Genomic DNA, 55,444 nt, shown 5'->3' on the forward strand with positions numbered 1-55,444 from the left:
TCGACACGATCTGGTCGCAGGTCTCGGTGACCAGGCGCGACAGCCCCTTGCCCTCCGAGCCGACGACGATGACGACCGGACGGTCGGCGAGCTCGAGCTGCGGCAGCGAGACGTCGCCGTCGCCGTCGAGACCGAGGACGAACACGCCCTGCTTCTTGAACTCCTTGAGCTGCGTCGTGAGGTTCGTGGCCAGCGCGACGGGGATGCGCGCCGCGGCTCCGGCGCTCGTCTTCCACGCCGCCGAGTTGACGCCGGCCGAGCGGCGCTGCGGCAGGATGATGCCGTGTCCGCCGAACGCCGCGGTCGAACGGATGATCGCCCCGAGGTTGCGCGGATCGGTCACGCCGTCCAGCGCCACGAACAGGGGGACCTCGTCGCGGGCGATGACCTGCTCGAGCAGGTCCTGCGGGTGCGCGTACTCGTACGGCGGCACCTTGAGCGCGACGCCCTGGTGCACGCCGTCGAAGCCGGCCATGCGGTCCAGCTCCTGACGGGTCACCTCGAGCATCGGGATGTCGCGGTTCTTCGCGAGGGAGAGCATCTCCTTGACGCGGTCGTCCATCTCGACGCGCTGCGCGATGTACAGCGCGGTCGCGGGGATCTTCGTGCGCAGCGCCTCGAGCACGGAGTTGCGCCCGGTGACCGTCTCGGTGTCGGCGGTGTTGTCCTTCGACCGGGCCGAACGGTTCGGGTTGCCGCCCGAGGTCTGGCGCTTGCCGGCGACGCCAGGGCGGCCCTTTCCGCCCGACGCCGCGTAGCGCTCCGCCGCGGCCTTGCGCTTGCCGGCCACATGCCAGGCGCGATCCTCCGCCTTCGGCGTCGGCCCCCGGCCCTCCAGGGCCTTGCGGCCGAGGCCTCCTGTGCCCTTGGTCGGGCCCTTCTTCTTGCCCTTGCCCGCTGAGGGGTTGCCTGGCTTAGCCATCGATACTCCAATGTGTTCCGTCCGGAGTGTCCTCCAGAGTGATGCCTGCGGCCGCGATCGCATCGCGGATGCGATCCGCTGCGGCCCAATCCTTGTCCGCGCGCGCCTGCGCACGCTGGTCGATCATCGTGCGCACGAGAGCGTCCAGGGCGGATGCCTCGGCACCCGCGCCCTTCGTCTGCTGCGGCGCACGCGGGTCGATGCCGAGCACGTTCGTCATGGCGCCGACCTCGTGCCATGCGATTTCCGCCCCGGCGTGATCGTCGGAGTCCAGCGCCGTGTTCCCACGCCGCACCGACTCGTGCAGCACGGCGAGCGCCTGCGGGACGTTCAGATCGTCGTTCATCGCGAGTTCGAACGACCGGGGCACGCGACCGAATGCATCCGACGCGGCATCCAGAGCTGCGGCGTCGGAGGAGACCGTCGCGTGCGGCGTCTCGGTCATCGCACCGCCGTTCCCTCGACGCACCTCGTTCTCAGCGAAGGTCCGTTCGCCGCGCTTCAGGAACGAGCGGATCCGGCCGAGCGCGGTCTCGGCCTCAGCGTACGAGGCCGGTGTCAGGTCCAGGCTCGAGCGGTAGTGCGCGGCGGCGAGCGCGTATCGCACCACCATAGGGTCGTCCTCGTGCGCCTTGAGGATGTCGGCGGCGAGCGTGAAGTTGCCCAGCGACTTCGACATCTTCTGCCCGTTCACGGTCACCAGGCCGTTGTGCACCCAGTACCGGGCGAAGCCGTCCCCGGCCGCGGTCGACTGCGCGAGCTCGTTCTCGTGATGCGGGAAGCGCAGATCGAGCCCGCCGCCGTGGATGTCGAACTCCGGGCCGAGGTAGCGCTTCGACATGGCCGAGCACTCGATGTGCCAGCCGGGGCGTCCGCCACCCCAGGGCGACTGCCACACGGCATCCGTCGGCTCATCCGGCTTGGCACCCTTCCAGAGGGCGAAGTCCTGCGGGTTGCGCTTGCCGCGGGGGTCCGCGTCCTCCGCGGCCTCCATCGCGTCGATGGACTGCCGCGTCAGAGCCCCGTACTGCGTCCAGGAGCGCACGTCGAAGTACACGTCGCCGGATCCGTCCGGGGCTGCGTACGCGTGACCGCGCTCGATGAGCGTCTGGATCAGCTCCTGCATCTGCGGGATCGAGCCGGTAGCGCGCGGCTCGTATGTCGGCGGCAGGATGCCGATGCCGGCGTACGCCGCCGCGAACTCCTGCTCCATGCGGTACGCCAGCGCCCACCACGGTTCGGCGTCCGTGCCGTTCGCGAGGACCTTGTCATCGATGTCGGTGACATTGCGCACGACGGTGACGCGTCCGTAGCGGAGCTCCAGCCAGCGCCGCAGGATGTCGTAGCTCAGTGCACTGCGCACATGACCGATGTGCGGACCGGACTGCACCGTGGGTCCGCACACGTACATCGTGATGTTCTCGGGATCGAGAGGCACGAAGTCCCGCAACTGCTGTGCGCGGGTGTCGTAGAGGCGGAGTATCACCGCACCAGCCTACCGGGGCGGTGCTGAACAGCCGCCCCTTCAGGATGCCGGGATCAGCATCGCGATCGCGGTCACGGAAATGCCCTCGCCGCGTCCGGAGAACCCGAGCCCGTCGGTGGTCGTCGCCGACACCGTCACGCGTGCTCCCCCGAGCGCGTTCGACAGCACCTGCTCGGCTTCGGGGCGACGTGTGCTGAATCGGGGCCGATTCCCCTGGAACTGCACCGCGATGTTCCCGATGCTCCAGCCCGCCTCGGTCACCAGGTCGAGGGTGCGGGCGAGGAACACCTCGGCGTGGGCTCCGGCGTACTCCGGATGCGACGTGCCGAAGTGCAGGCCGATGTCGCCGAGTCCGGCCCCGCCGAGCAGCGCGTCCACGATCGCGTGAGCCACGGCATCCCCATCGGAATGCCCGGAGAGCGCGGGCTCCCCCGGCCATTCCAATCCGGCGAGCCAGAGGTCGCCCTCGCCGCCGAACGCGTGCACATCCGTGCCGATCCCGATGACCGGAACGCCCGGAGCGGATGCCGCGGACAGCAGGTGCCGCGCCCGTTCGAGGTCGGCGGGCGTGGTGATCTTGAAGGCGCGCTCCGACCCGGCGATGTGGCGCACGTCGTGCCCGGATGCGGCGTACAGCGCCGCGTCGTCGGTGTACTCGATGCCGGAGGCAAGAGCGGTCGCGTAGGCGGCCTCGAGCGGACGTCGCGGGAATCCCTGCGGCGTCTGGGCGGCGGCGAGCTCGGATCGATCGACAGCGCCGACGACGGTCGCGCCGTCGACGCGTTTGAGTGTGTCCACGACGGGAAGGACCGGGATCACGCCGGCATCTCCCGTGACCGCTCGCACGACGGCGTCGATCTGCGTCGCCGCCGTGAGCGCCCGCGCGGCATCGTGCACGAGCACGGTGGTGACGTCGCCCCACAGCGCACCGAGTCCGGCCGCCACGGAGAGCTGGCGGGTGCTGCCTCCGGTGACAACCCTGCCGAGGTCTGCGCGATCCCCGGCCGCTGCGAGCAGCTCGGCCTCCGCCTCGCCCTCGAACCCGGCCGGAGCGACGACGATCACCTGCATCGGCGACGCCGCGAAGACGCCGTCGAGCGCGTGGCGCAGGATCGAACGCCCGTCGATGCCCACCAGGGCCTTCGGCGCGCCAGCACTCAACCGGGTGCCGGATCCCGCCGCGACGACGATGATGGCGGTATCGGGTACGGGCAGCACAGTCACGCTCTCACGTTACCGGCGTGGACGAGAAAAGGCGGATGCCGCAGCATCCGCCTTTTCCAGAAACATCCGTTCAGGAAGCGAGCACCTCGTCGAGGAGGGCACCGGCCTTGTCCTCGTCGATCTTCTCGGCGAGCGCGAGCTCGGAGATGAGGATCTGGCGAGCCTTCGCCAGCATGCGCTTCTCCCCGGCCGACAGGCCGCGGTCCTGATCGCGGCGCCAGAGATCGCGCACGACCTCGCTGACCTTGATCACATCGCCCGAAGCGAGCTTCTCGAGGTTCGCCTTGTAGCGGCGCGACCAGTTGGTCGGCTCCTCGGTGAACGGGGCGCGCAGCACCTCGAACACGTGATCGAGTCCCTCTTTGCCGATGACATCGCGGACCCCGACGAGGTCCACGTTCTCGGCGGGAACCTCGATGATGAGATCCCCCTGCGTGACGTTGAGCTTCAGATACTTCTTCGTCTCGCCCTTGATGATGCGGTCTTTGACCTCGATGATCGTCGCGGCCCCGTGGTGCGGATAGACGACGGTCTCGCCAACCTCAAAAAGCATAAAAACGTGTCCTTTCGGCAAACTCCAGGATACCACAGCGGACATGCACTAAGGTTTGCGCCGCATGGTCCCGACGCCCGCCTCGGCGTACGCATAGAATGGACGTGCATTTCCCGCCGCATCTCAGGAGGACCCGTGAAATCGCGCCTTGTTGCGTCTGTCGTTCTCAGCGCTCTCGTGCTGACGGGTGCGACGGGGTGCACCTTCATCACCCCCCAGGCGAGCACCATCGCCTACTCGGCATCCGACGGGGTGAACGTCGCCGACACGGCCGGCCCCATCGTCGTGCGCAACGCCATGGTCATCGCGGATGAGAGCGGCGAACTGGGCAACCTGGTCGCCGCGTTCGTGAACCCGTCGCAGGACGACGCGGTCGTCACCGTCGAGCTTCAGGGCCTCGAGCCGTTCGAGATCGAGGTCGCCGCGGGCGAGACCGTGAGCCTCGGCGGCAACGAGGAGCCGCTCCTGCTGGACTCCGCAGAGGCCGACGGCGATGTGTCGTTCGAACCGGGCACGACCGTCGAGATCTACTTCCAGTCCGGCGACGGCAGCGGTGCCACTGCCAACGTCCCTGTGCTGGACGGCGCGCTTCCCTACTACACCGACCTCGTCCCCGAGCCGGCGGAGGAGGAGATCGTCATCGACGATGAGGTCACCGTTCCCACCGAGACGCCGGTCCCCACGGACAAGCCGGACGCCTCGGAGTCCGAAGAGCACTGAGCCTCGGCATCCGACATCGAAGAAGGCCGGTCCCCGCGAGGGTGACCGGCCTTCTTGCTGTCCTGGCTCCTGAGCCCGTCGAGGGGTCAGCCCTCGAAGCGGTAGCCGAGGCCGCGCACCGTCACGAGCATCGCCGGCTCGGAGGGGTTCTCCTCGATGCGCGAGCGGATGCGCTTGATGTGCACGTCGAGCGTCTTGGTGTCGCCGAAGTAGTCGCTGCCCCAGACCCGATCGATCAGCTGTCCGCGCGTGAGGACGCGTCCCGAGTTGCGCATCAGCACCTCGAGAAGCTCGAATTCCTTGAGCGGCATGTTGATCTGATCGCCCGCGACCGTGACCGTGTGCCGGTCGATGTCGAGGCTGACGCGGCCGCCGTCCAGGACGCGCTCATCGAGCTCGCTCTCAGCCTGAACGACCCGCCGCAGCACTGCCCGCATGCGTGCGAGCAGTTCGCGCGAGGAGTAGGGCTTGGTGATGTAGTCGTCTGCACCGAGTTCGAGACCGACCACGATGTCCACTTCGGAGTCCTTCGCCGTCAGCATGATGATCGGTACCGCTGAAGTCGATCGGATCTGCCGGCACACCTCGGTGCCGGGCATCCCAGGAAGCATCAGGTCGAGCAGAACGATGTCGGCCCCCTGCTCACGGAACGCGTGCAGGGCACCGGGTCCGTCCTCCGCGATCTCGACCTCGTAGCCCTCGCGGCGCAGCAGGTAGGCGAGAGGATCGGCGAGGTCGGGTTCGTCTTCGACGAGAAGGATGCGGGTCATACGCTCTCTCCGGTTCGTGCGCGCGGCGCTTTCGGGGCCTTCTTCGCGCGCTTCTTCTTGGGTCTGCGGCCGGTGTCGTCCGGCTCGGGGGCATCGATCCGCGGCAGCCGGATCGTGAACGTGGATCCTCGGCCGGGACGCGACCACACGCGCACCTCGCCGCCGTGGCGATGAATCGCGTGCTTGACGATGGACAGGCCGAGGCCGGTGCCGCCGGTGCGTCGGGAGCGCGCCTCGTCGGCACGGTAGAAGCGCTCGAAGATCCGCTCCCGGTCGGATTCGGAGATGCCGATGCCCTGGTCGGACACGGCGATCTCGACGACGCCCTCGTCGGCCTTCACGCCGACGCCGACGCGCGAACCGCGCGGCGAGTACACGATCGCGTTCGCGATGAGATTGCCGACCGCTTCGATCAGGATCTGCGCATCGCCGCGCACCCAGACGTCGCGGTCGCCGCCCCTGGCGAGCTCCACACCCGCCGAGTCCGCCTGGACGGCGTGCGCCTCGACGGATGCCGCGATCACCTCATCGATCGCGACGGCGGCGACGTCGGACAGGCCGTCGGCGGCCTGCAGCCGCGACAGGCTCATGATGCGGGCGGTGAGCTGGCCGAGGCGCGTCGCCTCGGCCGAGATGCGGCTCGCGAAGATCCTGACCTGAGCCGGGTCCTCGGCCGCGGAATCGATCGCTTCCGCGAGCAGGCTCACCGCGCCGACCGGCGTCTTCAACTCGTGGCTGGTGTTCGCGACGAAGTCGCGGCGCATCCGATCCAGACGCTCCTGCTCGGTGACGTCGCGGATGACGAGCAGCGTCAGCCGCGCGCCGACGGCACTGGCTCGAGCCGACACCAATCGCGGGTCGAGGGACGTCCGGCCGCGGCTGATGCGCATGGTCTCGGTGTCCGGCGCCCCCGTCGAGCGGACCGTGCGCACCAGTTGGCGCAGCTCCTGGTTCTCCAGCGTCGCACCCTGCACGATGCCGAAGAGACCGGCGGCGTGGGATGTCGCGAGGACCAGCCCCGATGCGTCGACCACGCAGGCGGCGTCCTCCATGCTGAGCAGAACATCCGTGATCCCCGTCGGAATCGTCGTCGACGTCTCCGCCTCGGCCTGCGCGCGAGCACGATAGGCGAGGTAGATCAGACCGCAGATCCCCGCACCGATCAGCACGCCGATGGCGAGGGCGAGCAGCGCGATCTGCGGCGTGGTCATACGTCCAGCGTAGAGTGCGTTCACCACGGCTTCGGCGGGTTTCCGCGCCAGAACAGGGCCCGGCGAACTACTATTCACGTTCTGGGCACCGTTCGTTAACCTTCGACGAACACAATCGCTTCAGGCCTGCGCGAAGCGCTGCGCCCGACGATCGGCCCTACCACGCCGCTGAGACCCGAAAGGTTGCGCCGCACATGCGCGAAGTCTTCCACCAGTCCCTCGAGGACCTCCAGTCCCGCCTCGTGGAGATCGCCGATCTTGTCACGGTCTCGATCGACAAGGCCACCCGCGCCTTCGCGACCAGCGACGTCGGTCTCGCCGAAGAGGTGATCGCCGATGACGCCAAGATCGATCTGCTCGCCGTCGCCCTGGACGAGCAGGCGATCGAGATCCTCGCACGCCAGCAGCCCGTCGCCCGCGACCTTCGCATCGTCGTGACGGCGCTGCGCGTCAGCGCGTCGCTCGAGCGCATGGGCGACATGAGCGAGCACATCGCCCAGCTCGCCCGGCTGCGCTTCCCGGAGCGCGCCATCCCGAAGGGCCTCAAGGGCACCTTCACGAAGATGGGCGAACTGGACGTCGAGATCTCGCGGACGCTCAGCGAGCTGCTGCGCACTCAGGACCTCCGCTACGCCGACGCCATCCGCAACGCGGACGACGACGTCGACGAGCTGCACGCCAACGTGTTCGAGAAGGTGCTCAGCGACAACTGGAAGGGCGAGGCGCACGCGACAGTCGACGCGACGCTCGCCAGCCGCTACCACGAGCGCTTCGCCGACCACGCGGTCGCCGTCGCGAAGAAGGTCGTCTACCTCTCCACCGGCGACTGGGCCGTCCAGGAAGAGGACATCGCCCTCGCGCTCGAGGCCCAGGAAGCCGAGCAGCAGGAGCTCGGGCACGCCTGAGAGCTCCGCGGACGCGTCGAAACCTCTCCTGAACGTCGAAACCCCGTCGTATCCGCCCACGCGGATACGACGGGGTTTCGTCGATACGAGGAGGTCTCGCGGTTACTTCTTGCCCTGCGCCGCAACGGCAGCGGCGCCGGCGGCAGCAGCCTCGGGGTCGAGGTAGCGGCCGGGACCGGTCGGCACGTTGTTCTCGTCGAGCTCGTACACCAACGGGATGCCGGTGGGGATGTTCAGCTCGGCGATATCGTCGTCGCTGATGCCCTCGAGGTGCTTGACGAGGCCGCGCAGCGAGTTTCCGTGCGCGGTCACGAGCACGGTCTTGCCGGCCTCCAGATCGGGGACGATCGCGCTCTCCCAGTAGGGCAGCAGGCGGTCGATCACGAGCTTGAGCGACTCGGTGCGCGGCACCTCGCCGTCGATGTCCGCGTACCGAGGGTCGTTCACCTGGCTGAACTCGCTGGCGTCATCAAGAAGCGGCGGCGGAACGTCGAACGAGCGGCGCCACAGCTGGAACTGCTCTGGGCCGAACTGCTCGAGCGTCTCGGCCTTGTCCTTGCCCTGCAGCTCGCCGTAGTGACGCTCGTTCAGGCGCCACGAACGGGTCACGGGGATCCACAGGCGGTCGGCCGCGTCCAGCGCGATGTTCGCTGTCTGGATCGCCCGGCTCAGCAGCGAAGTGTGCAGCACGTCGGGGAGGAGACCGGCCTCGGCGAGCAGCTCGCCACCGCGGCGTGCCTCGGCCTCGCCCTGTGCGTTCAGGCGGACGTCCACCCAGCCGGTGAACAGGTTCAGTTCGTTCCATTCGCTCCGGCCGTGGCGGAGCAGGATCAGGGTGCGCGTCATGATCCCAGCTTATCGAGCGGTCCTGCCAGGATTGACCCATGGCGTCATCTCCGCTCGGCAGGCCGACGCGCGGCACCACCGGCACCAACCGACTGCGGCGCAACGATCGATGGATCGCCGCCTCGACCGCGTTCCGCTCCGGCCCGGACCCGCTGGTGGTGGATCTCGGCTACGGCGCCAGCGGCGTCACGGCGTTCGAGCTCGCCACCCGGCTGACCCGCGTGCGTCCGGATGCCGAGGTCCTCGGGCTCGAGCTGGACCCGGAGCGCGTGGCGACCGCCCGTGCGCAGCTCGCCGAGGTCCGTGCGGGCCGTACCCCGTTCGCCCCCGGCATCCGGGTGTCGTTCGAGCGGGGAGGATTCGAGGTGCCCGTACCAGGCGGACGGCGACCCGCGGTCATCCGGGCGATGAACGTGCTGCGCCAGTACGACGAGACGGATGTCGCCCAGGCCTGGCGCACGGTCACCGCGAGCCTCGCACCAGGCGGCCTGTTCGTCGAGGGCACGTGCGACGAGATCGGCCGGGTCGCGAGCTGGATCGATGTGATCGCCGATGCAGAGCCTGTGCGCTTCACGATCTCGCTGCGGCTGGCCGGACTCGAGCGGCCGAGCGTCGTCGCCGAGCGGCTGCCGAAGGCGCTCATCCATCGCAACATCCCCGGTGAACGCGTGCACGATCTGCTCGTCGACCTCGACCGGGAATGGGACAGGGCCGCCCCGCTGTCGACGTTCGGCGCCACGCAGCGCTTCATCGCCGCCGCGACCGCGCTGAAGGCGCAGGGCTGGCCGGTGCTCGGCGGCCGCAGCCGCTGGCGCCTGGGCGAGCTGACCGTGCCGTGGCCGGCCGTCGCACCCCGCTAGGAGCGGCGGGAGAGGCGGGTGAGCTTGGGGACGTCGACGGTGGCCCCTGCATCCGCAGGCACGATCACCTGCTGAGCCGCGGCGATGTCGAGGCCGTCGGCGCGCACGATCAGGTCGCCGTCCGGCGCGCGACGGGAGAGGATCGCGAGCGCGATCGGTCCGTCCTCGTGGTGACGTGCGACCGAGGTCACGCGCCCGACCTCGGCATCCCCCGCGAACACGGGAGCCCCGGGAGCGGGCAGCACGTCGTCGCTGCCGTCCAGATGCAGCGCCGCGAGTCGTCGCGGCGGGTGGCCGAGGTTGTGCACCTTCGCCACCGTCTCCTGCCCTCGGTAGCAGCCCTTGTTCAGATGCACCGCGCTGCGGATCCAGTCCGTCTCGTGCGGCAGCGAGCGCTCGTCGACCTCCGAGGCCCAGCGCGGCCGCCACGCGGCGACTCGCAGTGCTTCGGCCGCCAGCAGTCCCGCGGCTTCGACGGTGTCGGCGAGGGATGCCGCAGCATCCGCCTCCACGATGGCGACCCGCCACGCGTACCCGGCCGACGGGTGATCCGCGACATGCGCGTACTGGTGTCCGCCGGCCTGCACGTGCTCCCACGGGTCCGACCACACCAGGGCTCCGGCGAGCGCGGTCTCGGCGGCGCCGCCGGCGAAGAAGCCCAGCAGTGCTCGCTCGGGACGCGGTTCGATCGTGACCCGGGCGCGGAACACCATGCGCTTCAGCCACGACACCAGCGCGTCCGCATCGGCGGCGTCGACGATGAGCCAAGCCGACGCGCCGTCGTCGACGATGCCGGCCGCATGCTCGACGTGTCCCTGCGGGTCGAGGATCAGCAGCTCACTGCTCTCCCCCGGCGCGAGTCGCGTCGTCGCCTGCGAGGTGAACGAGTCCAGCCAGCTCAGCCGTTCGGAGCCCCCGACCTCGATGGCCGTCCGGTCGCCGAGCAGCACCACCGCATCGCCGGAGCGCAGGCGCCTCTGCTCGCGCATCGGCTCGCCGTAGTGCGCGACGACGCCGTCGTCCAGCACAGCACCGGGGAGTCCGGTGAAGCCCGTCATACCTTGGCCAGTCGTGCGGACGCGTGCGAGCCGAGTTCGGAGCCGAGCGCCGCGATGTCCCACGCCCACAGCAGGTGACCGTCGACGAGCCCGTACATGCGCGTCGCCGCCGCGTAGTCCTTGCCACCGGATCCGCGCACGATCGCATCGGTCGCGATGTCGATGCGGGGGCCGGCGATCTCGCCCAGATACAGTTCGAGCGCGCCGTCGGAGTGCGCGATCGAGACCTCGAGCGGGAATCCGCCGGACTCGGCACGCAGCAGCTCGACGTCGTCCGCCGTGCGGGCCGGTGCGTCCTCGACCGGCGGCAGCAGGGCGGGGCCGGCATCGGCGGGGCCCGCGGGTCGAGCGATTCGCCAGAATCCGGTCTCGGCGACCAGCGGAACCGATTCCTCGCCCTCGGCGCGCGCGAGCCATCCTGTTGCGGAGTAGTTCAAGTACGGGCCGCCGTCATGGCTGAAGCTCACGCGGTGCGTGAACTCGCCTTCGTAGTGGTGGTCACCGACCTGATAGTCGATGACGCCGGTGCCCTCCCAGACGCCCAGCAGCCAGGACAGCGGAACGAGATCCGCTGGCAGGTCGGTCGGAAGCTCGAGCACGATCGATCAGCGCTGGCCGCGGAAGAGGTTGCGCAGGACGACGGCGGACACGAACACGATCGCGAGACTCGCGAGGCCGAGCAGGCCGATGAAGAAGAGCTCGAGCGCGAAAAGATCCATGTCCCTACTCTATCCCGCGGTTCCGATGGCGGCGAGGCCGAACCCGACCGAGATGACGCCCATGAGCAGAAGCGCTCCCAGGATGCTGGCGGATACACGGACGATGAAGCCGTGCGTCCGTCCGTAGCCCAGCTGCATGGCGAACGCGAGGAGCACGACGCCGCCGAACGCCACCAGCAGCGCCGGCATCCGCCAGGGCTCCACGACGAAGATGCCGATCGCGACGGCCGCGACCAGCGCGACCGCCCACACGACGAGCATGCCGGTGAGAGCGTTGCGCGGGGCCAGGGCTGGTTCGGACATGGCTTCATTGTCCCCCATCGCCCCGATGCGCGTCATGCGCACCACCGGCATCGGTATCATGGGGCGCACGGCGTCGTTCGCGATCGTCGTCAAGGGCGACGGTCTTCGACGCCCGAAAGGACGTTGCGTGGCACTGCTTCTGGTTCTCACCTCCGCTCCCACTGCGGAGTCGGTTCTGCCCGCCCTCGACCTGCTCAGCCACCGGGTCAGGCAGATCCCCGCAGAGCCCGCCCAGCTGGTCTCGGCACCAGAGAGCGACATCGTCATCGTGGACGGACGCCATGATCTCGCCGGTGCCAAGTCACTGTGCAAGCTGCTGCGCACCACGGGACAGGACGCCCCGCTGCTGCTCGTCGTCACCGAGGGCGGCATGAGCGCCGTGTCCGGGGACTGGGGCATCGACGACGTCCTGCTCTCGACCGCGGGACCCGCCGAGGCCGACGCCCGCATCCGCCTCGCGATCGCCCGCAGCGAGGAGAACTCCGAGCCAGCGCGCGTGCAGGCCTCCGGCGTCACGATCGACGAGCAGTCCTATTCGGCCAAGCTGCACGGCCGCCCGCTGGATCTGACCTACAAGGAGTTCCAGCTGCTGCATTTCCTCGCCACGCACCCGTCGCGCGTGTTCACCCGCGAGCAGCTGCTCAGCGAGGTGTGGGGGTACGACTACTTCGGCGGCACCCGCACGGTCGACGTGCACGTCCGGCGCCTGCGCGCCAAACTCGGCGACGCCGAGCAGATCATCGGAACAGTCCGAAACGTCGGCTATCGCTTCAACATCTACGAGGACGACCAGCTCGCCGGGGCGCGCTGACGCGGCACTGTTCACACGCGCGTCACCTGGCGATGCTTAGATGATTCCCATGATGGATCCCTCTCTCGCCGACGCCGGACTCGGAGACGCCGAGGACGACGATTTCGACGCACTCGGTTTCGAGGACGCGCAGCTTCCCGACCACCGCTACCTCGATCGGGAGCTCAGCTGGCTCGCGTTCAATCAGCGCGTGCTCGAGCTGGCGGAGGATCCGACGCTGCCCGAACTCGAGCGGGCCAACTTCCTCGCGATCTTCGCCAGCAACCTCGATGAGTTCTTCATGGTCCGCGTCGCGGGACTCAAGCGGCGCATCCTCACCGGCCTCGCCGTGCCGACCAACGTCGGCCGTGCGCCTACCGATGTCCTGTCCGACATCTCCCGCGAAGCCCAGGCCCTGCAGCTGCGGCACGCCGCGGTGTGGACCGATTCGGTACGTCCGGCGCTGGCGGATGCCGGGATCGAGATCTCGGAGTGGAGCGAACTCACCGAGGGCGAACGCGAAGCGCTGGGCGAGTACTTCCAGGCTCAGGTGTTCCCCGTGCTCATGCCGCTCGCGGTCGACCCAGCGCATCCCTTCCCGTACATCTCCGGCCTGTCGCTGAACCTCGCGATCCGCATCCGCAACGCCCGCACGGGGCGGCAGGAGTTCGCGCGCCTCAAGGTGCCGCCCATGCTCCCCCGCTTCGTCGAGGTCCCGGGCGCCAGTGAGATCAAGCGGTTCCTGCGGCTCGAGGAGCTCATCGCGAACCATCTCGGCGACCTGTTCCCCGGCATGGAGGTGCTCGACCACCACGCGTTCCGCCTCACGCGCAACGAGGACGTCGAGATCGAGGAGGACGAGAGCGAGAACCTCATCCAGGCGCTCGAAGCCGAGCTGCTGCGGCGGCGCTTCGGCCCGCCCATCCGCCTGGAGATCACGGACGACATGGATGACGTGACGCTCGATCTGCTGGTGACGGAACTCGACATCACCGACCAGGAGGTCTACCGCCTCCCCGGGCCGCTCGACCTGCGCGGCCTGTTCGACCTGAGCCGCATCCAGCGCCCCGACCTGCGCTACCCACCGCATCTGCCGACGACCGCGCTGGCCTTCCAGCCGGGCGACAACAACGAGCGCAGGGACATCTTCACCAGCATCCGCAAGCGCGACGTGCTCGTGCACCACCCGTACGAATCCTTCGCGACCAGCGTGCAGGCGTTCCTCGAGCAGGCCGCGCGCGACCCGCATGTGCTCGCCATCAAGCAGACCCTGTACCGCACCTCCGGCGACAGCCCAGTCGTGCAGGCGCTCATCGACGCCGCCGAGGCGGGCAAACAGGTCCTCGCCCTGGTCGAGGTCAAGGCGCGTTTCGACGAGGCCAACAACATCGTCTGGGCACGCAAGCTCGAAAAGGCCGGCGTGCACGTCGTGTACGGCCTGGTCGGCTTGAAGACGCACTGCAAGCTCGCCCTCGTCATCCGCGAGGAAGAGGGGATGCTGAGGCACTACTCGCACGTCGGGACCGGAAACTACAACCCGAAGACCAGCCGCATCTACGAGGACTTCGGGCTGTTCACCGCCGATCCGCAGGTCGGCAAGGACCTCACGCGACTGTTCAACGAGCTCAGCGGCTACGCGATCGAGAAGAAGTTCAAGCGCCTGCTCGTCGCCCCGCTGCACCTGCGCAAGGGCCTGCTGCGCCAGATCGACCACGAACGGCAGAACGCGCTGGACGGCAAACCGGCGCACATCCGGATCAAGGTCAACTCGATGGTCGACGAGGAGATCATCGACGCGCTGTACCGCGCCAGCGCAGCCGGGGTGAAGGTCGATGTCTGGGTGCGCGGCATCTGCAGCCTGCGGACGGACCTGCCGGGTGTCACCGACAACATCACGGTCCGCAGCATCCTCGGCCGCTACCTGGAGCACTCGCGCATCTTCGCGTTCCACAACGCCGGCGAGCCGCAGGTGCACATCGGCAGCGCCGACATGATGCACCGCAACCTCGACCGCCGTGTCGAGGCGCTGGTCCGTGTCGTCGACCCCGACCACGTCACCGAACTGCTCACGCTGTTCGACGCGGCGATGGACGATGGGACGAACTCCTGGCATCTCGGCGAGGGCGGCGAGTGGGTGCGCCACACCGTGGATGCGGACGGCAAGCCGCTCATCGACCTGCAGGATAGGACCATGAACCAGATCCGCAGGCGGCGTCGGAGCCGTTCGGTGCGATGAGCCTCGGGCAGACGCAGCACGGCACGCCGGTCGAGGTGGTGCGCGACGACAAGGCCGTGTACGCGGCAGGGGCCGTCGTATGGCGCCTGGTCGACGGCAAGCTGCGCATCCTGCTGATCCACCGGACCAAGTACCGGGACGTCACGCTGCCCAAGGGCAAAGTCGATCCGGGCGAGATGCTCGCCGAGACCGCCGTCCGGGAGGTGCATGAGGAGACCGGCATCCGGGTCGCGCTCGGAGTGCCCGTGGGAGTGAGCCGTTATTTCATGCGGCCGAAGCGGCAGAAGGTCGTGCACTACTGGGCCGCTGAGGCGACGGAGGATGCGATCCGGCGCTCGACATTCGTGCCGAACGGCGAGATCGCGGCGATCGAGTGGGTGAGCCTGAAGAAGGCCCGCGCCCAGCTGAGCTATCCCGTGGACACCGAGATCCTCGACGGGTTCGAGAAGCTCGTCGACGACGGCGTGCTGCACACGTTCCCCGTGATCGCGCTGCGCCACGCGAAGGCCGTGTCCCGCTCGGAATGGGACGGCCCCGATGCCGGACGCCCGCTCACCGAACGCGGCAAGCGGCAAGCGAAGGCGATCGTCGCACCGCTGCGCGCCTTCGGGGTGCGAAAGATCGTCACGAGCGACGCCGTGCGCTGCGTGCAGACCGTCGCGCCCCTCGCGAAGGCGCTCGAGCGCACACCGGTCGAGACCCCTCGCCTGAGCCAGGATGCCTGGGAGGACGGCTTCTCCGACGTCCGCGCCGTGATCGGCAAGCGGGTGCGTGCGCGCAAGCCCGCCGTCGTCTGCAGCCACGGACCGGTGCTGCCGGATGTCCTCACCGAGATCGCGCTCGCCACCGGAACGCTGCGCGGCTCGTACGTGTCCAGCGCGTCGGCGCTCGACGTCGCAGCCTTCTCCGTCGTGCATCTGTCCGCGACGAACCCCGGATCGGGCATCATCGCGATCGAGACGCACGTTCCGAACCTCTGACGGCGCCTGATCGCGACCCCAGAGGGTTGCCGCTCGTTCACCTCTCGTTTACCTGCACGGGAGAGTCTCGTTAACCGTCACCCCTAGCGTCACTGTGTGCCCTGCACCGGGCCCCACCCATCAACGATCGAAGGATCCACAGTGAAGATCTCCCGAATCGCACGTATCGGCGCCATCGGCGCCGTCGCCGCTCTGGCGCTCGCCGGCTGCGCCGCGAACGAGGCGCCCGCCGGCGGCTCGTCCGAGGCTCCCTCCGAGTCGACGCTCGCCGGAACGGTCGAGGCCACCGGCGCTTCGTCGCAGGAAGCAGCCCAGCAGTCCTGGGTCGCCGCGTTCCAGACCGCGAACCCGGACACGACCATCAACTACACGGCCACGGGCTCGGGCACGGGACGTGAGAACTTCATCGCCGGTTCGTCGAACTTCATCGGTTCCGACCGCGCGTTCAACGCCGAGGAGATCGCCGCCGGCGGCTTCGGCTCGTGCGCCTCCGACGACATCGTCGAGGTCCCGGTCTACATCTCGCCGGTCGCCGTCGCCTTCAACCTCGAGGGCGTCGACCAGCTCAACCTCGACGGCGAGACGATCGCGAAGATCTTCTCCGGCGGGATCACCAAGTGGAACGACGCCGCGATCGCCGACCAGAACCCGGACGCCACGCTGCCGGACCAGGCGATCATCCCGGTGCACCGCGCCGACGCCTCAGGCACGCAGGAGACGTTCACCACGTACCTGAACGCCGTGGCTCCTGATGTCTGGACCTACGAGCCCAGCGACGAGTGGCCGCTCGCCACCGGTGAGGCCGCCGACGGCACCTCCGGTGTGGTCAGCGCGATCACCAGCGGCGCCGGTTACATCGGCTTCGCGGACGCCTCGCAGGCCGCCGACCTCGGCCAGGTCGCGATCGAGGTCGAGGGCGAGTACGTGCCGTACTCGGCCGAAGCCGCCTCCGCGCTCGTCGCCGCCTCGCCTCTCGAGGAGGGCCGCTCGGCTCACGACCTCGCGTTCGCCGTCGACCCGGCTGCCGCTCCCGCCGGCTCCTACCCGATCGCTCTGGTCTCGTACCTCATCGGCTGCGTCGAGTACGAGGATGCCGAGACGGCCGGTCTGGTCAAGGCGTACTTCGAGTACGTCGCTTCGGCCGACGGCCAGGATGTCGCGGCTGAGGCCGCGGGAAGCGCGCCGATCTCGGACGAACTGCGTGAGCAGGTCGTCGCCGCGATCGACGCCATCGTCACCGAGTGACGGGCGTCTCAGCACCGCGCTGAGACTCTCGCCGCCGTCGCCCTCGCGGCGCAGGTCCACTGAACGGCCAGCGCCGCGGGGGCACCCGCATGAAACCAGCAGATCCCTACGATCACCCGTGGAGCCGCTCAGATGACCACCACCACGACGGGCCCCGATCACACCCGTTCGTCCGCGTCGCGCTCAGCACTGCAGCGCCCGGGAGACCGCATCTTCTCCGGCACCGCACTCGGCGCCGGCATCATCATCCTCGTGACGCTCGCCGCGGTCGCGGTGTTCCTCATCGTCCAGTCGATCCCGGTGTTCGCGACGAACCCGGCCGACAATCACATCCTCGAGGGCGAACCGTTCCTCAGCTGGGTGTGGCCGTTCGTCTTCGGCACGCTCTGGTCGAGTCTGATCGCACTGATCATCGCGGCACCCATCGCCATCGGCATCGCGCTGTTCATCTCGCACTACTCGCCGCGCAGGCTGGCCGGCTTCCTCGGCTACGTGATCGACCTGCTCGCCGCTGTCCCCTCTGTGGTCTTCGGCCTGTGGGGCGCACTGACCTTCGCGCCCATGCTGGTGCCGGTCTACAAATGGCTGAACGACAATCTGGGTTTCATCCCGCTGTTCGCCGGCACGCCCTCCGGAAGCGGAAAGACGATCCTCACGGCATCCCTGGTCCTGGCCGTGATGATCCTGCCGATCATGACCGCCATCTGCCGCGAGGTCTTCCTGCAGACGCCGAAGCTCCACGAAGAGGCGGCTCTCGCCCTGGGCGCAACGCGCTGGGAGATGGTACGGATGGCCGTCCTGCCGTTCGCCCGCAGCGGCATGGTGTCCGGGGCGATGCTGGGTCTCGGCCGTGCTCTCGGCGAGACCATGGCCGTGACGCTGGTGCTGTCACCCCTGGGCCTGGTCACGTTCCGGCTGCTCACACCGGAGAACCCGACCACGATCCCCGCCATCATCGCGCTCCGCTTCCCCGAAGCCCACGACTCCGGCGTGAACACGCTCATCGCCGCTGGTCTGATCCTGTTCATCGTGACCTTCGCGGTCAACTTCGTCGCGCGCTGGATCGTGTCCCGCCGCGCCGAGTTCTCGGGAGCCAACTGATATGACCGCCACCGCCACCCCCGTGGTCGCCCCGACGCGCACCACCACCGCCGGTCACCTGCCGAAGTGGGCCCCGTGGGCGCTGCTCGCCATCTGCCTGGCGATCTCCGCCGTCATCTTCGCGTTCGCCAACAGCAGCGGAGACCCGGCCGACTTCAACATCGTCCTGACGGTCGTGCTCGGGATGATCTTCTACCTCGTGCTCATCTTCGTCCTCTCCAGTGTCGCCGAGAGCCGCAGGCACGCGACCGATCGGCTGATGACGGCGCTGGTCTCGTCGGCGTTCGTGGTCGCGCTGCTGCCGCTGATCTCGCTCCTCTACACGGTCGTCGTCAACGGCCTCACCCGTTTCGATGCGGAGTTCTTCAGCTCGTCGATGCGCAACATCGTCGGCGACGGCGGCGGCGCGGTGCACGCGATCTGGGGCACGGTCCTCATCACGCTCGGCGCCACGGTCATCTCGGTGCCGATCGGCCTGATGACCTCGATCTACCTGGTCGAGTACGGCCAGGGCAAGAAGCTCGCGCGCGGCATCACGTTCCTCGTGGACGTCATGACCGGCATCCCGTCGATCGTTGCCGGTCTGTTCATCTACTCGGTCTTCGCGCTGATCGTCGGCCCTGGTACCCGGATGGGCATCATGGGCTCGCTCGCCCTGTCGGTGCTGATGATCCCCGTGGTCGTCCGCGGCTCGGAGGAGCTGCTGCGCATCGTCCCCAACGAACTGCGCGAAGCCGCGTACGCGCTCGGCGTGCCGAAGTGGCTGACGATCCTCAAGGTCGTGCTGCCGACTGCCATCGCCGGGATCACGACGAGCATCATGCTCGCGATCTCCCGCGTCATCGGCGAGACCGCTCCCCTGCTGCTCACCGTCGGCATGGTGCAGGGAATGAACCTGAACATGTTCAGCGGGCAGATGGCGACACTGCCCGTGTTCTCCTACATGCAGGCCAAGTATCCGGGCATTCCCGCGGATGCCTATCTCGACCGCGCCTGGGCCTCGGCGCTCACGCTGATCCTGATCGTGATGGTGCTCAACCTCGTCGCGCGCATCATCGCCAAGGTGTTCTCCCCCAAGACAGCCGGCCGCTGAGCCGCATCCCGACCCGACCGAAGAAGAAGGTTCCGCAGATGTCCAAGAGCATCGAAGTCAACGACCTGAACGTCTACTACAGCGATTTCCTCGCCGTGGAGGGCGTCAGCATCGACATCAAGCCCAACACCGTGACCGCGTTCATCGGCCCCTCCGGCTGCGGCAAGTCCACGTTCCTGCGCACGCTCAACCGCATGCACGAGGTCATCCCGGGCGCGCGCGTGGAGGGCGAGGTCCTGATCGACGGACAGAACCTCTACGGCCCCAGCGTCGATCCCGTGCTCGTACGCCGCCAGGTCGGCATGGTGTTCCAGCGGCCGAACCCGTTCCCCACGATGTCGATCAAGGAGAACGTGCTCGCGGGCGTCAAGCTGAACAACACGAAGATGCCAAAGAGCGACCAGGAAGCGCTCGTGGAGCAGTCGCTGCGCGGCGCGAACCTGTGGAACGAGGTCAAGGACCGTCTGGACAAGCCGGGTTCAGGACTCTCCGGTGGCCAGCAGCAGCGTCTGTGCATCGCTCGCGCGATCGCCGTCTCGCCGGACGTCATCCTCATGGACGAGCCGTGCTCCGCGCTCGATCCGATCTCGACCTTCGCGATCGAGGAGCTCATCGGCGAGATCAAGAACGAGTACACGGTCGTGATCGTGACGCACAACATGCAGCAGGCATCCCGGGTGTCCGACAAGACGGCGTTCTTCAACATCGCGGGCACCGGACAGCCGGGCAAGCTCATCGAGTACGACGACACCACGACGATCTTCACCACGCCCAGTGTGCAGGCGACCGAGGACTACGTCTCAGGCCGCTTCGGATGATCTGAGGTCTGTTCCGCCCGCGTGGTCCGGTTCGATTCGGCCCGGTTCTGGGCCGAATCTCGGATGCTGCAGTGGTCGAGCGGCGTGTCGCACCTGCGACACGCCGCTTTCGCATCGAAGGGTCCGGAATCCGGCACAGCCCACTCGCCCTGCACGATCTCGATTCCCGCCGAGTTATCCACGGATGCCCTGACCAGGTAGATGCCAGTCATGCGGCCGCGGCATCCTCGAGCCATGTCGCTCATCCACGCCACCGCCGCGATGCGCTCTCTCGACCCCGTCGCCCGCACACAGGATCTCCGCGCACGCGGCGTCACCCGGCGTGAGATCGCCCGCGCGGGAGCGACACGCCCAGTGCACGCCGGAGCATCCGAAATTCGGAACGCCCGGCGACAGCGGTCAGTCGCGCGGGGACAGCGGTCAGTCGCGCGGGGACAGCGGTCAGTCGCGCGGGGACAGCGGTCAGTCGCGCGGGGACAGCAGGTATCGGTTCAGCGCGGCCGTGAACTCGTGGTCGGCGGGAATCGAACGACCGTCGATCGCCGTGATCGGCGCCGCCAGGCGCACGCTCGACACCAGCCACGCGGCATCCGCCTTCGTCAGATCGGATGCCGGGACTTGCGCGTAGTCCGTGGTGAAGCCCTGTGCAGCGAGGTGGTCGTAGACGCTGAGCTGCGTCGTGCCGTGCAGGATGCCGCCGTTCGGCGCCGGCGTTACGAAGCGGTCGCCGAATCGCAGGATCAGCGAGGCGGTCGGAGCTTCGAGAACGAAGCCATCGCTGGAGAGGAAGATCGCATCGTCCGCTCCGCGGCGCGCGGCCTCGCGCAGCGCGGCCATGTTCACGGCGTACGACAGCGTCTTCGCTCCCAGCAGCAGCCAGGGCGCGCGCTCCGCCGTACCGACGGCGTACCCGCGATCCAGCGTCACGACCCGGACGCCTTCCGTGCGCACCCAGGAGAAGTCGGATGCCGGGGCCGCCGTCACCCAGGCGGTCGGCGTCGGGCCGTGCTCCACTCCACGGCTGAGGATGAGCTTGATGACGGCCTCCCCCGGCTGGCACGCGGCTGCGGCCACCTGGACGGCCTGACGCCATTGCTCGACGTTCGGCGCCGGGAGATCGCACAGCTGTGCGGAGTGCGCGAGCCGGTGCAGGTGCGGCACGAGCTCCTGCGGGTGCGCATCGACCACGCCGATCGACTCGAAGACGCCGTCGCCGCGCTGGGTGCTGAGCTCTCCCACGCTGAGCGCCGGGGCCGCGGCATCCACTTCGGTGAACGTGCCGGTGTAGTCCGCGCGCTCCTCGGAGGCCGGTACCGGGTCGATGATCAGGGCGAAGCGCTGTGCCATGAACCGACTCTACGACCGATGCCGGTCCCGGGAATACCTGCCGCGCCCTCGCGTTACAATGGAGTGGCCGGGCCGCATAACCCCGGGCTCCAACTTCTGCCGCTGCGAGCGGCCTTCCGCCGAGAGGCGTTCTTGCGGCCCGGTCTTTTCATGCCCGGCCGCGCCCCGGGCACATCCGGGCGCATCGGTGTGCCGAATCTCGGATGGCTGGGCATGCCCCCGGCGCGTCGCGCATCGCCCGGCAGTCGACATGCCGGCGAGTACGCGCACCGTCTGGAATTCGGCCCGTCCTCGGCACCGGTCCGGTCATGGGTCAGGTCAGGATGCCGGCGCGCCACGCACTGGCGCATGCGGTGAGGTCCTTGGCGTACGTGCTCAGGCGGAGGGCACGCGTCGTCAGTTCGCTGGCGCGTTCCGGTTCGGTCATCTCGTAGTCATCCGCAACATGCGTGGCGCCCGAGGCGTGCACCCGACAGAACGCCGCGGCTCGTTCGAGGGCGATCGCGAAGTCGCCGCGGAACGCGCCGCGGAGGATCTGGTCGATCAGCGCGACGAGCTCGTCCGGGCTCGCCGGCGCCGGTGCACCTGCGACCACCACATCGGCGGACGCGAGCTCGATTCGACCACGCTCGTAGAGCAGCGCCGCCGTCTGCGGGTCGGTGTGGATCGCCAGCTGCAGCAGATAGAGCCGCCACAGAGCCCCCGGCAACGAGACGGCCGGCGCCGCCGACCACAACTCCGCGATCTCGTCGAGGCCATGATCGGCGGTGAACGCGATCAGGCGCTCGGTGCTCTCGCCGCTCTCATCCGCACGGGCTCGCGCGACCAGCGCGGCCGCCGTGGCGTGCGCGATGCGTGACTTCTCGGCGGCTCCCGCCGAACCGGCGAAGTTGTCGAACGACGCGGACGGGCGGCGGACCGGGCGGCGGAACTCGGACATCCCTCCAGGGTAGTCGCGCTCAGGCCGTCGGGATCACGATGATCGGGTCGGTCGTCGGGGCTCCCGTGGGCGAACCGCCGGCGGCTTCGACCGTGACGGCGATCGCATCCCCGGCCTGCATCTCACCGTCGAGCAGTGCGGTGCTCGTGTCGCCGTCGACATCGAAGACTCCTGCCGAGACCGGAGCGTCCCCTCGCACGTACCAGAGCTCGTACGTGAGGTCCTCGTCGAGCGGCTCCAGCCCGTCGGCCACGAGCACAGCCTCGCCCAGCGACTCCGACCAGTGCGCGGTCGCAACGCCGCCGGACTCCAGTTCGACGGAGGCCTGCTGCGCATCCGGCGCCCCCTCGATCTGTTCCAGCGCCACGACGGACGCCGGCCGCTGCAGCTGTCCGATGAGCACTGCTGCCCCTGCGCCGATGCCGACGATGAGGACGAGGCAGGCGGCGAGTGCGAACAGCAGTCGGCTCCGGCGGCGCGGCGCGGAATCGCCGGGCTGCCCGACGGATGCCGCCGCACCGCCGGCGTGCTCGACCGCGGTCGGCGTCGGCTCTGCCGACGTGCCCGCGAGCTGCGGCGTCTGCGCGATCCGAGCCAGCAGGTCATCACGGAGGGATGCCGGAGGAGCCGCTTCGGGAACCGTCGAGGCCAGGTGCACGGCGGCCTCGGCATCCGTCTCCGTCAATTCCCGCCACTCCGGATGCGCACGGAGTGCGTCCGCGTACCGGCGCTCGTCGTCGGCGGACAGGGCGTTCAGCGCGTGCCCGGCCGACAGTTCGGCGAACTCCCGCTCGTTCATGCGATCACCCCCATTTCGCTCCGCAGGCGCGTGAGCCCGTCTCTCATCCGTGTCTTGATCGTCCCCAGCGGTGTCTTGCTGAGCACGGCGATCTCACTCTGGCTGTAGCCGCCGTAGTAGGCGAGCACGAGTGCTTCGCGCTGCGCTTCGGGGAGCATCCCGAGCGCCGCGACCACCTGTTCCCCCGCCATGCTCAACTCGACCTGCTCTGCGACGCTGTCATGCGCGATCCCCAGATCGCGGATCCCCGCCTTCACATCGCGATCGGCACTCGCCTGCGATGCGCGAACCCGGTCGACTGCACGACGATGGGCGATGGTGAGGATCCATGTCCTTCCCTGCCCCTTGTTCGGAGCGAAGCGCGCAGCGGATTGCCACACCTCCAGGAAGACCTCCTGCAGCACCTCTTCGCTCTGCGAGCGGTTGACGAGGACGCGCAGGATGAGGCCGAAGACGCGCGAGGACAGCATGTCGTAGAGCTCCGCGAACGCCTGCTGGTCTCCGTCGGCGACGCGAACGAGGAGGTCGGCGGCGAGATCTCCCGCCGAACCGTCCTCCGGCACGTCCACGCCGTCGATGACCATCTCCCCAAGCATGCCTCATCCACCTCCTCTCGCTCGCATCCGGCGCACCGCTCACCCGAAGGTGAACGAGTACACCTCGACGCCCGCGGGCACGTCGACCGTGATGACCCCGCGGTCGATCTCGTCCTGCTTCACGACCGCGTACGAGCGCGGAGTCCCCTCCACGGTGACCGTGCGCTCCTGCCCGTCGGCGTCCCGGACCACGATCTCCCCCGTGCCGGCGAGCACCAGGCGGACTTCGGATGCCCGGTAGTCGAGCCGGATCGTGCCGCCCGCATCACCCGGCGTCGCGTACTGCGTCTCGATGTCCCAGGTCCCCTCCAGCGCGAAGCTGTCCTCCGGCTGCTCATCGGGGAGCTCGAATGCCGACGCACCCGCCCCATAGCGCCCTGAACCCCCGTAGTTGACGTCCTTCGACGAACCGAGGAACGTCTCTCGGGTCGTCGAGCCGACCTCCGGAGTCGTGTCTTCGATGTCCGTCGGCTCGGGGAATTCGGCCCCCGGATCGGCCTGCTCGAGCAGTTCTCTGATCAGCTTCTCCGTCGCGGCGTAGTTGCCCTCGCCGAACGAGATGTGGCGGACGACGCCCTCGGCGTCGATCAGGTAGTGCGCCGGCCAGTACCGGTTCCGGTAGTTGGTCCAGGTCGACAGGTTGTTGTCGAGTGCGACGGGGTATTCGATCCCGAAGTCGGCGATGCCGGCGGCGACGTTTCCCGGATCCTTCTCGAAGGCGTACTCCGGGGAATGAACGCCGATGATCTGCAGCCCGGCACCCTCATAGGCCTGGTCCCACGCCACGACGTGCGGAATCGATCGCTGGCAGTTGATGCAGGAGTATGCCCAGAAGTCGATCAGCACGACCTGACCGCGCAGATCCGCGAGGTCGACGGCTGCGCCGTTCGGCGTGTTCATCCATTCCTGGATGCCGCGGATCGACGGAGCGGTGCCGCAGGTCTCCAGCTCCTCCGCGCCGTTCGTGCAGTTGTCCAGTTCGCGGTTCTCGTCGGTCACGAGACCCCCGAGGTCGAGGGCGTCCGCCTGCTCCTCAGCGAGATCCTGCTGGAGCCCTGCGGTGTAGTCCGGCAGGAGCCGCTGCAGCATCTGCGGCACGTTGAAGATGAGACCGACGGCGAGCGCGATCATCGCGATGCCGGCGGCGATGCGCAGTCCTCGCTCTCGGCTGCGGAAGGCCTTGATCCGCTCGATGAGCCCGCGGCCGGCGAGGGCGAACGCCAGGAGCGGAATCGCCACGCCGATCGCGAAGGAGACGGTCAGCAGAACCGTACCGATGCCGATCTGTCCGGTGGAGCCGGCGACGATGATCGCCGCGAGCACGGGCCCGGCGCACGGGACGAAGACGGCACCGAGGGCGAGCCCCACGCCGAATCCGCTTCCGCGGTTCTGGACTTCCTTCTTCGGAAGCCATTGGAACGGCTTCTCCAGCAACTGCTCGAACTTCGGGATGAGAAGCCCGACGCCGATGAGGATGAGCACGGCGATGCCGACCCAGCGGATGATGTCCTGCGGCAGGTTGAGCAATCCGAGTATCAGGGACCCGACCAGCGTCACGAGGCTGAAGCTCAGCACGAGACCGGCGATGACGAAGTACGGACGACTCCGCCGTGCGGGCAGGAAGTCACCCCCGCCCTCGAACCGTGCCGATTGCGCTCCTCCTGTGAGGAAGATGACCGGCAGCACCGGCAGGATGCAGGGTGAGATCCCCGTGATGAGGCCGCCGAGCAGCCCGATGATGATGAGGTCCATTTCCTCGCCTTCCGTCGCGAGTACTTCGGCTCCGACCCCGCGATCGGATTGGCTCGAGAAAGAACTTGCGATCCGTCCCATCCGATCCGGCGAAGGCTCCGAAGAAGCTGTGACGCCGCGGGAAGGCCGCGGCACCGATCTCCGGAGGTAGAGAGATGTTCAGCACCAAGAAGAAGATGACCGCAGCACTGTCGCTCGGCTTCGCCAGCGTTCTCGTGCTGGCAGGCTGTTCCATGAGCAGCGACACGGCAGAGGAGCCGTCCGAGCCGAAGGCGCCCGAGACGTCCGAGGAGACGACGGCGCCCGAGACGATGGATCCCGCTGCGAACCTCGTCGGTCCCGGCTGCGAGGCGTATGCGGAAGCCGTCCCCGAGGGCGACGGCTCGATCCAGGGCATGTCCCAGGACCCGGTGGCGGTGGCCGCCTCGAACAACCCGCTGCTCAAGACCCTCGTCGCAGCTGTCAGTGGCCAGCTCAATCCCGACGTGAACCTCGTCGACACGCTCAACGGCGACGAGTTCACCGTGTTCGCACCGGTGGATGACGCGTTCGCCGCGATCGACCCCGCGACCATCGAGGGCCTCAAGACGGACTCTGCCACGCTGTCGTCGATTCTGACGTACCACGTGGTTCCCGGGCAGATCGAGCCGGCCGACATCGCCGGCGCGCACACCACGGTGCAGGGTGCCGATCTCGAGGTGACGGGCGAGGGCGACATGTGGATGGTCAACGACGCCAACATCGTGTGCGGCGGCGTCCAGACCGCGAACGCGACCGTGTACCTGATCGACGCGGTCCTCATGCCCCCGGCTCAGTGAGTCAGGGTCGCGCCGTCTTCGGGGAGGAACGGCGCGAGATCAGTCGCATGGGGATGCGCTGAGGAGCAAGGGCCGTCGGCGAGCTGTGTCGCCGACGGCCCTTTGCCGCCCCCTACAATGGAACAACGGGCCTCTAGCTCAGTTGGCAGAGCATCGGACTTCAACACAATAGGAGCGCCTCGGGGGAAACCTCGGGGATGACACCACTCAAAGTCGGGGAACCCTTCCTGGGAAACCAGATGGCAATCCCGAGCCAAGCCGGACGCGAGTCCGGAAGGTGTAGAGACTGGACGGGTGGCGCCTACGGCGAAAGCTATGGTGAAGGGACAGTCCAGACCACGAACATCCGTCAGGATGGCGGCGAAAGCCGAAGTGGCAGGTTAATCCGCGGGTCGTGGGTTCGAGCCCCACGGGGCCCACCGTATGCCGGTGCGTAGACGTCACGTCTGCGCCCGGCCTAAAGTCGTCCCATGGGACTGCTGACCTTCAGCATCAACGTCACCCTCGACGGGTGCGTCGATCATCAGACGGGCGTCGCGGATGACGAGACGCACGCCTACTTCACCCGGCTCATGGACGAGCCCGGCGCGATGCTGTGGTGTCGTGTGACCTACGAACTGATGGAGAGCGCTTGGCCTACGATCGCCCGCGGGGAGGAAGAAGCGCCTCCAGCGCTGCGAGAGTGGGCCATCAAGCTGGAGGCGAAGCCGAAGTACGTGGTCTCGTCCACGCGATCTGAATTCCCCTGGGTCAACAGCCACCACCTCGACGGGGACCTGCGGACCGCCGTGCAGCGTCTCAAGGATGCGAACGCTGCTGGTGTGCTCCTCGGCAGCGGTGCGCTCGCGACCGAGCTGGACCGGATGGATCTGATCGACGAGTACCGATTCCTCGTCCACCCCCGCATCGCCGGCCACGGCCCGACGCTGTATCAGGGCGGGTTGATGAACACACGACGACTGGAACTGATCTCGGCGCGGCCGATGCGCAACGGCGTCGTGGCGATGCACTATCGGCGCGCGGACTGATTCACCCCCGCGCCCTGTGCCGCCGCACGGCCGCCCGATTCGCGCAGCGCACGGAGCAGAAGCGCTGACGGCCGTTGCGCGTGACGTCCACCACGACGTTGGTGCACGGTTCGGCCGCGCATCGCCCGAGACGGCTCGTTCCCCTGGTCGCCAGGTGCAGGGAGGTGCCCACGCTGATGACCGCCCGCAGCACGAAGGGCAGCGAATCGTTGTCATCGCGATAGTGCAAGTGCCAGCCCTCGCCATCGTGATCGGTCAGCCGCGGGTACGCGGCGGCCCGCGCCATCTGCGCGTTCAGCAGCAGTGCCCGTTGGCCGGGCGTCGAAGCATCCACTATCTCGAGCCAGTCGTCGATGACGTCGCGCACGGCGGCATGGTCGTCCGGCGACGGCGGGAAGACCATCGTCATGCCGAGGTCGCGCGTGCGATCCTCGATACCGGCGCGGTCCGCCGGCCAGTCGTTCGCGAGGGATGCCGCGAGGAGCACCGCATACTCGCCGTAAGGGTTGAGATGCATAAGACCATTACAACACGATGGTCTCATGACCTCATTGCACACGCGTCCGATTCCTCGGCCGGACGCACTCCGCGTCCACGAGCACGGCTGGATCACCGAATCCCGCCACGCGACGAGCGAGGGATGGATCGTCTACGTCCGATGCGTCGACTGCGGTGCGCGACGAGTCGATTCGCAGTCGCAGTCGAGTCACCCGCTGGAGGCGATGACAGGCGTCATCGTGGCTCGATAGCGTCGACCCATGACGCCGGATCCCCATGACCCCGCCTCGATCGCCCGCTTCATCGATGGCATCGGTCGTGGCGTCGTCGCCACCGTCTCGCCGACCGGCTCGCCGGAGGCCGCGTTGGTGGGCCTGGCAGCTCTGCCGGACGGCACACTGATCTTCAACACCGCGGATGCCGCGCGCAAGGTCGAGAACCTGCGGGAGCGCGGCCGGGTCGCGGTGGTGATCTGCGTCGACGGCGATGTGAGCGTGCAGCTCGAAGGCGACGCCGCCATCGTCGAAGGCACCGAGCGACTGCGGTACGGACACGCCTACGATCGACGCTTTCCGGGTTCACGGGCACTCGCCGATGGCTTCCTCGTTGTCGTCGTGCGCCCCGACTGGGTGCGGGTCTACGACGCCGGCCAGAGGCCCGCCGTGGTCCGCGAAGCCGGCTGGTGACGCTCAGCGCGGCACATCGACCACGCGCGTGATTCCGCTGGCGACGATCCGCCACGCTCCCGATGACCATGCACCCACATCCGCCTCGAGCCGCCCGAGCGCGCTCTCGGGCGCCCAGACCTCGAAGACGGCATCCGATCCGTACCTGGTCTCGCCGAGCGATGCCGAATGCCCCGCGACCCATTCCCGCACCAGGTTCTCGAACCGACCGCCATCGCCGTGCGGCACCGTGACCATGGCCTGCACCAACGGCATCCGGTCCAGCAGCACTGCGGCGTCCAATGCCGCCGAGACGGCCGACGAGTAGGCCCTGACCAGCCCGCCTGCGCCGAGCTTCACACCACCGAAGTAGCGTGTCACGACGGCGACGACGTCGGTCAGCTCGCGGCGTCTGAGGACCTCGAGCATGGGGATGCCGGCTGTGCCGGACGGTTCGCCGTCGTCCGAGGAACGCGCCCGATCCCCGCGCATGCCGGTGACCTGGGCCGAGCAGTTGTGACGCGCATCCCAGTACTGCTTCCTGATCCTCGCGATGACGGCATCCGCCTCCTCAGGCGATGAGACGGGCGCGACGTGCGCGATGAAGCGCGACTTCTTGATCACGAGCTCGCGCTCGACGGCATCCGCGATCGTCGCCGGGTAGGCCGTCATGCCGTGAGGTCGACGAGTGCGCGGACGGTCCGCAGATTCCGGGCCGTACCGGCGACGCCGAGCGCACGATCGAAAACGGACTTGGTGAGCTTCGTGCCCTGCATCCCCTTCGCGAAGTCGATCCAGAGATCGTGCCCGACGAGTGCCAGCCGCTCCCCCGGGACCAGTCGCTCCTCCAACGCGTCGACGGCGCCCGAGGCCGGAGCCGCCCCCAGGAACATCGCGTGCACGAACTTCTCGACGCCGTCGTCGAAGGGCTGAGCGGCGACGGATGCGACCAGCTCGTCGTGCGATCGTGCGATCACCGGGGTGTCCACGGCGAACTCGACCTCGATCGCCTTCCGCACCAGAGCGCAGGATGCCGCGGCATCCGCCGGAGCATCGCAGATGATGTTCCCACTGGCGATGTAGGTGCTCACGCCCGTGAGGTCGGTCCGCTCGGCGAGCAGGGCGCGCAACTCTGCCATGGGCACACGGTTGCGACCCGAGACGTTGACCGCACGCAGGAGCAGAACGCTGCGTGTCACGGTGCCAGCTCGGCGCCGGCGTGCGCGAGCTCTGCCAGGGCTGCGGCACTGGAGTCCTCACCGACGCCCGCGACGAGGTCTGTGAGGATCCGCACGTGCACGCCGTGGGCGATCGCGTCGAGCGCGGTCGCCCGCACGCAGTGATCGGTCGCGATGCCGACGACATCCGCCGTGAGCACGCCGTGCGCGATCAGGATCTCGGCGACTGTCTCACCGGCATCCGAGACGCCCTCGAACATCGAGTACGCGGGCTTGCCCTGTCCTTTGCGCACGTGGTGCGTCACGGCATCCGTCGCGAGAAGCGGGTCGTAATCGGCTCCCGGAGTCCCGGCGACGCAGTGCTCCGGCCAGGTGTCCACGAAGTCCGGCTCGGCGGCGAAGTGTCCGCCGTTGTCGCCCTCGGCGTCGTGCCAGTCGCGTGAGGCGATGATGACGTCGTAGTCGCCGGCCCGTTCGGCGAGAAGCTCCGAGATGGCCGCCGCCACGGCATCCCCTCCCGCGACGGCGAGAGCGCCGCCCTCGGTGAAGTCGTTCTGCACGTCGACGATGAGAAGAGCCCTGGTCATACGTCGAGGGTACGCCGACGGCCCCGGACCTGCACAGGTGTCGGGGCCGTCGTGGAGATCACTCGTAGGTGTAGAAGCCCTCGCCGGTGGCGATGCCGAGCTTGCCCTTGTCGATGTAGTTCTCCTTGAGCCAGGCGGCGATCTGCTGCTGGTGCTCATCGCCGTTCACCGAGATGTTGTACGGAGTGGTGAGACCGATGATGTCCAGGATCTGGAACGGTCCCTTCGGCGCACCGGTCGCGATGCGCCACACCTTGTCGATGTCCTCGGGTTCGGCGAAGCCGCCGAAGGCGAGATCCTGGGCGGCGCTGAGGAACGGCACGAGCAGCGAGTTGAGCAGCCAGCCCGGCTTCTCCTTGTGGATCGGAATCGGAACCATGCCGATCTCCGCGGCGAACTCGAGCAGCGTGTCGAAGACGACCGGATCCGTGTCGGTCGTGGCCATGACCTCGCCCGTGTTGAACTTCCACACCTGGTTCGCGAAGTGCAGACCGATGAACTTCGACGGGCGACCGGTGAAGTCCTTGAGGTCGCTCAGCGCCAGGGTCGACGAGTTCGACGCGAAGATCGTCTTCGCGGGCGCCACGGCGGCGAGCTTCTCGTACGTCTGCTGCTTGATCTCGAGCACCTCGGGGACCGCCTCGATCACGAGATCGGCGTCCCGGACGGCATCCGCGAGGTCGGCCGAGTAGCGGATGCGCTCGAGCGCCTGCTCGCCCTTGCCCTCTGATGCGCCTTCGACGCCGTCGGCGCGATAGGCGTCGATCAGTCCTTCGAAGCGTTCCTTCGCCTTGGCCAGGGCCTCGTCGCTGATGTCGTACGCGGTCACCTGGAATCCGCTGTAAGCCGTCTGGAACGCGATCTGCGATCCCAGCACGCCCGTACCCAGCACGGTGACATTCGTGATGTCGGTCATTGCTGTTCCTTCCTCTGTGGATCCGCGCGGGTTTCGGCGCGGAAGCCTGTGATGATCTGTTGGATCTGCTGCCGGAGCTGCGCGGCGTCCTCGGCGCTGTGCGGTTGGAATGCGAGCCGGGCGATCGCCACGTGCACGACCGCGAAGATCGCCCGCGCAGCCGCGCGTGCACCGTCTTGCGCTGCGGGCGCACCCGTCGATTGCCGGTCCGCGCGCAGCAGCGCCGCGAGCTTCGCTTCGAATTCGGCGACGAGCGCGAGTCCCTCGGCACGGAAGCTCTCGGTCGCGCCGCCGAACATCAATTCGCGCTGGTACGCGGTGCTGTTCTCGGGATGCTGCTGAGCCCAGTCGATGACGGGCGCGACGAACGCCATGGCTGCGGCGATCGCGTCGGTCTCGCGCTCGGCACGGCCCGCGCCCTTGTCGATGACTGCCCGGTAGCGCTCGTTGTAGACCATGAGGAGGAGTTCCCCCTTGGTCGATGCGTAGCGGAAGAGCGTTCCGGCGGCCACATCGGCCCGATCGGAGATCTGCTGGGTCGTCACAGCCGCGAATCCGCGCTCCTCGAAGAGGTCGGATGCCGCGGCGACGATGCGGGACTGCTTCTCCTGCATATTGCGGTCGCGCCGGCCGGCCATCTCATCACCTCACTCGTGGAGTTTCCTCATTAATGAGTATACTCCGCAATTGAGGCCCGGCACCACGAAGAAGACCCCGTTCTCTCTGAGGAGAGAACGGGGTCTTGCTCTGGAGCCGCCTGTCAGAATCGAACTGACGACCTTTTCATTACGAGTGAAATGCTCTGCCGACTGAGCTAAGGCGGCGTGCGCTGCGAACAGCGGCACGATCAACGATCTTACCCTGCCGACGGGCCTACTGCGAAATCACTCGCAGCGCAGGCCGTCCTCCGGGACCGTGTCATCGAGCAGGAACGCCTCCACAGCATCGTCGACGCAGCTGTTGCCCTTGTTGTAGCCGGTGTGCCCCTCACCGACGCGCGTGACGAGGACTCCCTCTTCGAGCTGGTCGGCGAGCGCCTCTGACCACTCGTACGGGGTCGCCGGATCGTTGGTGGTCCCGACGACGATGATGGGACCGGCGCCTTCGGCGTGGATCTCCTCACGCGTTCCCGTCGGAGGGTACGGCCAGACGGAGCAGGAATCCGGGCCGGACCAGTAGGGCGCGACCGTCGGGGCCTTCTCGGCCAGCAGCTTCTCGGCCGCCGCCTCGGCATCCGGGTCGTCCTCCACCGGATAGTCCATGCAGTTGTACGCGCGGAACGCCTCGCTGGAGTTGTCGATGTAGGTGCCGTCCTCGCGACCGTTGTAGAAATCGGCGAGCACGAACAGCGTGTACGGGTCGCCCTGCAATGCCTCGGTGAGCCCCTGGGTGAGATAGCCCCAGCTGTCCTGCGAGTACAACGCCGAGATGATGCCCGTCATCATCGAGTCGGCGCCCATCTCGCGGCCGTCGCCGTTGGGAAGCGGACTGCGATCCGCGGACGCGAGCAGCGCACCGAGGTCGGCCATCGCATCATCGACGGACCCGTTGAACGGGCACTCTCCAGAGTCCAGGCAGTCCTTCATGTACGCGCGCAGCGCGGACTCGAATCCGATCCCCTGTGTAGTGCTGACCTCGAGGCCCGGCGTCGACGGGTCGATCGCGCCGTCGAGCACGAGACGGCCGGCTTTGTCCGGATACAACTCGGCGTACGTCGCGCCGAGGAACGTGCCGTAGGAGTACCCCAGGTAGTTCAGCTCCTTGTCGCCGAGCACGGCGCGCAGCAGATCCATGTCACGCGCCGAGTTGATCGTGGTGATGTACGGAAGGATGCCGCCGCTGTTCGCGTCGCACGCGTCGGCGAAGGCCTGATGCGCACCGAGGAGCTCGTTCTCCCACTCCGGCGTGCCCCTCGGTGCTGCGGGGATGTCGTAGAGGTACTTGTCCATGTTCGCCGCGTCGAAGCACGCCACAGCCGTCGATTCTCCGACGCCGCGCGGATCGAATCCGATCACGTCGTAGTTCTCGATGAGGTCCGCCCCCACCGCGAAGTCCAGGCTGTCGCGGACGAGGTCGACACCGCTCGCGCCGGGGCCGCCGGGGTTCGTGAGCAGCGAGCCGAGCGCCGTGCCGGTGGCCTGGTTGCGCACGACCGAGAGCTCGATCGTCTCACCGGACGTCGGGTTCTCCCAGTCCAGCGGAGCCGTGACGTAGGTGCAGTCGAACCCGCCGCCGCACTGTTCCCAGGTCAGCTCCTGCCCGTAGAACGGCAGCAGCTCGGCGGACACGCCTTCCGTGTCCGGCGCCTTCGTCGTGGACGGACGCGGCGCCGCCTGCTCGGGGATGGCTGCGTACAGGCATCCGGACAGGACGAGGGATGCCGCGGCCAGCGCAGCCGTCGCCGCCGCGATACGGCGCAGGCGAGAAGTCATTCGAGTGGTCACGGTTTCCTCCCGCTCGCGATGGTCACGAGCAAGCTCTCCAAGGCCAGGAGCGCGGCAACGTTGCGCTCCAGCGAATCCCTGGTCTCGGTCAGGTGGTCCAGCACGATCAGCGTACGTGCCACCGACCAGTCGGCGGCGAGCGCGCTCAGCTCGGCTTTCAGTTCGCGGTTGATCAGGTCGTCGCCCCGACCGTACTGCAGCATCACGACATCGCGGTACAGCGACTGCAGGTCCGTGAGCACGCGGTCGATGCCGTCGCGCAGGCTGCGGGTCGCGCGCTTGCGCTGGTCGTCCTCGAGGGCTGAGATCTGAGCGCGCAGTGCGGGCGGGACCGCCTGTCCCTCGGCGACGCCGACCGTACGCAGCAGGGACGCGCGTTCGGCCTCGTCACGCTCGGCTGTCAGGGCCTTGGCGTCCTCCGTGGCGACCTGGATGATCGTGCCGGCGACGTCGACGGCATCCCGGACGCCGCGCACGCCCAGCACTGACCGCAGCGTGTCGTCCCTGCGCCGCCGGGCCGCGTCGTCCGTGGCCAGGCGCTGCGCCATGCCGATGTGGCGCTGGGCGTGGCGCGCCGCCTGCTCGGCCGTGACGTCGTCGACACCGGTGCGCTGAGTGATGAGGCGTGCGACATCGGCGACATCGGGCTCGCGCAGCCGCAGGGCGCGTGAACGCGAGCGGATCGTCGGCAGGAGGTCGGCTTCACTCGGGGCGCAGAGCACCCAGACCGTGCGCTCGGGCGGTTCCTCGAGCGCCTTGAGCAGCACGTTGGAAGTGCGTTCGACCATGCGATCGGCATCCTCGACGACGATCACCCGGTATCGCCCGACCGACGGCGCGAAGTACGACCGCTCGACGAGCGCGCGGGCCTCGGCGATCGTGATGATGACCTTGTCCGTGCGCAGTGCCGTCACATCGGGATGGGTCCCCGCGAGCACCTGACGCATGGCGTGCTCGTCATCAGGATCGTTGGCGATGAGCGCGGCGGCGAATGCGTACGCGAGCGTCGACCGGCCGGATCCGGGCGGTCCGGTGATGAGCCAGGCGTGCGAGAGCGATGCCGGATCGGATGCCGCGGCCCGCAGCGTCTCGACCGCATCCTGCTGGCCCCACACATCCGCCCACGGGAACGGGGCGAGGGGTGCGGTGGTCATTGCTCCAGCCTAACCGCCGCCACCGACGGTCCCCGTGCTCTGCCCACCCAACCCCGCCCCGCCCTGCCCCGCCCCGGGGTTTGCTGCACCTTTCTGATTCTGCGCCTGTTATTTGATGTCGCATATGCAGAGATGTGCAGCAGAACCACCTTGACGGGCGGTCGTGGTCAGACCAGGGGCGAGACGCGAGCGCGGACCGCTTCGGCGATCTGGGAGGGGGATGCCGCGGCATCCAGCACGAGGAAGCGATCGGAATCCGCCTCCGCGAGCGCCAGGAACCCCTCGCGCACCCGGATGTGGAACTCGAGCTTCTCGGCCTCGAGCCGATCGAACGGTTTGTCGTCCGCGTCGAGACGGGCGCGGGCTATGGTCGGGTCGAGATCGAGCAGCACGGTGAGGTCGGGAAGCGCACCCTCGGTCGCCCAGAGCGACAGTTCGCGGACCTCGTCGGCGTCCAGCACGCGTCCTGCGCCCTGATACGCGACCGACGAATCCAGGTAGCGGTCCTGGATGACGACCTCGCCGCGCTCGAGCGCCGGTCGCACGACCGTGGCGACGTGATGAGCGCGATCGGCGGCGTACAGCAGCGCCTCCGCGCGCGGCGCGATGTCGCCGCGGTGGTGCAGCACGATGTCGCGGATCAGGTGACCGACCTCGCTGCCCCCGGGTTCGCGCGTGCGCAGCACGGTGCGACCGGCGTCCGAGAGCCAGGCCTCGAGGAGGTTCGCCTGCGTCGTCTTGCCCGCACCGTCGCCGCCCTCGAGCGTGATCCAGAGGCCGGAGCGTGCGGTCACGACTTCTTCGCTGCCGCGTTCGCGGCGCGGGTCGCCGCGGCCTTCTTGGCGGCTGCCGACCGCGCGGCCGCCTTCTCGGCATCCGTCTTGGCCGGCGCCTTTGCGGCCGCGGGCTTCTTGGCGGCCGGCTTGGCCGCAGCCTTCTTGGCGGGCGCCTTCTTCGCGGGCGCCTTCTTCGCGGGCGCCTTCTTGGCTCCGCGCTTGGGAGCCGGACCCTTGGCGCGCTTGTCTGCGAGCATCTGCACGGCGATCTCGAACGTGATGTCCTGCACCTGCTGGCCGCGCGGGATCGTGACGTTCGTCTCGCCGTCGGTCACGTACGCGCCGAAGCGGCCGTCGCGGATGCGGATCGGCTTGCCGCTGACCGGGTCGGCCTCGAACTCGGCGAGCGCGCTGGATGCACGGCGGGAACCCGCGCCGTACTTCGGCTGCGCGTAGATCTCGAGGGCCTGTTCGAGCGTGACGTCGAAGATCTGCGATTCGCTCTCCAGCGAGCGCGAATCGGTGCCCTTCTTCAGATACGGACCGAAGCGGCCGTTCTGCGCGGTGATCTCATCACCCGACTCGGGGTCGGTGCCGACGACGCGCGGGAGGCTCAGCAGCTGAAGCGCGGTGTCGAGGTCGATCGTGTCGACCGACATGGACCGGAACAGCGACCCGGTCCGCGGCTTGGGGGCTGCGTCCTTCTTCGCTGTCTTCTTCTTCGGCTTCTCGACCACCTCGCCGGTGGCCTCGTCGACCGCGGCATCCTCGGAAACCGGGTCGTTCTCCTGCACGTACGGACCGAACCGGCCGTCCTTGACGACGATGACCTTGCCGTTCTCAGGGTTCTCGCCCAGGACCCGGTCGCCCGCGACGGGAGCGTCGATGAGCTCCTGCGCCTTCTCGGCGGTCAGCTCATCGGGTGCGAGGTCCTCCGGGACGTTCACGATGCGCGGCTTGGCCTCGGGGTTCGCAGGATCCGCGACCTCGAGGTACGGGCCGTACTTGCCGAAGCGGAGCGTCGCCGTGTCGGTGATGCGCGTCGAGTTCAGTGCTCGGGCGTCGATCTCGCCGAGATTGTCGACGACCTGCCGCAGCCCTACCTGGGATTCGGAGCCGAAGTAGAAGTGCTTCAGCCACTCGACGCGGTTCTGCTCGCCGCGGGCGATGGCATCGAGATCGTCCTCGAGCGCGGCGGTGAAGTCGTAGTCGATGAGGTCGGCGAAGTGCTCCTCGAGCAGTCGGACGACACTGAACGCGAGCCACGTCGGCACGAGCGCCTGACCGCGCTTGGTCGCGTAGCCGCGGTCGATCACGGTGCCGATGATGCTGGCGAACGTCGAGGGCCGGCCGATGCCGTGCTCCTCGAGCGCCTTGACGAGAGACGCCTCGGTGTAGCGCGGCTTCGGCGAAGTGCGGTGCCCCTTGGCCTCGGCATCCGACATGGCCAGCTCGTCGCCGACGGCGACGGCGGGCAGGGACTGGTTCTCGGCGGCATCCTGCGAGTTGCGCTTCTCGTCGCGCCCCTCTTCGTACGCCTCGAGGAAGCCCTTGAACGTGTAGACGGTGCCGGATGCCGTGAACTCGGCGAGCTGGTCACCGGCCTCGACCGCGATCGTGACCGTCGTCGTCTCGTACTTGGCGTCGGCCATCTGGCTGGCGACCGTGCGCTTCCAGATCAGGTCGTAGACGCGCAGCTCTTCGCGATCGAGCTGGGAGGACACGGATGCCGGAGTGCGGAAGCTCTCACCCGACGGGCGGATCGCCTCGTGCGCCTCCTGCGCGTTCTTGCTCTTCGACTTGTAGACGCGGGGCTTGAGCGGCACGGCGCTGTCGCCGTAGAGGGAGACGGCCTGACTCCGCGCCGCCTGCACCGCCTGGGTGCTCAGCGCCGTGGAGTCGGTGCGCATATAGGTGATGAACCCCTTCTCGTACAAGCGCTGGGCGACGCTCATCGCCTGCTTCGCGCTCATCGAGAGCTTGCGTCCCGCCTCCTGCTGAAGAGTCGAGGTCGTGAAGGGTGCGTACGGGCTGCGGGTGCCTGGTTTGGCTTCGACCTTGGTGACGGAACCCGTGCCAGCGGCGTCGACCGCCTGCGCGAGCGCCTGAGCCTGGCCCTCGTCGAGGACGATGACGGCCTTCTTCAGCTTTCCGTTGTCGTCGAAGTCGGTGCCGCGCGCGAGCTGACCGCCGTCGACGCGCACCAGACGCACCTTGAACGACGAGGCGGAGGCGGCGAGCGCTTCCACGTCCCAGTAGTCGGCCGAGACGAACGCCATGCGGTCGCGCTCGCGCTCGACGATCATGCGGGTCGCCGCGGACTGCACGCGGCCGGCGGAGAGCCCGGACTTCACCTTGTACCAGAGCACGGGAGAGACGTCCCAGCCGTACAGGCGGTCGAGGATGCGGCGGGTCTCCTGCGCGTCGACGAGCGCGAGGTCGAGCTCGCGCGTGTTGCCGATCGCCGCCTGGATGGCGTCCTTGGTGATCTCGTGGAACACCATGCGCTTGACGGGGACCTTCGGCTTGAGGGTCTCCAGCAGATGCCAGGCGATTGCCTCGCCTTCGCGGTCCTCATCAGTGGCGAGCAGGAGTTCGTCCGCCGTCTTCAGCGCGCGCTTGAGCTCTGCGACGGTCTTGGACTTGCGATCGGAGACGACGTAGTAAGGATCGAACCCGTTCTCGATGTCGATCGAGTACTTCCCGTACGCCTGCTTGTCGGCGGCGGGGATGTCCTTCTTGTCCGCGAGGTCGCGGATGTGCCCGACGGAGCTGAGCACTTCGTACCCATCGCCGAGGTAGCCCTGGATCGACCGCATCTTCGTCGGCGACTCGACGATGACGAGCTTCTTGCCTTCAGCCAAGGGTGCGTCCTTTCTTCGAAGCACACCATACACACCACTGTTCGGATGTGTTCACAGCGGCTGTGTGGAATCGACCGTCAGAATCCCTCGGGTGGCCCGGCGCGGGCTCGGGAGACGGCTGCGAGTCCAGCGTACTTCGCCTGGACGGTGACGGTCGCCACGAGTCCCGCCAGGTCGCACTGCGTGAGTTCGACTCCGGATGCCGCGGCCACCCGCGCCGCCAGCGCGCAGGCTCCCTCCGGAGCGGGCACTGCTCCCGACGCCGCATCGGCCGCGGCAAGGGCTGCGGCATCGGCAGCCCCCGCGGCGCGCTGCGCGGTCACCGCCGCCCCGCCGACGGCGGCGAGCCCGAAGGTGAGGGTCGCCGCGACCGCGATGACGCCCGCTGCGACGCTCGTTCCGGCCATCACAGACCTCCGGCGAGGGCGCAGCTGGACGCCTGCAGCGGGATCGAGATGATCCGCCCCACCTGCACGTCGGCCTGGGCGGTGACACAGGCGAGATCGCCCTGCGCTCCAGAACTGACGCGAGCGCCGGGCACGGCGCGGGTGACCGCGGCGGTCGCGGCCGCTGCGGATTCGCCTCGACCGAGCAGACGGGCGGCGTCGGCCGCGGCATCCTGAAGCGCGACCTGGCGAGCCGCCGCTCCGAGCGCCGAGACTCCGAGGAGCAGGACGAGCAGAACCGCGGGAATCGCGACCGCCAGTTCGGCGGCGACCGACCCCTCATCCCCCGACCGACGCCGGCGCATCACGACACCGTCAGAGCCCGGCGCACGAGGTCGGTCAGGATGCCGCGCACCTCGTCCGAGCGCATGATCACGACCAGCAGGCCGGCGAAGGCGACCGCCGCCATCGGCGCGGTGCTCCGGTGTGCTCGGCTGGGGCTGCGCCCCGCGGCCCACGGACGGCCCACCCTTGCCGGGGTCCGTCGCGGGGCGAGCGTCGCCCTGGCCGTCGTCGAACAGGCGCGGGTCCACCCTGCCCTCGATCCGAAGCTCGGCGGGCTCCGAGTCGGCGATGCCGCCGATCCGGACGCGCACATCCAGCAGCGCCAGCAACTCCCGCCAGTCGTCGTCGCCCATCGTTGCAAGCCGGGTCGCGCCGCGCTCACGGAGGGTCACCAGCGACTGCACCTGCGCCGCCCGTGCTGCCGCGTCAACCTGGAACGCGTCCCAAGCCGAGAGCCGCTCCCGGAGGTCGGCGCGCTCTCTGCGAAGCTCCGACACCAGCGCCTGCTGCCGCTGCTCGTCCTCCGGTGTGTCGGCCTCCAGCAGCCCCCGCTCGGCACGCATCAGGGCGCGGTCGAGCTTGGTGACTCGGGCACGGGCGTTGTCCGCCTCGGCGCGGTCCTGCTCCGGGTCGCCGGACTCTGCGAACGCGGCCCACTTCGACGCCATCGCCTCCAGCCGCCCCGGCTCGGTCAGGAACGCCGTAACCTCGGCGCGCACCCGCGCTTCGAGCTTCTGCGCGTGCACCTGGGAGCAACCGCACCGCTCAGCCGCGCGCTCCCGGCCGCGATGGCGGTTGCCGGTGCAGCGGTACACGGCGTAGTCCTTACCGGCGATGCTGGTGCCCGTGTAGGGCTTGCCGCACTCACTGACGACACGCCCGGTCAGCATCCGCGAGACCGCCGGGCTCATCTTCTTGCCCGCGTTGCGGTGGCGGGCCAGGGCGCGCTGCAACGCCCGGAACTCGGCCGCGCTCAGAGGCGGGTCGGGCAGTTCGAGCTTCACCGGCTCGCCGTGCACCGGCCGACCGTCCTTGCCGGTCTTGGTGTTGTGGGTGCGCTTCGTCGGGCCGGTGCCCTTCGGCGCGCCCCACCACAGGAAGCCCTCGTGCAGCGCCGGGTTCGTGAGGATGCGCCGGACCACCGGGTGCGACCAGCGCCCAGGGTTGCCGGGCTGTGTGCTGTGACGAGTGGGTACGCCGGACGCGTTCAGCCGGTCAGCGACCTGGCCCGCCGACAGCCCCTCGCGGGTAGCCCACGTGACCATCAGCGCGAGCGTGGCACGCTCGCCGTCGTCCGCCTCCGGCCGCTGCTGGCCCTTCTGGTACTTGTTCGCCAGGTGCCAGCCGAACGGGGGCTCGCCACCGGGCCAGCCGCCCTGGTCGGCGCGCGCCCGCTGCCCCTGGATCGTCCGGCGGATGTGGCTGCGCCGCCAGTTGTCGGCGACTAGCAGTTCGACGCCGGTCTGTAGGAACAGCTCGTCGCTGGCCTTGTCGGCGTCGCCAGACTTCGAGTCCAGCAGCGGCACACCGGCCCGGGCGCACTCGCGGATGACGGCCAGGCCGTCCACGGCATCGCGGGCCAAGCGGTCGAGGTCGTGCACAAGCACCACACCGACCTCGCCTGCGACGATCAGCGCGCGAAGCTCGTTCCACGCGGGGCGGGTGTCGTCAGCCCCGCTGATCGCGCGGTCTACGAACTCGCCGATGAGGTGCCAGCCCTGCCGCTGCGCGAGCCCGCGGCCCCAGGCGATCTGCGTGTCGATGCTGGTGCCCTTGAGCTGCTCCGCCCCGGAGACGCGGCCGTAGAAAGCTGCCGGGATCGGCTGCGCCGCGGTCACAGTCCGGCCTCCGCCCGGAACAGCACTAGGACAAGCTCGTTGACTGCGTGCGAGTAGTCGGGGTCCAGGCAGAACTCGGCGTCGCCGTCCTTCCACTCGTACAGGGCGTCCCGGAGGATCGCTAGCTGGCCGCGGGTCAGTTCGATAGTGGTAGTGGTCTGGTCGGGCACACGGCCCGCGCTCTCAGTAGTCACTGTGGTGTTCCTCTCTCTCATAACCAGGAAATCAGCCGAAAAACCCAGGTCACAAGGATTTTTCGGCGTGTCGCGCTCGTCGCCGCTGCGTCGTGGTCTGACCCGCCCACACACCGACCGGTTCCGGGAAGCGGGCCACGTAGTCAGCGCACAGCGCCAGCGCAGGGCAGTCCTCACAGGCGAGGGCGGCACGGGCCGTCGCGCGCGGGTCGTCGGCCGTCCACTCGTCCCACTGCGGGCCACGGCAGGGCACGGGGAGCCCGGCCGCTTCGCTCTCTGAGACTGCGGACCAGAGCGCCGCGAGAGCAGCGCCGCGGGCGGGGTCTAGCTGCGGCAGACCAGCGGCGCGGAGCGAGCACGCCTCACAGCGCCCGGCAGTGCGGTGAGCACACCGGCCGCTCACTTCTCTTCCTCCCTCTGCGAGCCGTGCCGCCGACACCGGGCACGTGGACCCCCCTTTGGGAGGGGGGTCCTTCGTGCCCACCGGGTGCGGCACGCACCCCGCCCATGCCGTGCCCGCCTATGTGCCCCGTCATGACGCGGGAGAGCGGGGTGCCGTGCCTGGCCGTGCCCGGCCACGTGCCCACCCTCTCCGAGAGGGTGCGTGCCCGGCTGCGTGCCCGCCGTGCCCGATGCCGTGTCCCTGGACTGCGTGCCGGTCACACCAGCGTCTCGAACGGCACCCACGTCGTTACCCCCTCGCGCTCCTGCGTCACAGCCGAGCCGTCCTTGACCAGCGCCGTCAGTGCTCGCCTGGCCCGCTCCTTGGTGGTGCGGTCGTCGCTGCCCCAACGAGCTGCGAGCCCGGCCACCGTGAGACCGTCAGCGCCCGCTGCTGCGAGCGCATCGGCCGCGGTCAGCACCTCGCTAACGCTGCTGCGCGCGTTCTGGTGGTCGTGCGTGACCTCCCACGGCCCGAGTTCCTCGGCGGGCTGCTTGAGGTGTCGCAGTTCGACCTGGCTCGACCCGGCCTCGCCCCACAGCAGCACGACCGATCCGGCACCGGCCGTCAGCCAGGCCGAGCCGTACACGTCGGCCAGTCGCGTCGGCTTTGAGCCGTTCGCGCCGTTCTTGACCATGTGGTGCAGTTCGATCAGCTCGATTCCTGCGGCGAGCGCGAACTGACGAGCGCGGTTGTACCCGGCCCCGCCCTCGTCGTCGGTCAGCCCGAGCGCCGCGTCTTTGAGCGAGTCCACGACTACGGTGTCGGCCCCAGCCTCGCGGGCCAGGGTCAACAGCGCCTCAGGGTGCGCGGCGAAGTCGGCCGGGGGCGGACCCTGCCAGAACACGAGACGCTCGTCGAGCACCTCGCGGTCCTCTGGGGCGAACGCGCGACGGAGGGCGCGAGAGATCTGCCTCGGCCGGTCCATTGCGAGGTACAGCACCTTGCCCGTCGTCGGCTTCACGGACAGTCCGAGCACCGACCGCTCGCTCAGCCCCAGCCGTGCCCGCACGACCTGGCTCGCAAGGGTGGTCTTGCCGACGCCCGGCGGGCCGACAAGCATCAGCGCCTCACCCTCGGCCCACAACACCCGTGCGCCGTCGCCCCAGACCGCGGGGATGCCCTCGGGCACGTCGAGCACGAACGCCCCGCCACCGACCAGCCGCCCGGGGTTCTCCGGGTCGGTGTTGCGCTCCTGTTGGTAGCGGGTCTTGGCTTCGGCATTGATCCGCATCCGCTCGACTGCTGCGAGCACCGCGGCCTCGTGTTCGTCCTCTGCGGTCTCACCCGTCGCCGGGACGACAACCGGCCGGGGCTGTGCCCGCCCCGCGTCCCAGCCCGATGCGATGGTCGCGCGGGCCTCCTCCTCGGGCAGTCCGATGCCGACAGCGGCCGACAGCAGCGCGTCCTGCACCGCGAGAGGTGCGAAGCTCGGCGCGTGCGCAAGCTGTCCGAGCGAGAACGCGACCCTGACGAGCGTGTGGTTGCGGTCACCCTCGGTAGCGGCGGCGAGCCTGGCGAGTTCGTGCGCGACAGCGGCCGTCACACCGCCCGGCCCGAGCGCGTCACGGTGTGTGCGTACTGCCTCCACCGGACCCGTGCGCACACCGCCTTCGTCCTCGCGCGCGCGTTTTGCTGTCGACTTGTTCGATGCATCCGCTTCCGCGGCGTCGTGAGCGCGCCTTTTGGTGTGGTTCTTTGCCCGTAGCGCCTCGTCGGTGCCTGTTGTCGGCGCTCGGTGGCCCTTCCCTGACGCCAGGAGCGCGTGCAGGTCTTCGGACAGCACCGGGAGTCCCTCGGGTCGTCCGAGCCGGTCGGCGTCCGCCTGCGTCAGCCTGTAGGCGCTGCCGTCGATCACCGATCCTGGGGCGAGCACGTAACCACCCGGGCCGCGCGTGTCCACGCCTCCCGCGAGGTTGCCCGCCTGGTTGCGGATCGTGCCGTCTTCGTCGCGGTAGTAGCGGTGCTCGCCGCCTGAGGGCGTGTGTACGATCAGCGGTTCGGCTTGGGCCTTGCCTTTGGTGAGGGTCGCCCAGTTTGCCGGGCCGTCACCTTTCACGTCGAGATCTACGACCAGCAGCCCCGACTTGCCGCAGTCGATTGCCCAGTTCGACCGGGGGTACTGCCGGATGAGCTCGCGCACCGCGGCCGGGTCACTGGTGCTGCGGTCGCGCCACTTGAACCCGGCGTGTGGCTGCTTGGCGTTGGGCTTCACGGGGAACACGGCGTAGCCTCGTTCGGCGAGCCAGAGTGCCCAGCGTTCGGCGTCGGTCAGCTCCCGCTCGGGTGTGTTGCCGTCAGTGAGCTTCGACATCGCGCACCTCCTGCGGGTTTTCGAGCGCCATGCAGGGCGCGCACAGCCCACCCCACACGGTCACGTTCGCCAGCAGGGCGATGCGGAGCACGTAGAACTCGTCGTTGGGCGCGTCCCAGGCGGCGAAGTGGCCACACCGGTCGCAGGTGCGGTCGTCGTCGCTGCCGGGGGTCGGCTCGTGGTCGCCGAATGGGATCAGGTAGTGCGCGCCGGGCGTGGGCTGGCCCTCCCGGTGGATGACGTCGGCGAGCCGGTGCGTCAGCCGCTCCCGCATCCAGGCGGACAAGCCGTCGAAGCTGAGCATGCCGAGTTCGGCTGCGGCTGCGAGGAGGGCACGGGCGGTGTCGTGTGCTGCGTTCCAGGTCAGCAGTTCGTTGGAGCTCACTTCGCGTCGCCCCCGTTCGCTGCGCGCACCGACCGGGAGATCTTGGCGCGCGTCGCCTCGGACAGGTGACGGCCGCTGCGGGCCACACCGCCGGGGTTCGCTGCGCGCCAGGCCGCGATGCTGGCCCTGCGGCAGATGCGGCAGTTCCGTCTGCCGTCCGACCGTTCGTAGTACGAGCCAGGCTCGCGCAGGTCGTGCCCACGCGGGCAGAAGTCGGCCCGGCCGGTCACGAGGTCACCGCCGCGGGTCGGTCGCCGAAGATCAGCGAGAGCAGCCGGAACTGCTCGGATTCAGTGAGTGGTTGTGGGGTCCACGAGACCCCGGACTTTGCGTCCATGAGGTTGCTCCCGAAGGGGCCGCTGCACGGCATTGCCGTGAGGCCCGCTCGGGTCGTCCCCGGCCTTATGCCACGTCGGGACTCGATTCGCGGGCGCGTTCACCCTCCGGTATCTCAACCGGGATGCGGGTCGGTATTTGCACGAGTTGCTTCTGTTCTAGCTGTGGCCCTGCGTCTCGCACCGGTCACCCGGTCTCTGAGAGGAGGGGACTCCCCGCCGCACCTCCAAGTGAAACACAGCGGTGTAACTCGGTGCAAGCGACACGTCGGTACACCACTCAGCCCCAGCCGTGCGAGAGAGGTGACCGGCCGGGGCTGAGCTGTGCAGCGAACTGCGGGGCGCTGGAACGCGTACCACCAGTCCAACACAGCCGGGGTTCGCCGGGGAAGATCACGAGTCACGGCGGGGCCGCTTCCTGCTTTCGCGCGGAGTCTGGTCATGTGCGAACAGGCTCGGCGCAGAGCTTCCTTACTCGACCGCTCCGGACGTGGACACAACCGGAGCGAGTGCGCCCGTTGCCGCTAGCACCTTCATCGTCGCCAGCACAGCGTTGTCGCGGTACTGCTTCCGCGCGGCGACCTGCCGGACTGTGGCGACGACGTCTTCCGCGCCGATCACGGCCAGCGGGCCTGCGCCGATGACCTGCTGCGACGCCCACTCACGCACACGCACCTCGTTCGCGCCTCCGGCGAACCTGCCGACGTACAGCCGCATCTCAACTTGGTCTGGGCGGAACCCGAACCGCTCGGCGGCGGTGTTTACTACGGTGTCTCGCACGTCGGGCTCGTTCAGTAGCGCGTACCAGCTCGTGTAGCCGCCCGCGCCGGTCACATGGTCGGCGACAACCCCGCGGGAACCGAAGAACGACTTGACCGTGGCGAGCACGAGACGGTCGGAGCGCGCGCCGATGAGGTCCACCTCGTAACCGTGGGTCTGCCACTCCTCATAGGCGAGCTTCCTCGTGCGGCGCTTCACATCGAACTTCAGCGCCCCAGAGACGACCAGCCCCTCGGCCTCCATCGCCAGCGCGACGAATTGCTCGAACGCTTCCACGGCCCTCCCTGCGCAGTGCGGATATCTGCACGATAGTGCGGATTCCCGCACTGCGCAGGGTGAGCGCGCCGGGCTGGACTGTTTTGGTGAGCTACCCGACGCGCGATCCTGACTTCGAGGCGCTCCGGCTCATGCTCGCGCGGCTCCGGAACGAGCGAGGTTGGTCGTATGACGAGCTTGCGGAGCGGTCGGGGGTGAGTCGCCGCACGTTGATCGAGATGGAGCACGGGCAGAGCAACGGACGCCTGGAGTCGTGGTTTCGCGTGGCCGAAGCGTTTGAGGTGCCACTTGGCGACCTCGTTCGCGAGCTCTGACCCACAGTTGCGTGTCGCCGAGTCAACTCTTCACCGAGGTGATTTCATGGGGATTTTTTCCCTGATGAAAGGCACTAAACGTGACAGTACGACTCCGCATCCGCGCGATCACGCTGCGGGATGCCAATGAATACGTTGCTGCGATTCATCGCCATCATCGGCCAGTTACCGGGCACAAGTTCTCCCTTGCAGTCCTTGATCGAAGCGGTGCAATTCGCGGTGTGGCAATCGTGGGGCGGCCGGTCTCTAGACACCGCGACGATGGCATGACGCTCGAAGTGACGCGCGTAGCCACAGATGGGTGCCCGAACGCATGTTCAGCGCTTTACGGGGCGTCATGGCGAGCGGCGAGGGCGCTCGGCTACGCCCGAATCGGCACCTACACACTCGCATCCGAGCCGGGCACCAGTCTGCGTGCTGCCGGGTGGCGCGCCGTCCACACGGTTCGAGGGCGCTCCTGGTCAGCACCGAGTCGGCACCGTACCGACCGGCACCCGCTGGAAGACAAGGTGCTTTGGGAACCGCCTCAGCCCGCGTAGCGATTGCCCTTCCTTCGGTTACACGGCCGACACAGCGTCTGCAGGTTCTCGAACGAATCGTCAGCAGTCCACGAGTAGGGCACCACGTGGTCAACCTCCAACCACACGACACTGCACTGCCGGGTGCAGTGAGCACACGTGTAGTCGTCGCGTCGGAAGACCGCGAGACGCAGATGCAGGTCAAACGTCGAACGCCGAGTAGTGACCATCAGGAATCTCGTCCACCTTGGGCGCGCGCGTCGCGATCGTCGGCGTCTTCGGCATTGCAGCACTCTGGTCCGCTTGGAGCTTGAACGCGATTCCGCGCGTGAGTGCCCACACGACGGCTGGTGTGACCAGGTCGCCGTTATCGAACACCGCGGCCAGCTGGTTCTTGCGCGATCCGCTGTCCTGCAGGAGTTCGCCGCGCGGGCCTACGAGCGCTTCTGTGAGGCTGTCCAGTGCGCCCGCGACGCTGAACCCGAAGGTGGTGGTCAGTTCCATGTCGGTGGTCTTGTAGACCTGTGCACCCTGGTCCGCCTCCGGCACGCGTATCAGTCGGATCTCGGCCACAGACATGCCGCGGTATCGCTCTGCCGCGTGAATGCCGATGCGTAGGCGACCGATAAGGGCTTCGTACTCGGCTCCCGAGCCGTGACGGTCCCAGCCTCGTATCTCACGCTCCCCGTTGGCCCAGCGGACGTCGGCAAAAGTCAGTTGGAGTCCGTCACCCTCCAGCTTGTGGAAGATCGCCTCGCCCTCGTCGGCAACGCCGTTCGCTGTTCGGCCACGGATCCGCTCTTTCGATACTCCGATCGCGATCGAGTACGGGCCCATCGAGACACGCCCATGGCGCGCCGGGAGCGTACGCCCACTCGTGACCAGAGGTCGTGCCAGTTCGGCGGTCAGGCGGTTGTCGAGGTGCGACCAGTCCGCGAACTCCGGCCGACGCTCGGCCCTGCCGACCGCCCAGCGCTCCCGCCAGAACGTGCCGATATCCGCGGCGGGTAGGTCAAACGGTTCGTAATCGTCTGTCTCGCCTCGGAGGTACTCATCCCAGCGTGATGCGGTCGGCGCGAGGAACACCTCGCGGCGAATGTTGTGCTGCAGGCTCTCCTCCGGAATCTCCAACGCCTTCAGTGCCGTCCGGATGACCCGGAATCGCCAGTTTGGGCCACTGCCGTACTTGGTTGACATCACCTTGGTGTCGGGGTCCTCGAAGCCACCGAGCGCGAAGTCGCGAAGTTCCGCGAAGAGTGCGTTGGAGAACTGGAAGTGCCCGTATCCACGTGTGAACCCGACGGAGCGGAACATGGTCTGCCCCCGGTAGACGAGCCGGTTGTAGATGGACGACCGCCCCAGCGCTGAGGAGGTCGTGATGAGCAGCGGCGTCGGGTCCTTGACCTTCCCGCGAATCTCTGTGATGTTGCCGCGGTACTTCTGCGTGAGGAAGTCGCGCGTCTCGTTGGCGAGGCTGAGCAGGGCGACGAGCTTTCCGGCGATCAGCTGCCGGTATGGCTCGACCGCGCCGAGCACGAACGCATCGTAAACGCTGTAGAGGCGCTCGTTGCGCTGCTCCGTCGTCCAACCGATCATCGCGTCGCGTGCTGATTGCGCGATCACTGGGTCACCGAGGGCGAAGACCGCCATGAGCTTACCGTTCTGGCGGTCGCGGACCAGGAATCGGGAGCGCCGCCCGTAGCCCGACGAGACCGGCACAGACCAGGTGAAGGTCGCGTACCTGAACAGGTCGGCATCCTGCTGCGTGCGGACAGGCACGAGCACGGGATCGATTGCCGAAGCGTCGATGTCCTTGCCGTCCGCGAACTGGCGTAGCAGGCTCGCCTCATGATCCCAGAGCCATGCAGCGTTGTCTTGCAGCATCGACAGGCGTTGCCCGCTGTGGGCGAGTCGCAACTGCTCCTTGGCAGCCACGGGGTCGAGCGCGCCGTTTGCGAGGTCCACACGTCCGCGGACGGTGGACAGTTCATCGAGAACCCGATTGCGGAGTTCTCGGACGTAGTGCGGGTCGTGGTCGGCAGACCAACGACCCGCCGGACGCTCGTTGCTCTCGTCCGGCAGGTCAGTGGTCACGTTAGTTGTCCTCGTCGGTCTCGTCGTAGCCGTTGTCGTGGTCGTACTCATCGCGCGACTCCGCGCCGCCGCGGTTGAACATCGCAGGGTGCAGTTCGAAGGCGTCTGCGAGCTTCCGCGACCACTCCCGACGCTCCGCCCGGTAGAAGCCCTTTGTCTCGGTCGGCGAGTCGAGTTCGCTCGTCGCCAGGATCCAGAGCATCAGTTCGAGCCCAGCGCGGAGGTCCGCCTGGTCCGCCGCCGTCCGGCTGTACACCTCGCGGTACCAGGGGTGGCCGGTGTTGATCCGGAGGATGACCTGGGTGCCGACCATCGTCGGCGTGTAGAACGGGTCATCCGGCGTCTGCTCGACGAACTCGACCTTGTAGGGCTTCTCGCGCGCCACCTTCTCCTGCGCGGCGGCGACGTCCTCCTCGGGCACGCCCGTGTCCTTGGAGATGTCCTCGACGCGCTTCTTGAAGTTCTTCTGCGCCTCCTCCTGCGTCTCCTTGGTGGCCTTGCGGGTCCGGCGGTAGTCGCGTTCCAGGGTCTTGGCGATGATCGACTCCGAAGGGCGCTCACCGTCGCCCTCTTCGGACTTTGCGTCGTCCTCGACATCGCGACGCTTGCGCTCCGCTTGCACGTCGCTCACGAGCTTCTTGAATGCGCGGATCACGCCGTGCTGTTCGAGCAGCTGGTTGGTGCGCTCGGTGAAGATAATCGTCTGCTTGTCGGGCGTAACTCCGAACAGATCATCGAGCTCCGGCGGGAAGTCGATGGCGACGCCCACCTGGCGCGAGTAGACGCTCCAGTTGAGGATCGACGGACGCGCCAGCTCGATAAAGCGACCGTGCCGGGTCACGAAGAACCCGTTGTACTCCTTGCGGATCTTCTGACGGATCTTGGCCGGACGCCCCCTGCCGCCGCTCGACCACTCCGCATTGTGGGCATCGACGCCGAGGATGGAGAACCGGACCGTGACGGTGTGACGCGCTCCGTTCTCGTCGGCCACCTCGAACTCGATGGGGCTCTGCGGCTCGGCCTTCGGGTAGCCCTCGATCTCGTAGTAGCGGTGACCGGGGGTGGTGAACAGGACGTCGACCGGCTCGACCTCATCACCATTGACGTAGAGCTTGCAGACGTCGAGCCAGCCCGAGTAGGTGATGCCCAGGTGCTGCCGGATGCTGTTGGTCGACTGCTGCTTGTTCGGCCACAGCAGCCGATCGAGCTTCGACCAGATGACGACGGTGCGGACCGTCTCAGCCCCGCCTCGGAACGACTTGTCGATGTAGTCGGCGATCCACTTGGGCAGCGGCTCGTGGACGACCTCGGGCAACTGCGCCGAGTTGCCCTCGAAGTTCAGGTTGTCCAGGTCGACGGTGACGCGAGCGAACTCGGCGTCGTCTTCAGTGCGGGAGTAGACGCTGAACTTGCGACCACGGTTGACAGAGGCACTCGGGAGTCCGAAGCCGAACCGGCCGAAGACGTTGCGCTGGCCCTGGTTGGACGAACCGCCCCACTTGGTGGCGTGCGGGAGGAACGACTCGTCGATGCCCGAGGCGTCGTCGATGAATGCGATTTCAGAGACCGCGTTGCCCTCGATCGCTTCGATGATGTGCACCTGCGACGCACCCGCCTCGATGGCGTTGTCGATGATGTCGCCCGCAGCGTGGGCCTCGTCCTCGTATCGAACCGAGCGCATCGTCTCGGCGAGCATCCGCTCGTCCACGAGTCCGGAGCCTGCGCCGTTCTTCGCGGCCTGGCGCTGGCTGTCGAGCTGGCGCTCCTTGACGTAGGCGCGCTGGCGCTTGAGGTGGTCCTGGGCAGTGTTCTTGATGGTGGCCATGGTGGCTCTCCTTATCTTCTTCGTTTGCGCGGCGACGTTTGCACCGCGATTGATCCGCCGGGGTGGCGGGCCAAGTCTTAGACGGCCAGCAGCGACTGCTGAAGGGATGCGCGGGCGCGCTTGAGGTTGCGGTCGACGGTCGCGCGCGAGACGCCGAGCATCCCCGCTGCCTGGTCGAGGGTGTAGCCGTACTCGCCGCAGAGGGTGAAGGCCTGAGCCTGGCCGAGAGGCAGGCGGCGGATCAGGTCGCGAATCTCACGCTCGGCAGCGGACTCGGGCGCAAAGTGACGCGACTTGTAGAGGACTGCGGCGTCGTACTCGTCCGGGTTGAGGCCCTCGACGCGAGACGCCACGCCGAAGCGGTAGCTCGTCGCGTACGGGGTCGCGTCCTTCACCTTGCGGCCGACGTAGCGTGCGCGCTTGGTGTTGGCGACGGCGGCTGCGAACACGGACACACCGTCGCGGGGCGCGGTGCGTGCGGCGGCGAGCAGCACATCGGCGGTGATGTCTTCGACGTCGGTCACCGTGAGGTAGCGGGAGGTCGCAATGCGGCGAACGCGGACGTGTACGTCGGCGAGGTCGCGCTGTGTGAAGGGATCGGTCATGGTCGTGCTCCATCCTGGATAAAGGAGAGCTCCCCATGGCCGTGAGGTCATGTGAACGAAAGGTTGTATCTCGGAGGTTATTTGGCGCGGCACGTTTGGCCACACCAGGTCCTGAGCTCTCGTGTTGTTGAGTTGATAGTCAGAGTGTACAAGCGGGGCCCGACATTGGTCCAGCGTGTCCCTCTACTACCTACCAGGCCACCGGTCCGCCGATATTTCTCACCGGCCCACAGAATCTTCGCGGGAGCGCTTGCTCACCGCTCTGGCGGCTACGGTCCTGTCTACTCGGGAGCGAGCAGCGTGCCGCACTCGGGGCACCGCCACATCGGCTCGCCACCAACGTCGGCGGGCTCCATGCGCGTGAGGCACTGCGGGCAATTCGGTGTGTCGAGCAAGCGGTCGCGCTCGCGTCTCAACTCGCGCTGACGCTCCAGGTCATCCACTACTGGCCGTCTTGTCGCTCGCGGAGGCGGCGCATTAGCGGCGTGTTCTCGATGACGTCGGCGTTGTTTCCCTGCTCGATGCGACGGACGATGTTGGCGAGGTGAGACGACTCAAGCTCCTCCACGGGGATCACGTCGCCACCACCTGTAACCCAAACCTCCGTCTGACCCCACATGGTGCCTTCGCCGTAGCGCCATGCGTTGGCGCGGCGTCCATGCTCCGACCTCTCATCATTAGTCATGCGTGAGTTCCTCCCTGTCAGACTGGTCGCACCCCGGGCGTGCGTCACAGTCTTGCATGCCGCTCCTCAACGCTCCGTGGGGTCTTCCTGGACATGCGAGAGCCCCGACGCCCTCTGAGGGGGTGCCGGGGCTCTCAGGTCGCGGGAGAGGCTCGGAGCGCTCAGGGCGCGGAGTACGCGATCTGGTTGGCGAGGTTCTGGCCCGGGTCCGACGCCAGCCCCTCCACGAACGCCAGGGCAACTGCCGAATCTGCCGCCTCGGGGCGCGCCGCCTTGTAGGCGTCCAGCGCGTCGACCCAGCCTGCGTGGCGGGCGCGGTAGCCCACCGCATCCGCGAGCGTGTCGTCGCCGCTTCGTGCCGCGTCGGCGAGCACCGAGAGCGCATCCGCTTCGTCGGCGATCCTGCGGGCTCGGTCTGCCGCGTCGCGGCGCAGGAGTACGCTCGACGCGTCGGTCGGCTGGTTCCCGGCAAGCTCCCGCTCCAGGCGAGTGCGGATACCGCTGACCTTCGCGTCCTGCTCGGCCCGGAGCGTGGCGAGCTTGCCGCGCGTCTCGTCGTCCAGCTTGGCCAGGTGGTTCTGCTTCGCCAGGGCCGACAGCATCGGGTCGTTCTGGATCTTCTGACGGGTGGCGCGGTGGGCGTCCTTGACTGCTGCGGCGCGCTCCTTGAAGCTGCCCAGCAGCCGCTCCATCTCGCGCTCGACTCCGGCGGGTGTTGACTTTGCCATGGTGGCATCCTTTCGTTTGGTGTGGTGCCGGGAACCGCCCGGCGCGGTAGCTATGCCGCTGCCGGGGGTACGAGCTCGAACTCGAACGGCGGGAACACCGCGACACCGCGCGCATCGTCGTGATCGCATATTCGGCGGTCGCCGCTCCTGACTCATCGGCGAACAGCCTCGCCGCCCGGCCCCTGTTGAGTGCGGGCAGCATCTCGTTCTTCTTCATGGTGTTCCTCTCTTCTCTTCTCTGGATGGATCGCCGCGCGATCCGGGGTCACAGCAGCGGCATCGGCGTCGTGGCGAGCACACTGAGCAGCAGCGGTGCGACGCCGAGCAGCAGGAACGCCGGGAGGGTGCACACGCCGAGCGGGATGAGCAGCCGGCTCGACAGCTTCGCGGCCTTCAGCCGTCCGCTGATGCGGGCATCCTGGCGTTCCTGCGCGGACGACGCGCGCAGCAGTTCGATCGCGGGCACGCCCGCCGCCTGTGAGAGCTCGAGCACTCCCCCGGTGCGCGCGGATGCGTCGCCTGCGCCGGGCAGACAGTCCGCGACCAGACGCAGCGCCCGTTCGATCGAGACTCCGCCGGACAGCGCGACCGCGACGAGCTCGGTGTGCATGCCCGGTGTGCGTCCATCGGGTTGCGCGGAGCGCACCAGCCTGGTGGTCCACAACCGGGCCGCCAGCACGAGCAGCAGGCCGACGACCACGCAGACGATGCCCGCCGGCTGTGTGGTGATCACGCGCAGGGTGTCGAAACCGAGCGCGAACCCGAGAAGCAATCCGAACGGCGGCATCCACAGCAGCAGCCGTGCCGTGCCGGCGGGTTCGGCGAGCGCGATGCGCACATCGTCGGACGCGGATGCCGCATCCTGCAGCGCCTCGGCCAGTGAACGCAGCACGTCGGCGAGCGGGGCTCCGACGTGCGCGGCGATCTCCCACGCGGCGGCGACATCGCGCCACGCGCCGCCCTCGGCCTCGATCGCGACGGGAAGCGCGTCGCCGGCGTCGCAGCGTTCGACGACGCGCTCCGCACGCGGGTCGCCGGTGGACGCGAGGTGACGCCAGGCGGTCACGGGTGCGGCACCGGCTTGCAGCAGCACGGCGAGCATGCGGACCGTGACGGCGGCGTGCGCGGCGGAAGCTCCGGCATCCGGCGCCTTCGATCGCGTGAGAGTCACCATGGACTGACCTCCTGGATTCCGAGCCGCTCCCCCATCAGTTCGAACCTTCCGGCGCTCTCGATCCGACGGATGCCGTCGGTGCCGCGGGCCAGATGCAGGACGATAGTGAAGGCACTGACCACCTGGCGCGCGAGCGCCGTGGCATCCATTCCGGCAAGGGCCCCGAGGGCTTCGAGCCGCGCGGGGACATCGGCGAGGCCCGAGGCGTGCAGCGTCCCTGCACCGCCGTCGTGCCCGGTGTTCAACGCCGTCAGCAGCTCGCGCACCTCTTCTCCGCGGCATTCTCCGACCACCAGACGATCCGGCCGCATGCGCAGCGACTCCCGCACGAGCCGCGCGAGCGTGATGCCGCCGGCCCCTTCGAGATTCGCCTGCCGCGCTTCGAGGGCGACGTGGTGCGGATGCCGGGGTCGCAGCTCCGCCACGTCCTCGATCGTGACGATCCGGTCGCGCTCGGGCGCGGCCGACAGCAGCGCGCTCAGGAGTGTGGTCTTCCCGGTCCCGGTGCCGCCCGTGATCAGGACGTTGGCCCGGCGTGCGACGAGATCCTCCAACCACGCCCGGCGGCGCTCATCGAAGCATCCGAGCGCCGCGAGCGCCGCCAGGTCACCGGCATGGACCCGAGGGATCCGGATCGACACGGCCGTGCCCGACGTCGACACGGGCGCGAGCACGGCATGGACGCGGATGCCGTGCTCGAGACGGACGTCGACGCACGGCGACCGGTCGTCGAGATGCCGACCGCCGAGTCCGACGAGCGCGACGGCGAGGTCGCGCACCTCCCGTTCGGACGCGCGCCAACCGCGGACGGGCTCGGCGCCCCGCCCGCGGTCGATGAACAGACCGTCCGCTCCGTTGACGAAGACGTCCGTGACCGTCTCGTCCGCGCAATGGGCCGCGAGCGGCCCGAAAGCAGGATCGATCGAGACCGCATCGGATGCGGTCTCGGCGCCCAGCGGGGCGATCACGAACGGAGTGGCCATGCGTCGACGCTAGAAGCAGCGGGCGACGCCGGAAGGCCCGGAACCCGGGACCTGTGCACAAGATCCACCGGCCGGGATTCCGTGCAGAACGAGTCCCCGAAACGGAATGGGCGGCATCTCACGGGGGGAATGAGATGCCGCCCACGACGTGTCCCGATCGGGGGATGGAGGACACGCCAAGGCACGAATGAGAATTCGGCTGACGGCGAGTGTACATCGCGCAACCGTCCTCACAAAACCCGGTCCGTGTACCGACTTTCAGCGGTATTCGACGTCGGAGGTGCACACTAGATTCACCGTGTCCGGTCGTGTGCCCTGCACGACTTCGTCCCGCCGCAAAGGAGCGCGTGCATGAGCAGCCAGATCGATCACCTCCTCGACGAGACCCGCCAGTTCCCGCCATCGGCCGAGTTCGTCGCGGATGCCGTGGCCCGGCCCGAGCTCTACGAACGCGCTGAGACAGATCGCGAGGGATTCTGGGGCGAGCAGGCTCGCGAGCTCCTGCACTGGAGCACACCGTTCACGAACGTCCTCGATTGGTCCACTCCCCCGTTCGCGAAGTGGTTCGACGACGGCGAGCTCAACGTCGCCTACAACTGCCTCGATCGCCATGTGGAGGCCGGCAACGGAGACCGCGTCGCACTGCTGTGGGAGGGTGAGCCCGGCGACTCCCGCCGGATCACATACGCCGAGCTGACCGAAGAGGTCAAGCGCACCGCGAACGTGCTGTCCGATCTCGGAGTCGGACACGGCGATCGCGTCGCGATCTATCTGCCGATGATTCCCGAGGCGGTCGTGTCGATGCTCGCCGTCGCCCGTCTCGGCGCGATCCACTCCGTCGTCTTCGGCGGTTTCAGCGCCGACAGCCTGCGTTCGCGCATCGACGACGCCGGCGCCAAGCTCGTCATCACGGCGGACGGCGGCTACCGCAAGGGACGCGTCTCGGCCCTCAAGCCGGCCGTCGACCAGGCGCTCTCCGACCGCGGCGACGGCGAACAGCAGACCGTCGAGCACGTCCTCG

General features: G+C 68.3%; 58 protein-coding genes, 1 tRNA gene and 2 pseudogenes (2 of these 61 only partly in view). 17 read left to right on the top strand and 44 right to left on the bottom strand.

Features of this window, described 5'->3' with window-relative positions; translation table 11 throughout:
* The 4 genes from rlmB to M2317_RS03690 form a co-directional block, all read right to left on the bottom strand.
* Nucleotides 1-922, bottom strand: the 5' portion of a protein-coding gene (rlmB, locus tag M2317_RS03675; RefSeq protein WP_429457400.1) for a 23S rRNA (guanosine(2251)-2'-O)-methyltransferase RlmB. It extends 95 nt beyond the left edge of the window; the window shows 922 of its 1,017 coding nt (coding positions 1-922); its start codon is at nt 920-922; the stop codon falls past the left edge of the window.
* Nucleotides 915-2,408: a cysteine--tRNA ligase gene (gene cysS / locus M2317_RS03680; RefSeq protein WP_429457402.1), complete on the bottom strand. Its 1,494-nt coding sequence runs from the start codon at nt 2,406-2,408 to the stop codon at nt 915-917. Before cysS ends, rlmB begins: the two co-directional genes overlap by 8 nt.
* A gap of 39 nt (nt 2,409-2,447) precedes the next feature.
* Complete coding sequence (gene ispD / locus M2317_RS03685; RefSeq protein ID WP_429457404.1) at nt 2,448-3,632, bottom strand: 2-C-methyl-D-erythritol 4-phosphate cytidylyltransferase; 1,185 nt, start codon at nt 3,630-3,632, stop codon at nt 2,448-2,450.
* A 70-nt stretch (nt 3,633-3,702) separates the two neighbouring features.
* Nucleotides 3,703-4,185, bottom strand: coding sequence for a CarD family transcriptional regulator (locus M2317_RS03690; RefSeq protein ID WP_264157127.1), 483 nt, complete (start codon nt 4,183-4,185; stop codon nt 3,703-3,705).
* A 135-nt stretch (nt 4,186-4,320) separates the two neighbouring features.
* Here M2317_RS03690 and M2317_RS03695 point away from each other — a divergent pair, with 135 nt between their 5' ends.
* The gene (locus M2317_RS03695; protein ID WP_429457406.1) at nt 4,321-4,905 is read left to right on the top strand and encodes a DNA modification methylase; all 585 of its coding nucleotides are present in this window, start codon (nt 4,321-4,323) and stop codon (nt 4,903-4,905) included.
* An 86-nt stretch (nt 4,906-4,991) separates the two neighbouring features.
* On the opposite strand, the gene M2317_RS03700 is transcribed toward M2317_RS03695, so the two are convergent.
* Nucleotides 4,992-5,675: a response regulator gene (locus tag M2317_RS03700; RefSeq protein WP_429457408.1), complete on the bottom strand. Its 684-nt coding sequence runs from the start codon at nt 5,673-5,675 to the stop codon at nt 4,992-4,994.
* Nucleotides 5,672-6,886 (bottom strand): sensor histidine kinase, encoded by a 1,215-nt coding sequence (locus tag M2317_RS03705; RefSeq protein ID WP_429457410.1) that lies wholly within the window; start codon nt 6,884-6,886, stop codon nt 5,672-5,674. The genes M2317_RS03700 and M2317_RS03705 overlap by 4 nt, the downstream gene beginning before the upstream one ends.
* Nucleotides 6,887-7,080: 194 nt before the next feature.
* Here M2317_RS03705 and phoU point away from each other — a divergent pair, with 194 nt between their 5' ends.
* Nucleotides 7,081-7,791, top strand: coding sequence for a phosphate signaling complex protein PhoU (phoU, locus tag M2317_RS03710; RefSeq protein ID WP_429457412.1), 711 nt, complete (start codon nt 7,081-7,083; stop codon nt 7,789-7,791).
* Between the two features lie 102 nt (nt 7,792-7,893).
* Here phoU and M2317_RS03715 read toward each other — a convergent pair whose 3' ends face one another.
* On the bottom strand, nt 7,894-8,637 hold the full coding sequence (locus M2317_RS03715) for a phosphoglyceromutase (RefSeq protein ID WP_429457414.1): 744 nt from the start codon (nt 8,635-8,637) through the stop codon (nt 7,894-7,896).
* A gap of 38 nt (nt 8,638-8,675) precedes the next feature.
* On the opposite strand from M2317_RS03715, the gene M2317_RS03720 reads away from it, so the two are divergent.
* A complete protein-coding gene (locus M2317_RS03720) occupies nt 8,676-9,497 on the top strand; it encodes a class I SAM-dependent methyltransferase (protein WP_429457415.1) in 822 nt (273 codons plus the stop codon).
* Here M2317_RS03720 and M2317_RS03725 read toward each other — a convergent pair.
* The 3 genes from M2317_RS03725 to M2317_RS03735 all read right to left on the bottom strand — a co-directional run bounded on the left by M2317_RS03725 (nt 9,494) and on the right by M2317_RS03735 (nt 11,577).
* Nucleotides 9,494-10,555: a YgfZ/GcvT domain-containing protein gene (locus M2317_RS03725; RefSeq protein ID WP_429457417.1), complete on the bottom strand. Its 1,062-nt coding sequence runs from the start codon at nt 10,553-10,555 to the stop codon at nt 9,494-9,496. The two genes, M2317_RS03720 and M2317_RS03725, sit on opposite strands and share 4 nt — an antisense overlap.
* Nucleotides 10,552-11,154: an FABP family protein gene (locus M2317_RS03730; protein ID WP_429457418.1), complete on the bottom strand. Its 603-nt coding sequence runs from the start codon at nt 11,152-11,154 to the stop codon at nt 10,552-10,554. Before M2317_RS03730 ends, M2317_RS03725 begins: the two co-directional genes overlap by 4 nt.
* Nucleotides 11,155-11,283: 129 nt before the next feature.
* A complete protein-coding gene (locus M2317_RS03735) occupies nt 11,284-11,577 on the bottom strand; it encodes a hypothetical protein (protein WP_429457420.1) in 294 nt (97 codons plus the stop codon).
* A 127-nt stretch (nt 11,578-11,704) separates the two neighbouring features.
* Here M2317_RS03735 and M2317_RS03740 point away from each other — a divergent pair, with 127 nt between their 5' ends.
* The 7 genes from M2317_RS03740 to pstB all read left to right on the top strand — a co-directional run bounded on the left by M2317_RS03740 (nt 11,705) and on the right by pstB (nt 19,840).
* A complete protein-coding gene (locus tag M2317_RS03740; protein WP_429457660.1) occupies nt 11,705-12,388 on the top strand; it encodes a winged helix-turn-helix transcriptional regulator in 684 nt (227 codons plus the stop codon).
* A gap of 49 nt (nt 12,389-12,437) precedes the next feature.
* Nucleotides 12,438-14,603: an RNA degradosome polyphosphate kinase gene (locus M2317_RS03745; protein ID WP_429457422.1), complete on the top strand. Its 2,166-nt coding sequence runs from the start codon at nt 12,438-12,440 to the stop codon at nt 14,601-14,603.
* Nucleotides 14,600-15,583 carry an NUDIX hydrolase gene (locus tag M2317_RS03750; protein ID WP_429457423.1) on the top strand — a complete coding sequence of 328 codons (984 nt, stop codon included), beginning with the start codon at nt 14,600-14,602 and terminating at the stop codon, nt 15,581-15,583. The genes M2317_RS03745 and M2317_RS03750 overlap by 4 nt, the downstream gene beginning before the upstream one ends.
* 141 nt (nt 15,584-15,724) lie before the next feature.
* On the top strand, nt 15,725-16,828 hold the full coding sequence (locus M2317_RS03755; RefSeq protein ID WP_429457425.1) for a phosphate ABC transporter substrate-binding protein PstS: 1,104 nt from the start codon (nt 15,725-15,727) through the stop codon (nt 16,826-16,828).
* Between the two features lie 132 nt (nt 16,829-16,960).
* Nucleotides 16,961-17,929, top strand: coding sequence for a phosphate ABC transporter permease subunit PstC (gene pstC, locus M2317_RS03760; RefSeq protein WP_429457427.1), 969 nt, complete (start codon nt 16,961-16,963; stop codon nt 17,927-17,929).
* A gap of 1 nt (nt 17,930) precedes the next feature.
* Nucleotides 17,931-19,022 (top strand): phosphate ABC transporter permease PstA, encoded by a 1,092-nt coding sequence (pstA, locus tag M2317_RS03765; protein ID WP_429457429.1) that lies wholly within the window; start codon nt 17,931-17,933, stop codon nt 19,020-19,022.
* A gap of 38 nt (nt 19,023-19,060) precedes the next feature.
* Nucleotides 19,061-19,840 (top strand): phosphate ABC transporter ATP-binding protein PstB, encoded by a 780-nt coding sequence (gene pstB / locus M2317_RS03770; RefSeq protein WP_429457431.1) that lies wholly within the window; start codon nt 19,061-19,063, stop codon nt 19,838-19,840.
* Nucleotides 19,841-20,302: 462 nt separating this feature from the next.
* Here the strand turns inward: pstB and M2317_RS03775 are convergent, their stop codons facing one another.
* From M2317_RS03775 to M2317_RS03795, 5 genes are all read right to left on the bottom strand, one after another.
* Nucleotides 20,303-21,187, bottom strand: a complete 885-nt coding sequence (locus M2317_RS03775) for an aminodeoxychorismate lyase (protein WP_429457433.1) — start codon at nt 21,185-21,187, stop codon at nt 20,303-20,305.
* 313 nt (nt 21,188-21,500) lie between these two features.
* On the bottom strand, nt 21,501-22,127 hold the full coding sequence (locus M2317_RS03780) for a DNA-directed RNA polymerase subunit beta (RefSeq protein WP_429457435.1): 627 nt from the start codon (nt 22,125-22,127) through the stop codon (nt 21,501-21,503).
* A 19-nt stretch (nt 22,128-22,146) separates the two neighbouring features.
* On the bottom strand, nt 22,147-22,926 hold the full coding sequence (locus M2317_RS03785) for an anti-sigma factor (RefSeq protein ID WP_429457437.1): 780 nt from the start codon (nt 22,924-22,926) through the stop codon (nt 22,147-22,149).
* Nucleotides 22,923-23,522 carry an ECF RNA polymerase sigma factor SigK gene (gene sigK / locus M2317_RS03790; protein WP_429457439.1) on the bottom strand — a complete coding sequence of 200 codons (600 nt, stop codon included), beginning with the start codon at nt 23,520-23,522 and terminating at the stop codon, nt 22,923-22,925. The genes M2317_RS03785 and sigK overlap by 4 nt, the downstream gene beginning before the upstream one ends.
* 39 nt (nt 23,523-23,561) lie before the next feature.
* The gene (locus tag M2317_RS03795) at nt 23,562-25,274 is read right to left on the bottom strand and encodes a cytochrome c biogenesis protein DipZ (RefSeq protein ID WP_429457441.1); all 1,713 of its coding nucleotides are present in this window, start codon (nt 25,272-25,274) and stop codon (nt 23,562-23,564) included.
* A gap of 155 nt (nt 25,275-25,429) precedes the next feature.
* On the opposite strand from M2317_RS03795, the gene M2317_RS03800 reads away from it, so the two are divergent.
* Entirely contained in the window at nt 25,430-26,092 is a 663-nt protein-coding gene (locus M2317_RS03800) for a fasciclin domain-containing protein (RefSeq protein ID WP_429457443.1), read from the top strand.
* A gap of 470 nt (nt 26,093-26,562) precedes the next feature.
* Nucleotides 26,563-27,120 (top strand): dihydrofolate reductase family protein, encoded by a 558-nt coding sequence (locus M2317_RS03805; protein WP_429457445.1) that lies wholly within the window; start codon nt 26,563-26,565, stop codon nt 27,118-27,120.
* Nucleotide 27,121: 1 nt separating this feature from the next.
* Here M2317_RS03805 and M2317_RS03810 read toward each other — a convergent pair whose 3' ends face one another.
* Nucleotides 27,122-27,637 carry a CGNR zinc finger domain-containing protein gene (locus M2317_RS03810; RefSeq protein ID WP_429457447.1) on the bottom strand — a complete coding sequence of 172 codons (516 nt, stop codon included), beginning with the start codon at nt 27,635-27,637 and terminating at the stop codon, nt 27,122-27,124.
* A 25-nt stretch (nt 27,638-27,662) separates the two neighbouring features.
* Between M2317_RS03810 and M2317_RS03815 the strand changes: the two genes are divergently transcribed.
* Together M2317_RS03815 and M2317_RS03820 are read left to right on the top strand one after the other, a co-directional pair.
* Nucleotides 27,663-27,869: a hypothetical protein gene (locus tag M2317_RS03815; RefSeq protein WP_429457449.1), complete on the top strand. Its 207-nt coding sequence runs from the start codon at nt 27,663-27,665 to the stop codon at nt 27,867-27,869.
* A gap of 9 nt (nt 27,870-27,878) precedes the next feature.
* Nucleotides 27,879-28,304 (top strand): pyridoxamine 5'-phosphate oxidase family protein, encoded by a 426-nt coding sequence (locus tag M2317_RS03820; protein WP_429457451.1) that lies wholly within the window; start codon nt 27,879-27,881, stop codon nt 28,302-28,304.
* Nucleotides 28,305-28,307: 3 nt separating this feature from the next.
* Here M2317_RS03820 and M2317_RS03825 read toward each other — a convergent pair whose 3' ends face one another.
* The 19 genes and pseudogenes from M2317_RS03825 to M2317_RS03915 all read right to left on the bottom strand — a co-directional run bounded on the left by M2317_RS03825 (nt 28,308) and on the right by M2317_RS03915 (nt 45,497).
* Entirely contained in the window at nt 28,308-28,955 is a 648-nt protein-coding gene (locus M2317_RS03825) for an IMPACT family protein (RefSeq protein WP_429457453.1), read from the bottom strand.
* Entirely contained in the window at nt 28,952-29,482 is a 531-nt protein-coding gene (locus tag M2317_RS03830; RefSeq protein ID WP_429457454.1) for a DUF1697 domain-containing protein, read from the bottom strand. Before M2317_RS03830 ends, M2317_RS03825 begins: the two co-directional genes overlap by 4 nt.
* Complete coding sequence (locus M2317_RS03835; RefSeq protein WP_429457455.1) at nt 29,479-30,048, bottom strand: isochorismatase family protein; 570 nt, start codon at nt 30,046-30,048, stop codon at nt 29,479-29,481. The genes M2317_RS03830 and M2317_RS03835 overlap by 4 nt, the downstream gene beginning before the upstream one ends.
* Nucleotides 30,049-30,106: 58 nt before the next feature.
* Nucleotides 30,107-30,964, bottom strand: a complete 858-nt coding sequence (locus tag M2317_RS03840; RefSeq protein WP_429457457.1) for a 3-hydroxyacyl-CoA dehydrogenase — start codon at nt 30,962-30,964, stop codon at nt 30,107-30,109.
* Nucleotides 30,961-31,602 (bottom strand): helix-turn-helix domain-containing protein, encoded by a 642-nt coding sequence (locus M2317_RS03845; RefSeq protein WP_429457459.1) that lies wholly within the window; start codon nt 31,600-31,602, stop codon nt 30,961-30,963. Before M2317_RS03845 ends, M2317_RS03840 begins: the two co-directional genes overlap by 4 nt.
* Before the next feature lie 110 nt (nt 31,603-31,712).
* Nucleotides 31,713-31,788, bottom strand: a tRNA-Thr gene (locus tag M2317_RS03850).
* 60 nt (nt 31,789-31,848) lie between these two features.
* Nucleotides 31,849-33,396 carry an alpha/beta hydrolase gene (locus tag M2317_RS03855; RefSeq protein ID WP_429457661.1) on the bottom strand — a complete coding sequence of 516 codons (1,548 nt, stop codon included), beginning with the start codon at nt 33,394-33,396 and terminating at the stop codon, nt 31,849-31,851.
* Nucleotides 33,397-33,404: 8 nt separating this feature from the next.
* Nucleotides 33,405-34,562 (bottom strand): DNA polymerase III subunit delta', encoded by a 1,158-nt coding sequence (locus M2317_RS03860; protein WP_429457461.1) that lies wholly within the window; start codon nt 34,560-34,562, stop codon nt 33,405-33,407.
* A 167-nt stretch (nt 34,563-34,729) separates the two neighbouring features.
* Entirely contained in the window at nt 34,730-35,356 is a 627-nt protein-coding gene (tmk, locus tag M2317_RS03865; protein ID WP_429457463.1) for a dTMP kinase, read from the bottom strand.
* The gene (gene topA, locus M2317_RS03870) at nt 35,353-38,202 is read right to left on the bottom strand and encodes a type I DNA topoisomerase (RefSeq protein ID WP_429457465.1); all 2,850 of its coding nucleotides are present in this window, start codon (nt 38,200-38,202) and stop codon (nt 35,353-35,355) included. Before topA ends, tmk begins: the two co-directional genes overlap by 4 nt.
* 77 nt (nt 38,203-38,279) lie before the next feature.
* A complete protein-coding gene (locus M2317_RS03875) occupies nt 38,280-38,609 on the bottom strand; it encodes an Rv3654c family TadE-like protein (RefSeq protein ID WP_429457466.1) in 330 nt (109 codons plus the stop codon).
* Nucleotides 38,609-38,953 carry a TadE family type IV pilus minor pilin gene (locus tag M2317_RS03880; RefSeq protein ID WP_429457663.1) on the bottom strand — a complete coding sequence of 115 codons (345 nt, stop codon included), beginning with the start codon at nt 38,951-38,953 and terminating at the stop codon, nt 38,609-38,611. The genes M2317_RS03875 and M2317_RS03880 overlap by 1 nt, the downstream gene beginning before the upstream one ends.
* Nucleotides 38,953-39,063, bottom strand: a pseudogene (locus M2317_RS03885) (DUF4244 domain-containing protein); the annotation flags it as partial. The gene M2317_RS03880 and the pseudogene M2317_RS03885, both read right to left, overlap by 1 nt.
* Before the next feature lie 589 nt (nt 39,064-39,652).
* Nucleotides 39,653-40,771, bottom strand: a pseudogene (locus tag M2317_RS03890) (recombinase family protein); the annotation flags it as partial.
* Nucleotides 40,768-40,965 carry a hypothetical protein gene (locus tag M2317_RS03895; protein ID WP_429457468.1) on the bottom strand — a complete coding sequence of 66 codons (198 nt, stop codon included), beginning with the start codon at nt 40,963-40,965 and terminating at the stop codon, nt 40,768-40,770. The gene M2317_RS03895 and the pseudogene M2317_RS03890, both read right to left, overlap by 4 nt.
* A 49-nt stretch (nt 40,966-41,014) precedes the next feature.
* Entirely contained in the window at nt 41,015-41,461 is a 447-nt protein-coding gene (locus M2317_RS03900; RefSeq protein ID WP_429457470.1) for a WhiB family transcriptional regulator, read from the bottom strand.
* Between the two features lie 163 nt (nt 41,462-41,624).
* Nucleotides 41,625-43,721, bottom strand: a complete 2,097-nt coding sequence (locus tag M2317_RS03905) for a bifunctional DNA primase/polymerase (RefSeq protein WP_429457472.1) — start codon at nt 43,719-43,721, stop codon at nt 41,625-41,627.
* Entirely contained in the window at nt 43,705-44,106 is a 402-nt protein-coding gene (locus tag M2317_RS03910; protein WP_429457473.1) for a hypothetical protein, read from the bottom strand. Before M2317_RS03910 ends, M2317_RS03905 begins: the two co-directional genes overlap by 17 nt.
* Before the next feature lie 806 nt (nt 44,107-44,912).
* A complete protein-coding gene (locus M2317_RS03915) occupies nt 44,913-45,497 on the bottom strand; it encodes a hypothetical protein (RefSeq protein ID WP_429457475.1) in 585 nt (194 codons plus the stop codon).
* Between the two features lie 86 nt (nt 45,498-45,583).
* Here M2317_RS03915 and M2317_RS03920 point away from each other — a divergent pair, with 86 nt between their 5' ends.
* Nucleotides 45,584-45,811 (top strand): helix-turn-helix transcriptional regulator, encoded by a 228-nt coding sequence (locus tag M2317_RS03920; RefSeq protein WP_429457477.1) that lies wholly within the window; start codon nt 45,584-45,586, stop codon nt 45,809-45,811.
* Between the two features lie 80 nt (nt 45,812-45,891).
* Nucleotides 45,892-46,350: an XF1762 family protein gene (locus M2317_RS03925; protein WP_429457478.1), complete on the top strand. Its 459-nt coding sequence runs from the start codon at nt 45,892-45,894 to the stop codon at nt 46,348-46,350.
* On the opposite strand, the gene M2317_RS03930 is transcribed toward M2317_RS03925, so the two are convergent.
* The 9 genes from M2317_RS03930 to M2317_RS03970 all read right to left on the bottom strand — a co-directional run bounded on the left by M2317_RS03930 (nt 46,338) and on the right by M2317_RS03970 (nt 54,423).
* Nucleotides 46,338-46,559, bottom strand: a complete 222-nt coding sequence (locus M2317_RS03930; RefSeq protein ID WP_429457480.1) for an HNH endonuclease — start codon at nt 46,557-46,559, stop codon at nt 46,338-46,340. The two genes, M2317_RS03925 and M2317_RS03930, sit on opposite strands and share 13 nt — an antisense overlap.
* Nucleotides 46,531-48,423, bottom strand: a complete 1,893-nt coding sequence (locus tag M2317_RS03935) for a Druantia anti-phage system protein DruA (RefSeq protein ID WP_429457482.1) — start codon at nt 48,421-48,423, stop codon at nt 46,531-46,533. The genes M2317_RS03930 and M2317_RS03935 overlap by 29 nt, the downstream gene beginning before the upstream one ends.
* A gap of 1 nt (nt 48,424) precedes the next feature.
* Complete coding sequence (locus tag M2317_RS03940; protein ID WP_429457483.1) at nt 48,425-50,248, bottom strand: ATP-binding protein; 1,824 nt, start codon at nt 50,246-50,248, stop codon at nt 48,425-48,427.
* Nucleotides 50,249-50,325: 77 nt separating this feature from the next.
* Entirely contained in the window at nt 50,326-50,853 is a 528-nt protein-coding gene (locus tag M2317_RS03945; protein WP_429457485.1) for an RNA polymerase sigma factor, read from the bottom strand.
* Nucleotides 50,854-51,134: 281 nt separating this feature from the next.
* The gene (locus M2317_RS03950; protein ID WP_429457487.1) at nt 51,135-51,296 is read right to left on the bottom strand and encodes a zf-TFIIB domain-containing protein; all 162 of its coding nucleotides are present in this window, start codon (nt 51,294-51,296) and stop codon (nt 51,135-51,137) included.
* Nucleotides 51,296-51,538 (bottom strand): hypothetical protein, encoded by a 243-nt coding sequence (locus tag M2317_RS03955; RefSeq protein ID WP_429457489.1) that lies wholly within the window; start codon nt 51,536-51,538, stop codon nt 51,296-51,298. The genes M2317_RS03950 and M2317_RS03955 overlap by 1 nt, the downstream gene beginning before the upstream one ends.
* Before the next feature lie 161 nt (nt 51,539-51,699).
* On the bottom strand, nt 51,700-52,266 hold the full coding sequence (locus M2317_RS03960) for a hypothetical protein (RefSeq protein ID WP_429457490.1): 567 nt from the start codon (nt 52,264-52,266) through the stop codon (nt 51,700-51,702).
* 265 nt (nt 52,267-52,531) lie between these two features.
* Entirely contained in the window at nt 52,532-53,440 is a 909-nt protein-coding gene (locus M2317_RS03965) for a type II secretion system F family protein (RefSeq protein WP_429457492.1), read from the bottom strand.
* A complete protein-coding gene (locus M2317_RS03970) occupies nt 53,434-54,423 on the bottom strand; it encodes a TadA family conjugal transfer-associated ATPase (RefSeq protein ID WP_429457494.1) in 990 nt (329 codons plus the stop codon). The genes M2317_RS03965 and M2317_RS03970 overlap by 7 nt, the downstream gene beginning before the upstream one ends.
* A gap of 351 nt (nt 54,424-54,774) precedes the next feature.
* Between M2317_RS03970 and acs the strand changes: the two genes are divergently transcribed.
* On the top strand, nt 54,775-55,444 hold the 5' portion of the coding sequence (acs, locus tag M2317_RS03975) for an acetate--CoA ligase (protein WP_429457495.1). 1,298 nt of this gene lie beyond the right edge of the window; 670 of the gene's 1,968 nt are visible here — the first part of the coding sequence; it begins with the start codon at nt 54,775-54,777; its stop codon lies off the right edge, out of view.

This window comes from Microbacterium sp. ZKA21 (genome assembly GCF_050434165.1).
Lineage (GTDB): Bacteria > Actinomycetota > Actinomycetes > Actinomycetales > Microbacteriaceae > Microbacterium.

What these genes read in the sequence shown, in the direction of transcription:
- M2317_RS03750 (WP_429457423.1), top strand. Translation starts at nt 14,600, where the DNA reads ATGAGCCTCGGGCAGACGCAGCACGGCACGCCGGTCGAGGTGGTGCGC.
- phoU (WP_429457412.1), top strand. Translation starts at nt 7,081, where the DNA reads ATGCGCGAAGTCTTCCACCAGTCCCTCGAGGACCTCCAGTCCCGCCTC.
- M2317_RS03720 (WP_429457415.1), top strand. Translation starts at nt 8,676, where the DNA reads ATGGCGTCATCTCCGCTCGGCAGGCCGACGCGCGGCACCACCGGCACC.
- M2317_RS03785 (WP_429457437.1), bottom strand. Translation starts at nt 22,926, where the DNA reads ATGAACGAGCGGGAGTTCGCCGAACTGTCGGCCGGGCACGCGCTGAAC.
- pstC (WP_429457427.1), top strand. Translation starts at nt 16,961, where the DNA reads ATGACCACCACCACGACGGGCCCCGATCACACCCGTTCGTCCGCGTCG.
- M2317_RS03840 (WP_429457457.1), bottom strand. Translation starts at nt 30,964, where the DNA reads ATGACCGACATCACGAATGTCACCGTGCTGGGTACGGGCGTGCTGGGA.
- M2317_RS03690 (WP_264157127.1), bottom strand. Translation starts at nt 4,185, where the DNA reads ATGCTTTTTGAGGTTGGCGAGACCGTCGTCTATCCGCACCACGGGGCC.
- M2317_RS03955 (WP_429457489.1), bottom strand. Translation starts at nt 51,538, where the DNA reads ATGACTAATGATGAGAGGTCGGAGCATGGACGCCGCGCCAACGCATGG.
- M2317_RS03805 (WP_429457445.1), top strand. Translation starts at nt 26,563, where the DNA reads ATGGGACTGCTGACCTTCAGCATCAACGTCACCCTCGACGGGTGCGTC.
- M2317_RS03810 (WP_429457447.1), bottom strand. Translation starts at nt 27,637, where the DNA reads ATGCATCTCAACCCTTACGGCGAGTATGCGGTGCTCCTCGCGGCATCC.
- M2317_RS03745 (WP_429457422.1), top strand. Translation starts at nt 12,438, where the DNA reads ATGATGGATCCCTCTCTCGCCGACGCCGGACTCGGAGACGCCGAGGAC.
- M2317_RS03700 (WP_429457408.1), bottom strand. Translation starts at nt 5,675, where the DNA reads ATGACCCGCATCCTTCTCGTCGAAGACGAACCCGACCTCGCCGATCCT.
- M2317_RS03775 (WP_429457433.1), bottom strand. Translation starts at nt 21,187, where the DNA reads ATGGCACAGCGCTTCGCCCTGATCATCGACCCGGTACCGGCCTCCGAG.
- M2317_RS03715 (WP_429457414.1), bottom strand. Translation starts at nt 8,637, where the DNA reads ATGACGCGCACCCTGATCCTGCTCCGCCACGGCCGGAGCGAATGGAAC.
- M2317_RS03820 (WP_429457451.1), top strand. Translation starts at nt 27,879, where the DNA reads ATGACGCCGGATCCCCATGACCCCGCCTCGATCGCCCGCTTCATCGAT.
- M2317_RS03860 (WP_429457461.1), bottom strand. Translation starts at nt 34,562, where the DNA reads ATGACCACCGCACCCCTCGCCCCGTTCCCGTGGGCGGATGTGTGGGGC.
- M2317_RS03800 (WP_429457443.1), top strand. Translation starts at nt 25,430, where the DNA reads ATGTTCAGCACCAAGAAGAAGATGACCGCAGCACTGTCGCTCGGCTTC.
- M2317_RS03725 (WP_429457417.1), bottom strand. Translation starts at nt 10,555, where the DNA reads ATGACGGGCTTCACCGGACTCCCCGGTGCTGTGCTGGACGACGGCGTC.
- M2317_RS03905 (WP_429457472.1), bottom strand. Translation starts at nt 43,721, where the DNA reads ATGTCGAAGCTCACTGACGGCAACACACCCGAGCGGGAGCTGACCGAC.
- sigK (WP_429457439.1), bottom strand. Translation starts at nt 23,522, where the DNA reads ATGCTTGGGGAGATGGTCATCGACGGCGTGGACGTGCCGGAGGACGGT.
- M2317_RS03960 (WP_429457490.1), bottom strand. Translation starts at nt 52,266, where the DNA reads ATGGCAAAGTCAACACCCGCCGGAGTCGAGCGCGAGATGGAGCGGCTG.
- M2317_RS03940 (WP_429457483.1), bottom strand. Translation starts at nt 50,248, where the DNA reads ATGGCCACCATCAAGAACACTGCCCAGGACCACCTCAAGCGCCAGCGC.
- M2317_RS03875 (WP_429457466.1), bottom strand. Translation starts at nt 38,609, where the DNA reads ATGGCCGGAACGAGCGTCGCAGCGGGCGTCATCGCGGTCGCGGCGACC.
- M2317_RS03930 (WP_429457480.1), bottom strand. Translation starts at nt 46,559, where the DNA reads ATGGTCACTACTCGGCGTTCGACGTTTGACCTGCATCTGCGTCTCGCG.
- M2317_RS03970 (WP_429457494.1), bottom strand. Translation starts at nt 54,423, where the DNA reads ATGGCCACTCCGTTCGTGATCGCCCCGCTGGGCGCCGAGACCGCATCC.
- M2317_RS03795 (WP_429457441.1), bottom strand. Translation starts at nt 25,274, where the DNA reads ATGGACCTCATCATCATCGGGCTGCTCGGCGGCCTCATCACGGGGATC.
- pstB (WP_429457431.1), top strand. Translation starts at nt 19,061, where the DNA reads ATGTCCAAGAGCATCGAAGTCAACGACCTGAACGTCTACTACAGCGAT.
- M2317_RS03880 (WP_429457663.1), bottom strand. Translation starts at nt 38,953, where the DNA reads ATGCGCCGGCGTCGGTCGGGGGATGAGGGGTCGGTCGCCGCCGAACTG.
- M2317_RS03735 (WP_429457420.1), bottom strand. Translation starts at nt 11,577, where the DNA reads ATGTCCGAACCAGCCCTGGCCCCGCGCAACGCTCTCACCGGCATGCTC.
- M2317_RS03835 (WP_429457455.1), bottom strand. Translation starts at nt 30,048, where the DNA reads ATGACCAGGGCTCTTCTCATCGTCGACGTGCAGAACGACTTCACCGAG.
- pstA (WP_429457429.1), top strand. Translation starts at nt 17,931, where the DNA reads ATGACCGCCACCGCCACCCCCGTGGTCGCCCCGACGCGCACCACCACC.
- M2317_RS03815 (WP_429457449.1), top strand. Translation starts at nt 27,663, where the DNA reads ATGACCTCATTGCACACGCGTCCGATTCCTCGGCCGGACGCACTCCGC.
- M2317_RS03845 (WP_429457459.1), bottom strand. Translation starts at nt 31,602, where the DNA reads ATGGCCGGCCGGCGCGACCGCAATATGCAGGAGAAGCAGTCCCGCATC.
- M2317_RS03825 (WP_429457453.1), bottom strand. Translation starts at nt 28,955, where the DNA reads ATGACGGCCTACCCGGCGACGATCGCGGATGCCGTCGAGCGCGAGCTC.
- M2317_RS03855 (WP_429457661.1), bottom strand. Translation starts at nt 33,396, where the DNA reads ATGACTTCTCGCCTGCGCCGTATCGCGGCGGCGACGGCTGCGCTGGCC.
- M2317_RS03705 (WP_429457410.1), bottom strand. Translation starts at nt 6,886, where the DNA reads ATGACCACGCCGCAGATCGCGCTGCTCGCCCTCGCCATCGGCGTGCTG.
- M2317_RS03965 (WP_429457492.1), bottom strand. Translation starts at nt 53,440, where the DNA reads ATGGTGACTCTCACGCGATCGAAGGCGCCGGATGCCGGAGCTTCCGCC.
- M2317_RS03780 (WP_429457435.1), bottom strand. Translation starts at nt 22,127, where the DNA reads ATGTCCGAGTTCCGCCGCCCGGTCCGCCGCCCGTCCGCGTCGTTCGAC.
- M2317_RS03945 (WP_429457485.1), bottom strand. Translation starts at nt 50,853, where the DNA reads ATGACCGATCCCTTCACACAGCGCGACCTCGCCGACGTACACGTCCGC.